A 57671-nucleotide genomic window follows, 5' to 3' on the forward strand; every position below is an offset into this window, starting at 1 on the left:
ACCGGCCGGCTAGCCCCTACCGGCCAAACGGCAGAGGTGCCTTCGCCCATGTTTCTGCAAGTAGTAAGCGACTTTACCAAATAGCCGCCTGTTGCGCAACACGTTGCAGGAAATAGCGCCAGCCAGCGCAGCGGCCAAGTTGTATAACAGCAGGTACGGCCGCTGGCTTGATGGGGGACTGCGGCCTAGGTTGTCGAAATAGCTGCCCTCGCCTGCACTGGGCCATCCTGTTCCGCAAACAGGCCCTGCACCACGGCCACAGCTTCTTCGGCGTTGCTGGCCCAGGCATCAGCGCCGGTGCTCTCCCACAGGCTGGCATCATGCCCAAAGGGGCGCCCTCCTACCAATACCCGCACGTGCCGAGTGCTGGCATCGCGCCGCAACGCGGCCACCAATTCGCTCAGCAGGGGCACGTGATGCGGCATAGAGGCCGCTGTGAGCAGCAGTTCCACCCCTTGTTCGGCTACCATGCGGCAGATGCTATCAAGGGGCGTGCTGGCACCCAGGTAGCACACCTCCCACCCTTCGTATTCCAAAAAATCGGCCACCATTTGCAGGCCGAGGGTGTGCAGGTCGCCGGCCACGCAGGCAGCCAGCAAGCGGCGGCCGTTGCGCGGTGTGCGTTGAAAGTATGGCTGTAGCTGGGCCATCAGGCTGGCGGTGGCAGCCGTGCAATAATGCTCCTGGGCGACGCTGATGGTGTTGCTGTGCCAGAGGCTTCCCACTTCACGCTGGGCAGGCTGCAGCACGTGCAGATAAAGGTCGCGCACGTCACTGCCGCTTTCCGCTTCGTCAAGCACTAGGCGCTGAGCCCCAGGGCGGTCGCCGGCCAGAAGCAAACTCAAATAATTTTCGGCCATATGGCTGAAGCGGCTGGTAGCTGCTGAGGACTCAGCTGGCTCGCTCGTTACGGGCTGCTCAGGTTCCGTAGCTGAGGCAAGTGCATTGATGGCCGCGCTCAACACGCTGGCCACCAGGACGTACTCTCCCACGCTCAAGCGCAGGAGCACCGCCTTGCGCACAGCAGCTATTTGCTCAATGGTTGCTTTGGGGCCCTGACGCTGGCTTAGTTGGAGCACGTGCGCGTCGAAAAGAGCCGGACTGGCCATCAGCACGGAGTTGGCGAGCGAGAGAATGTGCTGCCTATAGGCTTCCTTGTCAACTGGCTGGGCGCTATCGAGAGGCCCAGCTGCATTCATTTTGTTGGGAATGGGCTGCTGATTAGCGGCATAATCAGCCAAGGCATCCAATTCTGTGTACAGTCGTTGGGCTACCTGCTCGCGTAGCACGTCTTTAGTGGGCAATGGTTCAAATCGATTAACGGTATAGGATAGTTGGCTATAAAAGCACCACTTCCTTACGTATTATAAGCGAACGGGATACATACCCACACTCATTCAAGGCAGAAAATTCTGCTTAAAAGCATAATTTCATCCGCCCTGGCTGATACTTTTTTTTGAGGGTTTAGACCTTTTTCTAACAACAGGCTTACTTAAGCAGAAATCTTTATTAGGTAATTCTCAGTAGCCCCAATCGTTGAGAAACGCTAGAAAAAAAGTTAGCAGGTGCAGCAGCTAGCACCGATTGGATGAAAAGCCCGTGAAGAGGATTAGCTCCTTGTATGATTGAACTGCCTTACATTAGAAGGTAGCCAGAAAAGAAAACGGGGACACGCAACGCTCCTAACGGCGGCCCTTCGGGACTGACCGTGCGTTGAAGAGTCGGTGCCCCGTTTTCCGTTTTTGCCCGAAGACTGCACAGTATGGAGGGAGCCGGGCCTGCGTCCGGCATCCCGCATTTGTACAAGGAAAGTTGCGGTAAAAACCTGCCTAGCTGCTTATTCACCTTTTCCCCTTCGCTTATGCCCACCGCTCGTTCCGCCAGCGTCCCCCTGGAATACGTGGTGGGGATTGACATCGCCAAAGACACCTTTGTGGCCTGTGTTGGCCGCATCGATACCCGCCAGCACCTGTGGTTCGGCAAAGAAACCACGTTTGCCAATACGGCGGCCGGCTTCGCGGCGCTGCTGGCCTGGACGGCCAAGCAGCAACTCGCCGCAGCTCCTTGCTGGTTTGTGGTCGAGGCCACGGGCGTCTACTACGAAGAGCTGGCCTACTTTTTGGTCGACAACGCACAAACCTTGAGCGTCTTGCTTCCGAACAAAGTCAAGCACTTTGCCCAGAGCACCGAGCAAAAGAGTAAAACCGACCAACTCGATGCCCGCCTGCTTTGCCGCTTGGGCTTGGAGCGCGCCTTGCCGGCCTGGCAACCGCCCACGCCCGCCCTGCGCCAGCTGCGCGCGCTTTCCCGCGAACGGCAGAGCCTCACCCAGCAGGCCGCCCGGCTCAAAACGCAGCGCCACGCCTACCAGCACCGTTACCAGCCGGATGCGCGCACCCTGGACCGATTAACGGCCCGCCTGCACCTGCTGGACCAGCACCTCCACGCGGTGGACCAGGACTTGGCCGCGCTGCTGGCGGCCGAGCCGGAACTGGCCCGCAAACTGGCCCATCTCACCAGCGTGCCGGGCATTGGCCTGACGACGGCGATTGTCGTGGTCACCGAAACCACCGGCTTCGCGTTGATTGAAAACGAGCGGCAATTGGCCTCTTACGCCGGGCTGGACGTGGTGCAGCGGCAAAGTGGCCTTTCCGCCGGGGCCACGCGCATCTCGCGTCGCGGCAACGTGCGCTTGCGGACGGCCCTCTATTTGCCCGCCGTCAGTAGTTTACGCTTCAACCCGCAGCAAATCGCCTTTTATGCCCGGCTACGGGCCCGCCAGCCCAGCGGCAAGCCCGGTGTTATTGCCGTCATGCGCAAGCTGCTGCTGCTTTGCTACTCGCTGTGGAAGAACGACTGCGCCTACGACCCCCAGTACCACCCGGCCCGTTGCCTGGAAAAAGAAGTAGCCCCGACCAGTTGACGGGCCGAGGCTACGCAGGATGGACCCACAGGCCCTCCTTAAAGGGGCCTAAAGGTAAAAAACTTGCCCCATCTCTTGCTTTTTATCACAGCATCTTCAACAATGGCACAATGGCGGGTGCGGACCAAGCTCATGGCCCGGGGTAGGCAATTGTCTATAATCCATTACTGCGCAGCGCCAGTGAGGGGCACGCGCCCTTCGTGCTCCGACAGGATTTTGCGGGCGCTCGAATTCAGCTGCACCAGTACCTGTCCGTAAAATATTTTTATCAGCTCCAGGCCACGTGCACAAACCCACCTGGGTGATAACACAGCTTGCCAGCCACGCTTTGAAAACAATGAGTTTCCTTAGCAGCGGGCAGCGAATTCATAGGATAGGTGGGCAGCTGCGAACGGGCAAGCATGCCTCGCGGCTGGCAACTTTACACGCCCCTGCGCCAAGCACGGCCATTATTTCACTTGGTGTTAGGTATTACTCTGCAGCAAAAGCGCAGCCCCAGCTGGGTCAATTCTACGTTCCGAATGGCTGGCTAAGTCAGAACGAGCTCGGCCATGAGCGCGGTGCTGCCGCCGGCATCGTCGTCGGTCACGAGCAGGAGCTCCCAGCGGCGAGGACCCAGGGTGCGGCGCACGGCCAGGCCCTCGACCTTGCCCAGGTACGGGCGCCCCCCTGGCCAAGTGAGGCGCGCAAACGTGGCCGTGTTGTCGTTGCCATCGACCAGGCCCAGAAAGGAGCCCAACACGGCTCCGTCGAGCACGGCATCATCGGTATCCTCCACCGAGGCAGTCACGAAAAGCCGGCCCTGCACAAACGTGGCGCCGGAGAAACCGGCCGGCCTGTTGCCAATGTAAGGAACCGGAAAACGCAGCGGCGCTGATACCTTCGGCGCAGGACCGCTGCCCATCAGAAATTGCAGGGTAGCCGACAGCGGCAGCCGAAACTGCAGGGCGGCATCTACTTTGCCCACGGTGCGCTGAAAAAGGAGCAGCTCGGAAGCGGTAGTAGCCGCGGCTTCCAGATTAAGGACCGCGCCGGTGCCCAGCTGAGCCCGCAATAGCTCATAGAGCGGCCCCAACGCCACCTGCTGCGGCTTGCTGCCCGACACAGGCACAAACCAGCCCTTTTCGCGCGCCGGGGTGCTGCCCGAGCCCAGCGCCAGCACCCCGGCCTGCCCATCGGGCCAGGTGAGCGCCGTAAGGGCTTCGAGGTCGGGCTTGGTGCCTTTGGGAATGCGCCCCGTGCCAAACTCCGTGCTTTCGAAAAGCCGTACCTGGGCCAGCACGGCCAGCGTTGCCGAATCGAGCAGGTAGATAAACGGCGCATCGTCGCTGATAACGTAGGCCACCGGGCCAATCAGCTCGATGCCAGAGGCCGAGGGCAGGCCAGGAATGGGTTTCTCGGAGAGGATGGTCGCAGTCATGCGCGTAACCTCAAACGGGGCTGGTCGTTCGATAAAAGACATGCGGGTATGGCTATTCCAAGCCAAGCTTGGTTTCTTGGTACTGTCCCTACGCTGGCTGGCGGCTGCGCGATGTAATCCTACTTGACAATGACTAGCTCCACGCGCCGGTTGAGGCGGCGGGTTTCCTCCCGCTCGTTCGAGAACTTGGGCTTGGAGCCACCGAAGCCTACCGTGGTAATGCGCTTTTCGTCGACACCGCGGCCCACGAGGTAGCGCTTGACCTCGGCCACCCGGTCTTCGGAGAGCTGCTGGTTTTTGTCGGCCGGGCCCACGTTATCGGTGTGGCCTTCGAGGCGTACTTCGGTTCCGGGGCTGGCTTGCAGGGCGATGGCGAGACGGTTCAGCTCGGTGTAGGACGAGCCCAGCAGACCGGCTTTGCCCTGGGCGAAGATGATGCTGGGCAAGTCGACCTTAGCGCCCACAACCGCGGGCAGCAGCAGCAAGTCGCGGCGGGGCGAGCCGCTGGCAATAAGGGTGTCGCCTACTGTGAGGAAGCCACCGCCCGTGGCGGAGAGGTAGTACTTGCCGGGCAGCAGCGACATTTGGTAACCGCCGGTGTTGTCGGCCCGGCTGGTGGCATTGAACTGGACCCCGGCCGCGTTGGCTTGCAAATTGGCTTTCACGATGGCGCCCGGCACGGGCTGCTTGGTGCGGGCGTCCAGCACCCGGCCGCTCAAAAAGGCGCGGGGCGACGCTTCAGTAACAGCGGCAACGGGCGCAGCCGGCAGCGAATCGGCTGGCACGGCGCGCCCGGTACGCCAGATGTCCTTGGTGGCATTGGCAGTGGCCGACAACGAGAAATAGGCCGTTTTGCCGTCGGGCGTCAGGGTGAAATAAGCGTTGAAACCCGGGCCGTTTACGGCGGGGCCGAGGTTGCGGGGTTCGCTCCAACGGGTCCAGCTGTCGTCGAGGCGCTGGCTCACGAAAATATCGGCCGAGCCGTAGCCCATGTGGCCATAAGAAGCAAAATAAATGGTTTTTCCATCTGGTGTCAGCCAGGGCGCAAAGTCAAAACCGGGCGAGTTGAGCACCGGCCCTAAGGAAGCCGGCTCGCCGTAGCCGCCGTTGCCATCGGGGCGGCTCAGGTAGATGTCGTTGCCACCTTCCGAGTCGCCGCGCTCCAGGGAAAGCAGCAATATTTTCTCGTCCTGGCTCAGGAAAAAGCCCGAGCCCGGCACGGCCGTGTAGTAGCTGGCAATGCGAACCCCGTCAATCCGTACATTTTTGGCGGCTCCGCTGGTGGCCACCGTGCGGGCTACTTTGCTCATGCCCTCGTCGCGGGAGGCACCGGCCTCGTAGGTGCCGCGCAGATAAAGCGTTTGCCCCTGCCCCCCCACGGCGGCTACTACTTCGTTGTTCTGCTGGGTGTTGATGGCGTCGAGGCGAGTGGGCGGACCCCAGGTTTTGCCTTGGTCAGCGCTCTGGCTCATCCAGGCATCGCCAGAATCAGTGTTGCCTTCGGTGTTGCCCGCAAACTTGGTACGAGCGAAGTACAGCGTGTTTCCATCTGGGCTCAGCACCGGGTGCAGCTCATTGCCCGTGGTGTTAATTGCTCCGGCTAACGGCTGCGGCGGACCAAAGTGCGATGGCCCTTCCAGCACGTTCATTCGGAGCAAAAACAAGCGCCATTGCTGGCTGGCCCGGCCGTTGCCCTTCTGGGCCTGCACGGGCGTACCGTTAAATTTATCGGCCGCAGCCAGGGCCGCACAGCGGTTTTCGCTTTTGTTTTCGAGTTGGTAACTGCCGGCCGGGCCCGCTTGTACCAGCCGCCACTGCTGCTCGGCGCTGCCCTGGAAGGGCCGCTGCACCAGGGCCATGCCCTCGCCAGCCTTGCTGATGGTAAGGCACTGGTTGCTGTGGCGCGCTTCGATGCGGTAATACTCGCTGCCAGCCCGCAGGGGCACAAAGCGCCATTGCTGGCTGGCCGCGTGTGTAAACTCCCACTGCACGGCTGGGGCCCCGCTCACGGTGCTGGCGCTGGCAATGTCGAGGCTTCGGCCGCTGCCGCGGTTAATTAGGCCATAGTAAGCGCGCTCATCGGGCACGAAGGACGCTTGGGCGTGGGCAAACAGGGGCAGCAGCAGGAACAGCGAAAGCAGTCGAAACATCAGTGAGGGCGCGCAGGAAAAGAGCACGCGTGGGTGAACAATGCAAAAGAACGGCGGGAATGGCGAAATCTCCCGCTACCGTTCCGCTACTGGGGTAGTTGCTACAGCCCGTATTTGCTCCGAAACTTCTTCTCCAGATACGTTTGCTTGCTTTCCAAAGAGATGCTGCGGCCGTCGATAAAGGCGCGCGAAACGGCATTGGTGCGCATGTCCAGCAGGTCGCCTTTGCTGAGCACGAGCGTGGCGCTTTTGCCCACTTCCAGGGTTCCGTAGTCTTTATCGATGCCCATAATCTGCGCCGTGCTAAGGGTGACGGCCGTCAGGGCCTGCTCCTTGGTGAGGCCAAAGCCGGCGGCCGTGCCCGCCACAAACGCCAGGTTGCGCGAGCCGGCCGTTTCCTGGTCGCCTTGGTAGTCGAGGCAGAAACGAATGCCCGCGGCCTGAAGCTGCGCGGGCAGCTTGTAGGGCTGGTCGTAGTCGTCAGCGTCGCGCCGGGGCAGCGCGTGAATCCGTGACACGACCACGCTGATGTCGTTTTGCTTCAGGAAGTCGAGCACCATCCAGGCGTCGCGGGCACCTACCACGGCGACCTTCTGCGCACCCATGCGACGGGCAAAACGCACGGCTTCGATGATTTCCTTGCCGTAGTCGGCGTGCAGGTACAGCGTTTTAGAGCCGTCGAAAATACCGGCTAAAGCAGCAAGGCGCAGGTTTTCCTTGCGGCTGGCGGGCAGCTGGCGGTAAGCGCTGGCTTCGCCGAAAAGCTGCTCCAGGTCGCGCAGCTGGCTTTCGCGGACCTTTTGGCGCCGGTCAAGCGCCGTGGCATCTTCGCTGGGGCTGAGGCGGAACACCATCTGAGGCCAAGTGAGGTGCTGGCCGTCATCGGCGCGCACCACGGCATCCTGCCAGTTCCAGGCGTCGAGCTGCACCACGCTGCTCTGGCCGGCCAGCAGCCCACCGCGGGGCGTGGTTTGGGCCAGCAGCACGCCGTTGGTGCGCACAGTAGGTAAAATGTCCGAATCGGTGTTGTAGGCAATAAGGGCACGTACGTTGGGATTCATTGTGCCCACTTCCCGCTCATCCACCGTGGCCCGGACGGATTCTACTTCGGTCAGACCCAGCGTGGTATTGGGTACTATCAGACCCGGATACAGGTCCTGGCCGGCCGCGTCGATGGTCTCGTAGCCGGCTCGGTCGGCGTTGAAGCCGCCCGCTGGCCCGGCATAGGTCAGGCGGCCTTTGTCAAAGGCAACGGCAGCATTGGGCACCACTGTGCCATTGCCTACGTGCAGCGTGGCACCAGTAATGAGCACCGGCTTGGCCTGGGGCGGCGCGGGCGTGGGCACCTGAGCAAAGGCGGCGCAGGTGGTACTAGCAAGGGCGAGGGTTAGAATAAGGCGCATGGGTTCTTCTATTGCTAGTCGGCTAGTTCTTTTTCTTGCCCGATGGTGTCGCAGTGCCACAGGCCCTGCGGTTTGCTGGAAGCCGCTTGGGTAGGCGCGCCTCCTTTCTTGGCGGCCAGCATGGCCTGCACAATGCGCTGCCGCTCCTTCTGAATATCGGCCCGCAGGGCGGCATCGGCGGTGAGGCTGAACATCTCGCGGCCGTCGACGAAGGTGTATTCTGGGCGGGCATAAACGCTCAGGGGGTGGTCGGTCCAGAGCACCACGTCGGCGTCCTTGCCTTCCTTGATGGAGCCCATCTTAGCGTCGAGATGCAGCATTTTGGCCGGGTTGATGGTAACCAGGCGCAGGGCTTCTTCCTCGGTGAGGCCACCGTATTTCACGGTTTTGGCGGCTTCCTGGTTGAGGCGACGGCTCATCTCGGCATCATCGGAATTAATGGCCACGTTCAGGCCGGCCCGGGTCATGATGGCCGCATTGTAGGGAATGGCATCGCGCACTTCGTTTTTGTAAGCCCACCAGTCCGAGAAGGTGCTGGCGTTCACACCGTGCGCCTTCATTTTGTCGGCCACCTTGTAGCCTTCCAGAATGTGCGTGAAGGTGTTAACCTTGAATCCGAGGCGGTCGGCTACGCCCAGCAGCATGTTGATTTCGCTTTGCACGTAGCTGTGGCAGGTGATGAAGCGCTGGCGGTTCAGGATTTCAACCAACGCATCAAGCTCCAAGTCGCGGCGCGGGCCCTCGGTTTTGTTCTGCTTGCCTTTCCCGAGTTTGTTATAAGCTGCGAGGTCTTTCTGATACTCTTTAGCGCGGGTGAAAGCGTCGACGAACACCTGCTCGGTGCCCATGCGCGTTTGCGGGAAGCGCAGCACGTTCAGCTCGCCCCAGTTACTTTGCTTCACATTTTCGCCCAGAGCGAATTTGATAAACCCCGGTGCGCCGGCAATTTTCATGGCTTCGGGCGTGGCGCCCCAGCGCATTTTTACCAGCGCCGACTGCCCACCAATGGGGTTGGCCGAGCCGTGCAGCAGCTGCGCGGCCACCACGCCGCCCGCCAGGTCACGGTAAATACCCACGTCCTCGTTATCGACCACATCGGCCACGCTCACCTCACTGGTAACAGCCTGGGTGCCCTCATTCACGCCACCAGCTACGGCAATGTGGGAGTGTTCGTCGATAATGCCCGGCGAGAGGTGCTTGCCTGTGCCGTCGATGGTTCGGCCGCCCTTGGGCAGCGCCAACCCCTTCCCTATTTTGGAAATTTTGCCGTTTACCAGCAGTACGTCGGTGTTTTCGAGCTTGCCGGCGGCATCGCTGGTCCACACCGTGGCATTCTTAATTAGAGTGGTTTGCTGGCTGGGCATTTCAGCTCGGCCGTAGGCGGCGAAAGGAAAAATGACGTTACCTACCACCGGCGGCGGCGTCACCTTGGCCGAGTCCCGCTTGGCAGCGCGGCTGGCCTCTTCCAGGCGGGCAGCGCGCCATTTCACGGGCGTGCCATCGGCCAGCAGGCCATCGCCCTGGAATACGCGGCCCTCTTGCGTGTAGTAGCCGCTGAGGCGCACGGAACCAGAAGCCGCGTCAGCTTTTAAGGGTGCAGGAGCTTTAGCACCCTTGCCCCTTTGCTTGTCGTTGGGGTTGAATACCACTGTGGCCAGGTCGCTGGTCACGGCCACGTTGCCGCGGATTGTGTCTCCGGCAGTGGGCACAATTTTCAGCTCCGGTGCTTCGGGCTTGCCCTGTATCAGGAAACGGCCTTCGGGCTGGTCGCCGATTTTCAGGCTGTAGACGCCGCGGTAGTCGGCAGGCACAGTGCTCTGCTGGTAGCGCTCGCCCTGCACCCAGTTATCAAGCAGCACGTTGTCGTCGGCCAGGAAGCTGGCCGAGCACACAATGAAGTTGGCTTCCATGCCCGGCTTCAGGGCACCGATGCGGTCTTGGGCGCGGAGCAGACGCGCAGGGGCGTCGGTTAGGGCCTGCAGCGCGGCGGTTTCGCTCAGGCCGTACTGGGCAGCTTTGCGCAGGTTGGGCAGAAACTTCTTTTTGTCCTTTAGGTCAGCGGCGGTAATTACGAACGGCACGCCGGCCTGGCTGAGGCGGGCGGCATTGGCGGGTGCCAACTCCCAGTGCTTCAAATCCTCTAGGGGAATGCGCAGGGCGTCGTACACATCCTCCACATTGTAGGCATCGGGAAAGTTGAGGGCCAGCACAAAGGTGGCGCCAGTGGCTTTCAGGTCGTTCAGGCGCTGGTATTCGTCGCCGCGCCCTTTGATGATGTATTGCTGGCCGGCCTCATCGCCCACCTTATCGGCCCGCAAGGCCGAGAGCTTGTCGCTCACCTGAAAAATGGCGGGCAGCGCCTTTTGCTGGGTCAGGGCCTGCAGCGAGAGGTTCTGCTCGCGGCGGGGGTTGCGCTGGTTCCACTGCGCATCGAGGTAGGTTTGACGGAGCAGGGAAATGCTGCCCATCAACGAGCCCGGGTAGTCCTGGGTGCTGGTGCCCTTGTCGAACGACAGCCCCGAGGCCGCCTTTTCCAGCAGTATCACCTCGTTTTCCTTGCGATTGGTGTTCAAACTCACCAAGGCGGCCGTTCCGCGCATGATGCCGTCGGCCTGCTGCGTGAGCACGGCCCCGAAGCCCAGGGCTCGGTAGGCGGTGGCTTGGTCGGCGTTTATCTTGAAGTGCTCGGCTGCGTTCACTTCGGGGTGAATGGCTTGGTTCCAGTTGAAAGCGCCGGTTTTTTGGCTTTCAAACTGCGGCGGCACGCGGCGGCCCTGGCGTTCCGCTGGCTTTATTTCGGGCACGCCGTAGCTGGTGTACACGTCCACAAAACCGGGGTAGATAAACTTGCCGCGCAGGTCCTGCACCACGGCGCCAGCCGGTATTTTCACCGATGCCGCAGGGCCGGCTGCCAGCACTTTGCCGTCCTGCACCACCAGCGTGGCATCGCTGATGCGGGTTTTGTAGTCGTTGAACAGCGTAGCGTGCGTGAAGGCAAAGGTGCCCGGCCGCTGGTCAAACACGCCATTGCGCGGGTAAGTACCAGGCTGGGCCTGCGCCCCCTGAACCAGTAAGCCCAGCACCGCAAGAAACGGCACTTGCTGAACAAAAATCTTCATGCAAAAAGAAGTTACAATTCCTTAAAAACTTGCTTAAAAAGAGGGTCGCCCTTAGCTCGGCCATCAAATGTAGTTCCTCAAGCCATGGCGCGGCAACGGTTCTGTACAAATGCCAGTAATAATGTGGCAAGAGCCCGAAAACACCTTGGCATTTTCACCCCTATCCCTACCCCACCATGCGCAAAGGCACCAAAGTCACCTGGAAATACGGTACCGGTACCGCCACCGGCAAAATTGAATCGGTGCACAAAGAGCCCATTGCCCGCACCATCAAGGGCTCAGAGATTCATCGCAACGGCTCGCCCGAGGACCCGGCCCTGGTTATTGTGCAAGACAATGGCGACCGGGTGCTCAAGCTGAAGAGCGAAGTAAAGGCAGCATAGCTGCGGCCGCTAGCGCCCCAACCAAGTCACGCGCTCATTATTTTTATTACCATCGGCTACAATGGCGGCACCATTCAATACAAAGCGTCGCCGCACATTCTCGCCGCAGCTGCAGCAGCTTTTAGTATTGCCCGGCCCAGTTACTATCTCCACGTTGCTGATGTCGTAGGTGCGGTTGATAGCCGGCAGCACAAAGCGGTAGTTGTGCTCATTCAGGTTATAGGGCGTGGTATTTAGCAAGCGGGGCCAGGGCAGCATACCTAAGCTGAAGCCAGAGCGATAAAAGTCGACCGAGTTGCGCGATTGGCGCAACGTGTCAATTGGCATATTGAAACCGGGTGCAGTGTAACGCACAGCGTAGCCGCCATTGATTTCGGCCTTGCGAAATCCCCCTTGCAAACTGTCGCGGTCGAAAGCCAACGCAATATCCCCAATGAAAGGATTGCAGGGCGCACAATCTACGTTTTCACACCTGTCGCAGGCCGTTAAAACGCTGGCCAAGCCGAACGATACGAGGAGGCCGATGCACTGTAGGGTAGAGAAGGATTTCACAGGGGAAGCGGGTTTGGCTAAAGGTATTGCTTATCAGTTAAGATAAAAGCCCCGCTGGCACAAACCAGCGGGGCTTTTATGCAGCAGCAGTTAAGCTACTACAAGGCTTTTACAAGTTGTCTTTGTCAGGCTCGATGAAAGCTTGCTCGTCCATCTCCTTGGGCACTACCACAATGCCTTTCTGCAGCAGCGAGTTGCGCTTGCCGTAGAGGAAGTACACGATGAAGCCGAGCAGCATCCAGCCCATGGCCACCTTCAGGGTGAAGGCGTCGAGGGCCACAATCAGCAGCAGGCAGACAAGGGCACCCATCACCGGCACAAATGGGAAGCTAGGCGACGAAAACGGCGAACGGAACGGGCGGGGCTGGTCGGGGTCGGAGCGGCGCATAATCCACACGCCCAAGCTCACCAGCACAAAGGCCAGCAGGGTGCCGAACGAGGTCAGGTCGCCGGCCAGGGAGCCGGGCACGAAGGCCGCGAACAAGCCCACGAACACCATCAAAATCAGGTTGGATTTGTAGGGGGTGTTGAAACGGGGGTGCAGCTCCGAGAATGCCTTCGGCATCAGGCCGTCTTTGGCCATGGAGAAGAACACGCGGCTCTGGCCCATGAGCATCACCAACATTACCGACGAGAAACCAAGCAGGATGGCAACCGTTACGGCCGTGCCCATCCACTCGTAGCCGGGCATGTGCGCCTTAATGGCGTAAGTTACCGAGGCTTCGCCGCCCAGGGCGGGGTCAGCAAATTCGCGCCAGTTGGCAACGCCCGTCAGCACGTGGCCGAACAGAATGTAGAGGACGGTGCAAATGGCCAGCGAACCGAGAATGCCAATGGGCATGTCGCGCTTGGGGTTTTTGGCCTCTTGTGCGGCCGTGCTCACAGCATCGAAACCGATGAAGGCAAAGAATACGATGGCTGCGCCACCCAAAACACCTCCAAAACCGTGCTTATTCCACTCGGTGTACTCCCGAACCACGTCACCGGCGGCGTTCTTTACAGGCTCAGCATTTTCCGGAATCAGGTAGGGCGTGTGGTTGGCGGGGTCGATAAACTGCCAGCCCACTGCGATGAACACCAGCACGATAACAACCTTCAGCACCACTACTACGGCGTTGAACAAGGCCGATTCCTGCGTGCCTTTCACCAGCAGCAGGCTCAGGGCCACGATAACCAGCAGCGCGGGCAGGTTGATGATGCCGTGCTCGGTTACGCCGTTCACCACGGCGCTTTCAAATGGCGAGTGGCTGAGACTATACGGTATACTTGTGCCAAAAACCTCCAAGAGCTTGTTGAGATACTCGCTCCAGGCAATGCTGACAGTAGCCGCGCCCAGAGCGTATTCCATAATCAGGGCCCAGCCAATAACCCAGGCTACAAACTCGCCCATGGTCGTGTAGGCGTAGGTATAGGCCGAGCCAGCAATGGGAATCATAGCCGCGAACTCGGCGTAGCACAAGCCCGCGAATACGCAGCCAATAGCGGCCACAATGAAAGCCAACGTAACACCCGGGCCCGATGCCTGCGCGGCGGCGGCGGCGGTGCGCACGAATAGGCCGGCTCCAATGATGGCGCCGACACCCAAAGCCACGAGGTTACCCGCGCCCAATGTTCGTTTCAGGGTACCGTGCCCGGTGGCGTTGGCCTCACCGAGAAGCACACCTAAGGGTTTTTTGGCGAAAATACTTGCCATTTGTTAGGGATGAGGAAAGAAGAAGTTTGAAATAAAAATGACTTTAAAACGGAGCCGCCGAGTACCGCTTCCACGAAAAATCAATGGCAGCGGCAGCGGCGGGCCCGAAATATAGGCAGCAAATTCGCTCCGGTCCTGCTTTTTGGCCCAACCGTAGCGAGCGAATGAAGGCGCTGCTTCGATTAAACCCGGGCTACCCGGCAGCATCCAAGCCAGCAAATCATTGATTTAATCCCTGCCCCGACCATGACGAAAACTTTTGTTCTGCTGGCTACTCTGGCTGCTACTGCCACCCGCTCCTTTGCGCAATCGCCCGCCAGCGCTGGCCCCGCGCCCCCGGCCCAAGCCGGCGCCCGTCTTCAGCCCTCGCCTGAGCAACAGGCCGAACGCCGCAGCCAATATCTCGGCAAAGAGCTTGGCTTGAATGCCGACCAGAAAGCCAAACTGCAACCCATCTTGCTAGCCCAGCGCCAGGAAATGCTGAGCTTCCGTGACAAGACCCGCGCCGGTGGCAGCCGCCAGGGCATGGGCCAGCAGTTCAAAGCCTCCCAGGCCAAATACGCAGAGCAAATCCGCGCCGTGCTCACTCCTGAGCAGTTCTCCAAATTCGACCAACTGAGAGACGAGCGCCGCGACCACATGCCCGAGCAGCAGCCGGGTGGCCGCGGCAAGAGAGCGAATCAATAGTCCCCAGCCGAACGATGTAGAGACGCCACACTTGGCGTCTCGGCGGCCGCGCCGTTTGAATTGATTTAACGTCATCGTTCAACGCCGAGACGCCAAGTGTGGCGTCTCTACAAACTCGAAAATATTGGCTCGACCATTGCAATTAGCCTATACACCCGGCCCCGTTTCGGACGGTTCCCACCGCACATCTCCCCCTTTGCTATACCATCCCTATGAAAAAGACCCTGATTCTGCTCGCCGCCCTAGCCTTCACCACCGCCGGCACCAGCTTTGCCCAAACCGCTCCTACTAAGACTCACGCCAAGGCAAAAACCAAAAAATCGCCGGAGCAGAAAGCCGACCACAAAGCCAGCAAAATGGCCAAGGAGCTCGGCCTCACCGCCGACCAGGAAGCCCGCGTGGAGCAGCTGATGCTGGCCCGTCATCAGGAAACCGCCGCTTTCAAGGCCAAGTACGGCAATGATAAACAAGCCGGCCGCGCCGACATGAAAGCCGCCCACGACCGCTACCAGGCCCAGCTTAAAACCATCCTGACTGCCGACCAATACGCCAAGCTCAGCCAACTCAAGCAAGAGCACCGCGGCCATAGCAAGACAAAGGACAGCAGCAAAATGAAGGCGAAAGCCAAAGCTTAACCGCTTTCCACCCCTTGTCCTTTCCAAAGCCCCAGCTCCTACAGCTGGGGCTTTGTTGTACGGGCGGCTAAGCTCAACCAAACCCTCCGTTCCGCGACTTGCTTATATTTGGCGAAGCCACCCGGCTCCAGATTTCGCCATTTACCTCCCCTTCCTCATGCCTCCCCTCCCCAGTAGCACGGCCTCGGCCGTGCAAATCCAACAGTTTTACGACAAGGGCCTGGCCCAAGCCAGCTACGCCGTGCGCTGCGGCCGTCAGGTCGCCATCATCGACCCCGCCCGCGACCCGCAGCCCTACTACGATTTTGCCGACGAGCACGAGGCCGACATCATTGCGGTGATTGAGACCCACCCGCACGCCGATTTCGTGTCGTCGCACCTGGAAATTGCCGAAGAAACCGAGGCCGACATCTACTGCAGCAAGCTACTAGGCGCCAAGTACTCCCATAAAACGTTCGACGACGGCGACCGCATCAAGATTGGAAATTTTGAGCTGCACGCCATCAACACCCCCGGCCACTCCCCCGACAGCATCAGCGTTCTGCTCATGGACGACCTCGCCCAAAGCCGTGCCGTGTTCACCGGCGACACGCTTTTTGTGGGCGATGTAGGCCGCCCTGACCTGCGCGAAGACGAAGCCATCGGGGGCCACAAGCGCGAAGAGCTGGCCGCCGAGCTCTACCGCAGCACCCGCAACAAGCTCATGACCCTGCCTGGCACCACGCGGGTGTATCCCGCCCACGGCCCCGGCTCGCTCTGCGGCAAAACCACCAGCACCGACCTCGACAGCACCATTGCCAAGGAGCTAAAAACCAACTACGCCCTACAGCCCATGTCGGAGGAGGAGTTCATCAAAGTCCTTTTGAAAGACCAGCCCTTCGTGCCCAAGTACTTTGGCCACAACGTGAAGCTGAACAAGCAGGGCGCCCCCAGCTTCGAAGACAGTATCCGGGCCGTGCCGCACCTGCGCCCTGGCACGGCGCTCGAGCCCGGCGTGCTCGTCATCGACACCCGCCCCGCCGCCAAGTTCCGCGCCGGCCACCTGCCCGGCGCCATTAACCTGCAGGACGGTGGCAAATTCGAAACTTGGCTGGGCTCGCTAGTAGGCCCTACTGAAAAGTATTACCTGCTGGCCGATTCGCAGATTGCGCTGGATACCGTGGTGCGCAAAACCGCCAAAATTGGTTACGAGGGCAACATAAAAGGCGCTATGTTGGCTCCCCTGCAACTGCCCGCCACCAGTTCCGACGTCGATGTGGAAGCAGTGCGCCAGCACCCCGAGACCTTCACCATCGTGGACATTCGCAACCACGCCGAGGCCAAAGTGCCTGTGTTCGAGAATGCCTTAACTATTCCGCTCCCCGAGCTCCGCGAACGGGCCCGCGAGATTCCGACCGACAAGCCTATACTGGTGCATTGCGCCGGTGGCTACCGCTCGGCAGCGGGCGCCAGCATTGTGCAAAGTGCGCTGCCCGGCGCAGAGGTTCTGGACTTAGGCGAGGCCGTTACGGAGTTTCAGAAGCAAGCGGTGCATTAGTGGCGGTGAATAGCTGAGGTGCAGTAGCGACAGGCAAGCTGGTTAGGTTTGCCTTCCGATATTTATTTATATAATTACTTTTACATTTATGCTAATAACAAGTTCCAATAATTACGGAATTAAAGATGTATTGCGCAATGCTTTACTAGCACCTCAATGATTATTGAAAAACTCCTAGCGACACAGGGAATTCCGGCAATTTTAATTTGCTTAACAACCTTAATTTTTATAGTCTTTTAGTTTTTTCCTCTTTTTTGTTTTTGGTACAACTGCAGAAGCAGCGGCTTGGACCTCATTTTTTGGCGCTACGGGAGAATATTTTTATCATTCGAATATCAGAACTCCAAAATGGTTAGGCTATTTTTTGCAAAGACCGGAACATCATTCTATCCACCATCAACTTGATGTTCACAAGTACAACTATGGAGATATTACATGGTGGGATAGAATATTCGGCACATTTAAGGAAGCAGATGACTTTGCACCTAATTGCGGCTTTCCAAATAATAATGAACGAAGAATCTGGGAGATGCTCAGATTCAAAGACGTGTATAATAAGCAGTAAAACAGGTTGATAGGGCCCACTAAAAGTCAGTCAGGCAAGCAACAGTTATGAATCCATAGCTTAATGGCACCTATTTCCTATATTGTTAAATTATATTTTGCTTTCCGCCACAACGCGGAGAAACACCCATGGACTTTCAAGCAATTATATCTTGCATTTATTAATTGACACAATGTCCTGACAATATTTAGCAAATACATTTTCTTTCAATTACAATAGCGTTTCTCTATTAAATTCACTCTACTTGTACTCTGCCAGATTAGCCCCTGCATCTACTGCCGGGGCTTTTCCATTCCTCCCCGTTTGGGTATCTTCGTAATTATCTCTACCCTATGCGCGTCCTCCACACCGCCGACTGGCACCTCGGCCAACATTTCCTCACGGGCCAGGAACGCACCACTGAGCAGCAAGCCTTCCTCGAGTGGCTGCTGCTAACAGTGCAGGTCCAAGGCATTGAAGTACTAGTAATTGCCGGCGACATTTTCGATACCCAAACGCCGTCCTACACCGCGCAGGAGCTGTATTACACCTTCCTGGTGAAGATGCAGGCCACCGGCTGCCGCGACATTGTGGTGGTGGGCGGCAACCACGACTCCCCCACCATGCTCAACGCCTCGCGGCAGTTGCTGCGGCAGCTGCGCATCCACGTGGTGGGCGGCGTGCCCACCGACCCCACCGAGCAAGTGCTGCACCTCAACGCCGCCAATGGCCGGCCGGGGCTGGTGGTGTGCGCGGTGCCATTTCTGCGCGACCGCGACATTCGGCTGGCCGTGGCCGGCGAAACCCTCGACGACCGCCAAATCCGGATTCGCCAAAGCATTGCCGGGCACTACGCTGCCCTGGCCGAATGCGCAGCCGTTATGCGCCAGCGCGAACAAGACGTGCCCGTGCTTGCCACTGGCCACCTCTACGCCGCCGGCGGCGAAGCCCGCGAAGGCGCCGAGCGCGACGTGCACATCGGCGGCCTGGGCCTGGTGGGCGCCGAGCAATTCCCGGCTGCGTTCGACTACGTGGCACTGGGCCACCTGCACCGCCCGCAGGTTGTGGGCGGGCGGGCGCACATCCGCTACTCGGGCTCGCCGGTGCCGCTGTCATTCACCGAGGCCGACGACAAGCAACAGGTGCTGCTGCTGGAGTTCAAGGGCGCGGGCGCGCCCACCATCACGGCCCTGCCCGTGCCGGTGACGCGGCGCCTGCAGCGCTTCCACGGCACGCTGGAGGAGGTAGAAGCCGATATTCTGGCTTTCGATAACTCAGCCTTTCAGCTCGTGGCCTGGGCCGATGTGCTGGTACGCTCCGACGAAACGCCCACCGAGGTGCAGCGCCGCATACAAGCCGTGCTGCAACTGCAAAAAGCCCACGTGCTGGCCCCCCGCGGCGTGCGTCACCAGCGCGCCACCGAAGCCCCCGACCTGGCCGACAGCGCCATCCCGCTGGCTCTGCTGCACGAGCTGACTGTGGACGAAGTGTTTGGCCGCCGCGTAGCTGGCCTGCCGCCCGAGCGCGCGACGGCCCTGAAGGCTACGTTTGGCGAGCTGCGCCAACTGCTGGCAGAAGCCGACCCACAGGCCTGGCAGTAGCCCCACCCCTAATCCCTGAACTTAACGGCTCTACTTCATGGCCACCTCCCCTCTTGTATAGGTAGGGGGTCAGGGGATGGGGTCACGCCAGCAAGCCGTATCTTCGGGAAGTATTGATGGGAAATATCTTCGCATGAAAATTATCAGCGTCCGCTTCGCTAACCTTAACTCGCTCCCCGGTCCGTTTCTGATTCGCTTCGACGCCACGCCCTTAGCGGATACGGGGCTATTTGCCATCACCGGCCCCACCGGCGCGGGCAAAAGCACGCTGCTCGATGCGATTTCCGTGGGCCTCTACGGCCGAGTGCCGCGCCACGACCGCCAAGTGGGCGAAATGGTGAGCCGCCATGCCAAGGACGCTTTTTCAGAAGTAGAGTTTGAAGTGCACGAAACCAACCCCGACACCGGCGTGGTGGACCGCGTGCGCTACCGCTCGCGCTGGGAAGTGAAGCGCAAAGTGCGCGGCGAAGACAAAGGCAGCCTGAACGCCGATGCCATGAGCCTGGTAATGAGCCCCTCTAATGTCGCCGTGATTAGCGGTAAGGAGGCGGTACCAAAACGGGTAGGTGAGTTGTCGGGGCTCGATTTTGGACAGTTTGAACAGTCGGTGCTGCTGAGCCAGGGCAAGTTTGCGCGCTTCCTGCATGCGCCCGAAAAAGAGCGCAGCGCCCTACTCGAGAAGATGACCAACGTGGGCATTTACTCGCGGCTGTCAGTGGCAGCCTTTGAGAAAGCCAAAGAAGAAGAATTAAAAACCAAGCTCCTACGCGCCAAGCTGGATGCCACCCGCCTGCTGACAGAGGAAGAGCGAGCCGAGTTGGAAGCCCAGCTCGATGTGCTGCACCAGCAAGCCGAGCAGCACTACGAAGAGCAGCAGGACCTAACCATCTGCCTGACCTGGCGCACCATCCTGGACCAACTCGAAAAGCAGCTGCGCGACACTGCTCGCGAGTTGGAAAAGCTCAGCCGGGAAGATGAAACCTTGCAGCCCGATTTTGCGCGCCTCGATGGCCATACCCGCGCGGCTGCCCTAGCCAAGCCCCTGGCTTTGGTGGCCGCCGCGCAGCAGGAACTGGACCGCGACACCACCCAGTTGCGCGACTTGGAGCAGTCGCTGCCTCTGCTGGCCGAAGCCACCACGGCAGCCGAGGCAGCCCACGGGGTAGCCACTGCCGCGCACGCCACGGCTCTGGTTGAGGAAAACCGCCTGCGGCCCGTGCTCAGCAGGGCTCAGCAGCAGGACGCCGAGATAGCCGCGGCCGAGCGTCAGCTTACCCAAAAACGGGAAGCTCACGCCCAAATCCAGCACACCAACAAAGAAGCGGAAGTAGCCCTAAGCCAGCAAGCCGCAGAAATTGAGACGCTGCAGAACCATGACGCCATTCTCAAGCGCTGGCTGATTGACCATAGCGCGGAAATTGACTTGAAAGACCAGGTTCTGGAACTGAACCGCGAAATTATCGACCTGCAGGGCGCCCAAAAGGAAATTGCCACGCGCGAAGCCCGGCGCGCCGAATTGCGCAAAAGCCAAAGCGAAGCGACGGCTGACCTAGCCCGTCAGCGCGACCTCGAAAAGGATGCCCTGACCCGCCAGCAGGCCATCAAGGACGAAGGCCAGCCCTGCCGCACCGAGCGCGACGCCTTGCTGAACGGCACCACAGCTGCCGCCCTGGCTCAGCGCGCCGACGAGCTTACTACCTACCAGCAAGGCCTGCAGCTGCTGCTGCCCAAAGCTGAAGCTGTGCAGGAACAGCAAGCCCGCGTCGAAACGTTGAGCGCGCAAATTGACCAGGAAGCCCCTACCCTAGCAGCGGCGGAAACGGCCGTTACTCATCTCGAAACCCGCCGCACCGACGGCCAGCAGCTGCTCGAAAGCTACCGCCGCGAGCTGCGGGCCCAGCAAGCGCTGGCCGACCTGAACGCCCACCGCCAACACCTGCAGCCCGGCCAGCCCTGCCCTCTTTGCGGAGCGTTGGAACACGCCTTCACCGCCGATTTTGCCGCCGAAGCCGACGAGCAGGAGCAGCGCGTGGCCCGCCAGCAGCAGGTGCTCATGGCTCTGGACGATGAGCTGCGCCGCGCCACCTCCGCCTGCACGCGCCACCAAACCGAGCAGCGCCAACGCCAGATGCTGCGGGATGAAGCGGCAGCCGCAGCCGAGGCGGCCCAGCAGCAAATTGCGGCGCTGGCGGCTGCTCTGGTGCCAGCGCCGGCCCAGCCCACCGACCCGGCCGCAGTTCGGACCCTGTTGGCCGAAGCCACGACACAACAGGCCTCGGCCGCCGCCGACCGCCGCCGCCTAGCCGTGCTCGACGAAAAACTGACGGAATTGCGTGATAAATACACGCGAGCCGGAGAAGCGGCCGCCGCCGCCCAAAACGAGATTCCGCGCCTGCAGGAGCGGCAAAGCAGCATAGCGCTTCAACTAACTCAACTGGAAGAAGAACTAGTTGAGTGGAACGAGCAAGCCGCTATTTTCCAGCAAACCGTGCAGGACTTCCTGCGGCCCCACAAGCTCGCGTTGCCCGCCCGGCCGCCGTATGATGGAATTCTGGCCACCCTGCGCGAACGGGCCGATATTTATGAAGCTCAGGTAAAAACCTTAGACCAGCTTGGCAAAGCCTTGCTGGAAAAGAAAAGTGCGCACAACGCCCGCACCGAAGAGCTAAGCAGAAACAAGGGGCAGCTCGCCGCAGCCGCAGCCGCGCTCGAAGCCGAGCAGCAGGCGCTGGAGCAGCAGCAGGCCGCCCGGCAGGCTTGCTATGCCGGCGCCAACCCCAGCGCCGAAGCCGAACAGCTGCGCTTGGCCACCCAACAGCTGGCCGATGATGCGACCCGGGCCCAAAACCAGCTCGCCCGCCAGCAACAGGAGCTCGCCATCAAGCAGAATGCCCACACCTCGCTGCAAGCTCAGTTAACCCAGCACGCCACGGCCCACGCCGACCGTCAGGCCGAGCTGCTTGCAGCCCTTGCCGAAGCCGGCATTGCCACCGCGGCCGAGGCCCAGGCCCTGCTATTGCCCTCCGCCGAGGCCGAGCGCCTGCACCAGCGGCGCCAGGAGCACCTCACCGCCCAGGCCGCGGCCACCCGTCGCCTCACTGACCTCACCGCCGAGCTGAACCACCACGCCGAAGCCGGCCTCACTCCGCACACGGCCGCCGAACTCACCACCCAACTCAATACTCTCTCGGCCGCCGACGACATTCTGCAGCAGAAGCTGGGCGCAGTGGGCAACCAACTGAAGCAGGACGACGATGCCCGGCAGCAGCAGGCTAACGGCCTGCGCGAGTTGCAGCAGCGCCAGCTGGAAGAGCAGCGCTGGCAGGACTTGAGCGAGCAAATCGGCTCGGCGCGGGGCGATAAGTTCAGCCAGTTTGCCCAGGGCCTGACTCTGACGCACCTGGCCCGCCTGGCTAACCTGCGCCTGCGCCAACTCACGGGCCGCTACACCATCCTCAAGACGCCCCACCGCAACCTGGAGCTGCAAATCATCGACCACGACCAGGCCGACACCGTGCGGCCTATGGCCTCGCTCTCGGGCGGCGAGAGCTTCCTGGTGAGCCTAGCGCTGGCGCTGGGTCTCAGCGAATTGGCCGGCCACAAGGCCCGCATCGAGTCGTTGTTTATCGATGAAGGCTTCGGCACGCTCGACCCCGACGCCCTGAACACAGCCCTGGATGCGCTGGAGCGCCTGCAGCACTCGGGCAAGATGATTGGCATTATCTCCCACGTTTCCGACCTGAAAGACCGCATCAGCACCCAGATTCGGGTACGGCCCGGGGCGGGCGGCAACAGCACCGTGCACCTAGTGGGCGTGATGGGCAACGAAATCAGCTGCGCGGTGCAGTAGCGCCGCGGCTACTTCTTACCACGCCGGTTCACGATGCGCTCCACGCGCTGCCGCCGAATCCAGCGTAGGTACGTTTGTAGCTCTTCGGCACCGCGCAGCGCTTCTACGGAAGGGTAGCGCCGGGCCAGGTCGCGGTTGCTCAAAAAGCGGTGCACACTGCTGTGGCAGGGTTGGCACAGCTCCACGGTGGGGCCGTGGCGGCCGCCCTCTTCGCGAGGCACCAAGTGGTGTCGGGAGGTGGACTGAACCTCCCGTTCGCACAACCCGCACTGCGGGCCCGCAGGCGCGGGAGAAGGAAGTGGCAGTCCTGAAAGAGACCGGGTGTACCGCCGTGCCATGAGCTGAAATGAGCAGACCTGAAAAAGGACTTAATTAAAATATTAACAACTCAAGCTTAAGGCAAGTTGCGAGTTCATTCCCCACGCATTAACTTGGCCTGCATTGAGCTTAATTACACTGCTTTAATACCTGTTTATAGCACATCACCTTTTTCATCTTTCACCCCATGATGACATCAGTACCCTCTTTTTATGCACCCAAGCAGCGGTCGCTGGTTGGTCGAGTAACCGGCGCCCTTGCAGCGCTGTTGCTACTGGGCGCGGCGCCAAAAGCTCACGCTCAAACGTGGATGGTCAGTACTAATGCTCAAATAAAATTGGGCATACTGGATAAATACGGGCAGCTTGGCCCTTATTCTGCCACCTTCATTGTGCACAACGAGCGTACCGGCAAAGACTATCTGTTGGTTAAGGACTTGTCCACCGGCCAGACTGGGGTCGACGTGTTGTTTCCCACCGACCCCTCCGACCCAAATTATTTCAAAACCGAATCCGGCGAAGCGGCTGTTGCCTCCCCCGGACGCTACACCTGGGAGTGCCGGGTGAAGGGCGTAAAAGCTGTAGGCGGACGCTTTGTGTTTCCTGAAGTTGCAAACGACGTGACGGTCATCACCCGCTAACGAGGCGCTAACTAAAGTTTTCCATACCAAACACCCTAAAAGCCTGGCCAAGCGCCAGGCTTTTTTCGTTAAATGAGTTGCCGCTCCACCTATAAAAAGGCGGCTAGTCAGCTCTAATTGTTCATTTTCCTCTGTTTATACCGTGCCTCGCAAGTCTTTTCCCGAACTCATCAACAGTCCTGGCATGCCCGTGCTGGTCGACTTCTATGCTACCTGGTGCGGCCCCTGCAAAACCATGGCCCCCATTCTGGAGCAGGTAGCGGCCCAGCACGGCGGCAAGCTGCGCGTCATTAAGATTGATGTAGACCGCAACGCGGCCGTGGCCCAGCAATACCGGGTGCAGAGCATTCCCACCCTCATTCTTTTCCACCAAGGGAAGCCCGTTTGGCGGCAGGCCGGGGTGGTGCCGGCGGCGCAAATTGCGCAGGCGCTTCAACCTTATGTGGGCAAAGCATAGCATCGGCACAGACTGCGGCTAACGAGCAGGGGCTCAAACTATCGGGCCGGTCAAGGCGTTAGGTTAAGCGTTACCTTTGCGCTCTCACTGCTTGCTACCGTATGCTTCTCAGTTTTGCCGCGCGTTACTATCTATTATTATTTTTATTTATTGGACTTAGCGGGCCGCAGTTGGCTTGGTCGCAGCAGGCTTCTCGGTATACCATCAGCGGCACTGTGCGGGGGGCCCGCGGCGAAACCCTGCCGGGGGCCAGTGTAGCGGTGCCGGAATTGAACACGGGCACGGCCGCCGACTCGCTCGGGCGGTTTTCGCTGGTATTACCCGCAGGCCGGCATCAACTAGCAGTCGCCTTTATTGGTTACCAGCAGCTTACCCGCGACATCAACCTGACCCGGAACCAACGCTTCAGCTTTGTGCTGGAAGAAAGCGGCAACGAGCTCGGCGAAGTGGTGGTAAGAGGCTCGGCAACGCTGCAGGAGAAGCTCAAAACCACCCAGATGGGCGTAGAGCGCCTGACCATTCGCGAAGCTAAGCTGCTGCCTGCGCTGTTTGGGGAAGTAGACATTCTGAAAACCTTGCAGCTGAAGCCCGGCATTCAGAGTGGTGGCGAAGGCACCAGCGGGCTGTTTGTGCGCGGGGGCTCCTCCGACCAAAACCTGGTGCTGCTCGACAACACCCAGGTATATAACCCCACCCATTTATTTGGCTTGTTTTCGGTGTTCAACTCCGACGCCGTGCAGAGTGTCGACCTCTACAAATCGGGGTTTCCGGCTGAGTTTGGCGGCCGGCTGTCGTCGGTGGTCGACGTGAAATTGCGCGAAGGCGACCGGCAGAACTACGTGGCCACCGGTGGGGTAGGCCTGATATCGTCGCGCCTTACCTACGAGGGGCCCATCAACAAGGGAAAAGGCTCCTTCATCGTGTCGGGGCGCCGCACGTATTTCGACATTTTCACGCGGGCCCTCAACGAGGCCAACAAGGACAAGGAAGACTACAGTCCCATTCCCGACTATTACTTCTACGATTTCAACGCCAAGGCCAACTACTCGCTCAGCGACAAAGACCACCTTTTTTTAACAGGCTATCTGGGGCGCGACACGTTTGGGTTCAACAGCTCGGGCGGGTTCAATTTTGACTTTAGCTGGGGCAACACCATAGGCTCGCTGCGCTGGAACCACATTTTCTCGCCTAAGCTGTTCTCCAATACCTCGGTCTCGGTTTCCGATTATAAGTACAACCTCACCAACCGGCTCGACCAGTTCAGCTTTGGCCTGGGCTCGCGCATCACCGATTACAGCGCCCGCACCGATTTCGAGTACACGCCCAACGACCAGCACGTGCTTAAAGCGGGAGCCCAGCTCACCCAGCACAAGTTTGGCGTGGGCCGTCTCGACGCCAACTCCAGCGACGGCCGCATCAACTTCGGGTCCGACGTCAACTACTTCGGCCTGGATGGCGCTCTTTACGCATCCGACAACTTCAAAGCCTCCGACAAACTACAGTTGGAAGGCGGCCTGCGCCTCTCCGGTTTCCGCAGCGGCAGCAACCAGTACGGCGGCATCGAGCCCCGCGCCTCGGGCCGCTACTCTATCAACGACCACACATCGCTGAAGGCCAGCTACGCCCAGATGTACCAGTACGTGCACTTGGTCACAAATTCGGGCGCTTCGCTGCCGACGGACATTTGGTATCCGTCGCGGCTGTCGGTGAAGCCCCAGCGCTCGCAGCAATTGAGCACGGGCGCGAGTTTTTTATTGGGCAAAGGCGACTACCTGCTCACCAACGAGGTGTATTACAAGTGGGGCCAGAACCAGGTCGACTTTCGCGACGGCGCCCAGCTGTTTGTGAACCCCGAGCTCGATGCTGAATTTATTTTCGGCAAGAGCTGGAGCTATGGCAACGAGCTGTACCTGGAAAAGAAAACCGGCAAAACCACCGGGTGGATAGGCTATACCCTGGCCTGGAGCTGGCGCAATTTTCAGCCCCAGCGCGGAACTAACGGCGTGAACAACGGCCGCGACTTTCACCCGAACTACGACCGCCGTCATAATTTGACGGTGGTGGTACTGCATCAGCTCAACGCCCGCATCAACCTGACGGCAAGCTTTATCTACACTTCCGGCAACCTCACCACGCTGCCGCTGGGTCGCTTCGGCGTGCAGGACATTCCCGGCTCCAGCGTTGGTCTCGACCCGCGCCCGGTTCCTATTTACCCCGACCGCAACTCCTACCGCCTCATTCCCTATCACCGCCTCGACCTCGGCGCCGTGTACAAAATCGGAACGCAGCGCAACCAGGACCTGACCTTTAGCATTTACAACGCCTATAACCGGCGCAATGCCTACTTCGTGTATTTTGATACCGTGCGCGACCGGGCCTCCGGCCGCACCACCGGCTTCCAGGCGCGGCAGGCGTCGCTGTTTCCCATCATTCCCTCGCTCACTTACAACTTCCGTTTTTAGGCCCTGGTCCTCTAGGTGCCACGAGGTGCACGCACGCCGTCGGCGGTCCTGGCCGCGATTTTAAACACACTGCTTCTTCTTCTATGTCGGTATTAAGTAAATGGATTGGCGTGTTAGGGTTTGCGGGCCTGGGGCTCGGCCTGACGGGCTGCGACAACCTGGAAAACGACATTAACGTGGAATTGCCCAGCTACTCGGCTGAGTTGGCGGTGGAGTGCTACCTGGAGGCCGGCAAGCGCCCGAGCCTGACTGTGACCACCACGGTTCCCTACCTGGGCGCGGTAGTGCCGCAGCTGCCCGGCAACGTCGCCGTCCGCCTCACCCTGCCCAACGGCACCGTGGTGCCCCTCGCCTTTCAGCCCAATTACCAGGCCCTAACCGACACGGTTTCGGGCATAAAATTCTATACCCACATTGGGCGCGACACCCTGGTGGCCCGTCCCGGCGATGTGTTTAAGCTGGAGGTGAGCGACACCCAGGGCCGGCGCGTCACGGGCACCACCACCATGCTGGCACCCGTTCCCATCGATTCGGTCGAATACAAGTTCAACGACAAGACCGGTTCGGAGCGAAGGGCCTACTTCCTTACTAACTTCGTCGACCCGCCTACCCCAAACGACTGCTACCGCCTGCAGCTGCACCGGGGAGACCCAGCCAAAGGGGCGTTGCTAAAGCGGCCCGAAACCGATAATTCCTTCGAAGACCGGCTGCTCAACGGCAAGCCCTTTGTGGTGGGCACCAGCTACCGCTTTTTCAGCGGTGACACCGTAACGGCCACCCTGTACCACACCGATGCTGCTTTCTACCGCTTTCGGCAGTCGGTGCGCGATGCCCGCAACGCCAACGGCAACCCCTTTGCCCAACCCTCGGCCATCTCCAGCAACGTACAGGGCGGGGTAGGCATCTTCACGGTACTGAGCCAAACCCGGGTCACCAAGATTTTGCGCTAGCGCTCAATTTATTTTTCCTTGCAACCTATTGCTGCGTCGTCGACTCCGGCTGGTAGCCATTCCATTCATTATTTTCCGCTTATGTACTCTTATCAATTACGTTTTTTCTTGTTTCTGTTCCTTGCCACGGGCTTGGCACTTAGCAGTTGTAATAAGAATCACGACGCCCATCCTCAAACCCAAACCTTAGAAACCAAGCACCTCACCCACGGCAGCTGGCGCCTGGACGAAATTCAGCAAAATGGCCAGACCACCAGCACCGGCGCAGGCATTAAAGACCGGTATTCATTAAAGTTTCGGGACGATGGCACCTACCTGCAAATCATGCTGGGCACCACCACCACCTACAACGGCACTTGGATGCTCATGAACAATAACAGCGCACTGCACATGGTCGACCACAAAGGCGATGCCATGCACTACAAGCTGGTTTCCCTCACGGCGTCCTCCCTGCGCTACAGCTTTACCAACAAAGCCAATCAAGCTGAAGAGCTGGTGTTTTCAGCTCAGCCCTAAAATCACCCGCTTTTCAACTACGAAAGGCCCGTCGCACGAGGCACTTGTATTGGCACAAGTTGGCGCGTCTGTGACGCGCTATTGCCTGGTTTCGCGTCTCAGACGCTGGTATCGAACGACTTGCTACTGGCGCACCCAGCCTTCAGACATCTCCTGCAATGTGCAGGGCGGCGTTGGCACTTTTTCGGTACTGAGCTTGTCGCGGGCCACGAAAAATTTTACGATAGCTGCCATATTTGCTCGTCCTTGCAGCCTATTCCCCAGTCTATGACTGAGAGTGGTATCCATCTCATGTGTTTCCCAGATTATGCCCGCTTATCGTTTACGATTCCTGCTCCTCCTGCTTTCGGCCGGCCTAGCTTTCAGCAGCTGCAAAAAGCACGAAGAATTGCCCCCACTGGGGCACACCGTGGATGCGCAACATCTCACCAACGGCAGCTGGCGACTCGACCAAATCAGTAAAGACGGCATTGTGACTAGTAGCGGCAGCAACATTAGTGACCGATACATTTTCAAATTCAATACCGATGGCACATTTTCTTATCGTTACACAGCAAATAGCATTTACTTCATTGCAGGTTACTGGACGTTGAAAAACAACGACACTATTATTAATCTCACGGACCGTAAGTTCACTGATATCGATTACAAACTGTTTAATCTTACATCTGCTGAATTGCGGTACAGCTTCGCCGACCCAAACAACAATGGAAAGGTGGAAGAGCAAACATTCTCAGCTCAGCCTTAATTGGCGAACACGGTGGTTGAATTGCACTTTAGAAACTAGATTTTTGCCACTATTTCCCGTATCAAGGCCGTGAGCCGGGGCTCTGCCATGGCGGCGGCGGCGAAGATATCGGCCAGCACTACTGGCTTAAGGTTGCCAGGCGCGCACAAGTCGGTGATGACCGACACGGCCAGCACGGGCAAGCCCAGGTGCCGGGCAGCAATTACCTCGGGCACGGTGCTCATGCCCACGGCATCGGCCCCGATGATGCGTAGGTAGCGGTATTCAGCCGGGGTTTCAAGCATAGGGCCGGGCACGCTCACGTACACGCCACGCCGGGTGCTCGCTGCCTGCCCCAGCGCTTGGGCTGCGGCTTCGGCCCGGGTCAGCAGGTCGGCGTCATACGGGGCAAACATGTCGGGGAAGCGCGGGCCCAGCTCGTCGAGGTTGGTCCCAATGAGCGGGTTGGTGGGCTGCAGGTTGATGTGGTCATCAATCAGCATCAAATCAGCCAGGTTAAAATCGAGGTTGAGGCCACCAGCGGCGTTGCTCACCAGCAGCTGCTTGATACCCAGCAGCTTGAGCACGCGCACCGGCATCACTACCTGCTGCATGGTATAGCCCTCGTAGTAGTGAAACCGGCCTTGCAGCACCGCTACTTTTTTGCCGCCCAACTGGCCCAGCAGTAGCCGTCCGGCGTGGCTTTCCACGGTGGAAAGCGGAAAGTGCGGAATGTCGGCGTAGTTGATTTCGTACTCCACCTCCACCTCCTTGGCCAGCGCACCCAGCCCCGTGCCGAGAATGATGCCAACTTGAGGCAGGAAATTATTGGAATGGGCCTGAATATAGGCGGTAGCTTCGTGGAGGTGGTCCAGCATTTGGGTTTGGTTGAAAACTTGTCATCCTGAGCGGAGCGAAGGACCTTGCCACGCTAAACGACTGGTTTAAACGTGGCAAGGTCCTTCGCTCCGCTCAGGATGACATGTGACGGTTGAAGTTATTTGATTTCAAGCTCGTAGGGCAGCTTGGCCTGCACGCCACGCATGGTCATCAGCTGCTGGTACTGCTGATAAACCGGGTAAAGCGGCCCCAGTTCGACTTTCATGGCCTTGGCCTTCACCTCCGCATTATCGTCGTCGCCGCCGAACATGGAGAGGAGGTTTTCGAGGCCCGACTTGCGGCGGGGTAGGCGCTGCACCCGGTAGTCGTCGGCTTTGAGCTTGGCGCGGGACGCTGCAATTCGGAGAGCATCGTTGTAATCGCCGAGCACGTCAACCAAGCCGTTGTTCTTGGCTTCAAGGCCGCTCCAGACACGGCCCGAGGCCAGACGGCGCAAGCGTTCAACGGGCATCTTGCGGCCCTTGGCGGCCTTGGTCGTGAAGTCGGTATAGATGTTGTCGACCTCGCGCTGCAGGGTGCGCTTCTCAAATTCCGTAAGGCTCCGCGTGATGGTGGGCAGATCAGAGAATTTGCCGGTCGTGACGCGGTCTACCGTGATGCCGAGCTTGTCGGCCAGCAGGGGCTGGATGTTGGGCAGCACCCCAAATACACCAATAGAACCCGTGATGCTGTTGGGGTGGGCCACAATGGTGTCGCAGGCCATGGCAATGTAGTAGCCGCCCGAGGCCGCCACGTCCGACATCGACGCGATGATGGGCTTCACTTTTTTGGTCAGCAGCACTTCGCGATAGATGATGTCCGACGCCAACGACGAACCGCCGGGCGAGTTGATGCGCAGCACCACGGCCTTCACCTTGTCGTCGAGGCGCGCCTTGCGGATGGCCTCGGCAAACTTGGTGCTACCGATGTTGTCGTCCGAGCCGTTGCCGGTCACGATGTCGCCCTCGGCATAAATCACGGCAATGCGGTTGCCGCTGGTTTTGCCTTCGTTCTCAATGTCCTTGTTGTCGCTGTAGTCGTTCAGGCTTACCACGCTGGGCTTCTTGTCTTTGGCCACGCCCAGCTTGCGCCGCATGTAATCCTGCACTTGGTCGAAATAGCCCAGTTTGGTGACCATGTTCAGGCGCAAGGCATCGGGCGCGTTGCGCACCAGCATCGAGTCGGAGATGACCTTGAGGCGGGCGGCCGGAATACCGCGGGCAGCCGCGACTTGCTTAATCATGTGCCCGTTGATGGAGTTCAGGAACGACACGGTCTGGTAGCGGGCCGAGTCGGAAAAGCTTTCCCGGAAAAACGGCTCCACGGCGCTCTTGAAAGAGCCCACCCGAAAGATGTAGGGCTCGATGCCGGCCTTCTCGAACAGCCGCTTGTAGAACATCACCTCCGTGCTCAGGCCGTTGAACTCTAGCGTACCCTGCGGGTGCAGGTAGATTTCATCGGCCACCGACGAGAGGTAGAAGCTTTTTTCGGAGCAGATTTCGTGGTACGCCACCACGAATTTGCCTGACTTCTTGAAGTTGAGCAGTTCGTCGCGCACTTCTTCGAGCGACGCCATACCACCCTGCACAATGTCGAGGTTGAGCAGAATGCCTTTAATGTCGTCATCGCCCTTGGCCCGGCGAATGGCCTCTTTCAGGCCCACCAGCCCCGTAGACGTGTTGCTGCTCAAACTGAAGCGCCCATCGCGCCCGCGCTCGGTTAGAGGTTCGTTGAGCTTAAGCTCTAGCACCGAGTTGGCGGCGGTTTCCTTGCGCTCGCCTGCGCTCTTGGCGGCTCCGATGATGGCCGCCAGCAAGATGAAGCCCAGGAAGCTGAACGCCACCAAGCCCACGATGGTGGCGAGCACATACTTAAAAAATTGCCTCATAAGACCACAGATTGAACAGATTTTTTCGGATTAAGACGATTTTTTGTGGCTCGGCGCACACTTGGCTCTGCCAGTAGCCTGCCAAATCAGCCGGCAAGTTACAAGCGGTTATATCGTTTGGTTTCACGATTCATTACATCCATGCGAAACACCGTACTTAACCGTTGAAATCCGTCTTTGTCCGTTAAAATTCGTTCAATCTGTGGTTAATAGCCGTATTTCTGGCCCCACCAGCCGCGCAGCCGTTCCTGAATCTTCTGCTCGCTGGCGTTGTGGCCGGGTTCGTAGAAACGGGTGCCGCTCAACGCATCGGGCAGAAACTCCTGCTCCTCAAAATTACCCTCGCCGTTGTGCGAGTAGGCGTATTCCTTGCCGTAGCCCAGCTGCTTCATCAGGCGCGTAGGGGCGTTGCGCAGGGGCACGGGCACCGGGTACACGCCGTTGGCCTTCACCTCGGCCTGCGCCGCCCTGATGGCCATATACGAAGCGTTGCTTTTCACCGAAGTGGCCAGGTACACCACCGTTTGGGCCAGAATCAGGTCTGACTCGGGCAATCCGATGACCGTGCAGGCCTGGAAGCAGCTGGTGGCCAGCATTAAGGCATTGGGGTTGGCGTTGCCAATGTCCTCGCTGGCCATAATTAGCATGCGCCGGGCAATGAACTTCACATCCTCGCCGCCTTCCAGCATCACCGCCAGGTAGTAGAGTGCGGCGTTGGGATCGGAGCCGCGCATGCTTTTGATGAAGGCCGAAATGACGTCGTAGTGCATCTCGCCGCCCTTGTCGTATTTGGCCAGGGGGCGCTGCGCTACCTCCTGCACCACGGCATCGGTAATGATAACCACGCCTTTTTTATCAGCAGGCGTGCTTTGCACCACTATTTCCAGCAGGTTGAGCAGCTTGCGGGCATCGCCGCCGCTTAGCGCCAGCAGGGCGTGGTCTTCGGCCAGCTTCACTTTTTTCTGTTGCAGGGCCACGTCTTCCTTCAGGGCTTTGGCCACCAGCTCGCGCAGCGTTTCGGCACTTAATGCCTCCAGCACATACACCTGGCAGCGCGAGAGCAAGGCGGGAATGACTTCAAACGAAGGATTTTCGGTGGTGGCGCCAATCAGCGTGACGGTGCCTTGCTCCACTGCCCCCAGCAGCGCATCCTGCTGGGCTTTGCTAAAGCGATGAATCTCATCAATAAACAGCACAGTACCCCGCTGTCGTTTGGCTTTCTCGATAACGTCGCGCACGTCTTTCACGCCCGCATTGATAGCCGAGAGGGCCGAAAAAGGCTGTTTCAGCTCCGAAGCCAACAGGTGCGCCAGCGTGGTTTTGCCCACGCCGGGCGGGCCCCACAAAATGAGGCTGGGCAGCCGGCCCGAGTTGAGGTAGCGACGCAGCACGCCGGTCTCTCCTACCAAATGTTGCTGGCCGGCATAGTCGGCCAGGCGGCGGGGGCGCTGGCGCTCGGCCAACGGGGCATCCGGCCCGGGGGCAGGAGGTGAGGTAAAAGCGGTGGGTTCTTCGGGGAAGAGCGATGACATGGCAAAGGAGCGCGACCTTTGTGGCGCGTGCTTCCAGAACGATTATCCGCAAAGCGGGTTCTGACGGCGCGCCGACGCGGGCCACAAAGGTCGCCGGACTGTTCTTTCCAACCTATGCGTAATTATTTCCGCGTCCACGCGGCTCTGTTTTTCGTCTCGCTCATCTACGCGGCCAATTATAGCTTGTCGAAGGATGTGATGCCGCACTACATGGGGCCCTTTGGTATTGTCACGCTCCGCATCGTGGGGGCGGTGCTATTTTTCAGCATTGCCAAGCAAATAGTAGCGCCTCAGGACAAACTCATTGGCCGGGCCGACAACCTGCGGGCCATTGCCTGCGGCATCTGCGGCATCGGCGTCAATCAGCTGCTGTTTTTCTCGGGCCTGAACCTGACTTCGCCCATTAGTGCCTCGCTGCTGCAAACCATCGCGCCCATCATCGTGGTCATTGCTTCGGCTTTTCTGCTGAGCGAAAAAATCACGTTGCCGCGGGTGCTGGGCATTGCTGTGGGCGCTTTTGGAGCCGCGTTGCTCATCATGAGCCGCAACGCCCAAGCCGCCATTTACCCGCACGCCACGCTGGGCAATATTTTTATTCTGATGAATGCCACCGTTTTCGGCCTCTACCTGGTGCTGGTGCAGCCCCTGATGCGCAAGTACCACGCTTTCACGGTGCTGTCGCGCATCTTTCTGGTGGGTGCCATCATCGCCGTGCCCTTCGGCTGGCGCGAAGCCTTGACGGCCGACTACGCGCATTTCCCGCTCTACATCTGGCTCGAAATCGGCTACATGATAGTCTTTCTCACCATACTGGCTTACCTACTGAATAACTGGGCGCTGAAGTACGCCTCCCCTGCCCTGCTGGGCGTCTACATCTACCTGCAGCCGGTGCTAGCCGTGCTCATTGCCGTGAGCCTGGGCAAAGACCACCTCACCTGGGGCAAGGCCGGACAGGCGGTGCTTATTTTTCTGGGCGTGTGGCTAGTGAGCCGCAAGCCGAAGGCTGTGGCTGCGGAGGCTGAGGTACCGCTGGTGGCAGTGCAGGATTAGTTTACACTTTTGCTATTGAACTGTTATGAAATCAACTTTTTTTGCTTGTGTTCTATTCCTTCTGACCGAATTCTGTGTATTTGGTCAAGGCCAAAAGCCAAATAAGATTTATGTCTTTGTTGGCGAGAAGATTGAAGTGAAAAGATTTCATAAAGAAGCAACGCCCGGAAGTATCATTATGGACAATGGCTTCAAAGCCAAATATAAAGTCCTTAAAAACCTGTATGGTGACTACTCCAAAGACACAATTGAGTTTGAAGCTTTCGACCATTATGGTTTTCCTGGCTTTGCTAATTACAACCAAGTCCTATTGTACGTTTCGGAATACAGCGGACATCTATACCATGAGAAATACCAGTTTTCTCCCGTTTATAAAACTGACAATAACCGCTGGGCCGGTCCTTATGCAAGACTGGATTATGAACATCCATTTGCTAAATCCACGACCGTAAAGCCCGAAAAAATTTCATTTCCTGCGGAGGCGACAGTTGATGTAACGAAATATTCGCCGGAGAGAATCCAAGAGGTGTTTCCTAAACCATATTATACTATTGGCAATGGTCAGGCGACTCCCTTAATGGGTAATTATATCGAAGAATTATTCCAGTTGAAAAAGCAGGGAAATTTAAAAGCCCGCGGGCTTTTTTAACATGCGCACAAAAAACAAAAAGCCCCTGTTGTAGCAGGGGCTTTTTGTTTTGCTTTGAAGTGCTCTTACAAGTGAATCACCTCGCCATAAGCTGCTGCCGCCGCTTCCATAACAGCTTCCGACATTGTCGGGTGTGGGTGCACCGACTTAATGATTTCCATGCCCGTGGTTTCGAGCTTGCGGGCTACCACCACTTCGGCAATCAGTTCGGTCACGTTTGCGCCAATCATGTGGGCACCAAGCCACTCGCCGTACTTCTTGTCGAAGATGACTTTCACGAAGCCGTCTTTCACACCGCCTGCGCTGGCTTTGCCTGAAGCTGAGAATGGGAATTTGCCCACCAGCACGTCGTAGCCTTTTTCCTTGGCTTCTGCTTCGGTGTAGCCCACGCTGGCAATCTCGGGCGAAGCGTAGGTGCAGCCGGGGATGTTCTGGTAGTTGAGCGGCTCGGGGTGATGGCCGGCAATCTTCTCAACGCAGATAATGCCTTCGGCCGAGGCCACGTGGGCCAGGGCGGGGCCGGGCACAATGTCGCCGATGGCGTAGATGCCGGGCACGTTGGTCTGGTAGTAGTCGTCAACGATGACGCGGCCGCGCTCTACTTTGATGCCCAACTCTTCGAGGCCGAGGTTTTCGAGGTTAGTAGTCACACCCACGGCGCTCAGCACCACGTCGCACTCAATTACCTGCTCGCCTTTGGCGGTTTTCACGGTCACTTTGCAGCCTTCGCCGCTGGTGTCCACTTTGGTTACTTCGGCGCTGGTGAGCACGTTCACGCCAATTTTGCGGAACGACTTCTCCATCTGGCGCGAAATCTCTTCGTCCTCTACGGGCACAATGCGGGGCAGGAACTCCACCACCGTTACCTCCGACCCCATGGTGCGGTAGAAGTAGGCAAACTCGACGCCGATGGCGCCGGAGCCCACCACTACCAGGCGCTTGGGCAGCTGCTCCATCACCATGGCCTTGCGGTAGCCGATAATTTTCTTGTTATCGACGGGCATGGTGGGCAGCTCGCGCGAGCGGGCGCCGGTGGCCAGGATAATGCTTTTGGCTTCGACCGTTTCCTTGCTGCCGTCGGCCTTGGTTACTTCCACTTTGCCGGGGGCCAGCACTTTGCCGGTGCCCATCACGGTCTCAATCTTATTCTTTTTGAACAGGAAGTTGATGCCCTTGCTCATGCCGTCGGCCACGCCGCGGCTGCGGTTGATGACGGCGGTGAAGTCAAATCCTACCCCTTCGGCCTTCAGGCCATAGTCGCTGGCGTGGTTGAGGTATTCAAAAACCTGGGCCGACTTGAGCAGCGCTTTCGTTGGGATGCAGCCCCAGTTCAGGCAGATGCCACCCAATGATTCGCGCTCGATAACGCCCACTTTCAGACCCAATTGCGACGCCCGGATGGCGGCCACGTACCCGCCGGGGCCACTGCCGACCACGACCAAATCAAATTGCAATGCCATAAACTGCTCTGGAGGAAAAAAGTACACCGGGCCCGGCTGGGGGACCCACCCATTGTGTTGCAAAGATAGCCGCGCCCCCGTACCGCACCGCTATTCTTCGCAATGCGGCCTAACTTGCTTCGATATATAGTGCAACCTAGCGGCTAGCAGCCAATCTTGTTTCGTCTCCGTATAAGTCCCTGGCTTGGGCATAGCCTGTCTGCGCCTCCATCCCTTTGAATCTATGAACTCATATTTCCGCATGCCCCTGGCAGCTCTCGGGTTGTTGGCTTTTCTTAGCAACTGCGCCAGCACGGCCTCTGAAAAGGAAAAGCCTGCAACCATGAGCCAGCCCATGGAAGCCCCGGTTGCGGCTGAGGTTACGCGCCCTGATACGGCAGGTGCCGCCGCAACATCCCCCGATGCCAGCCTGAGCAATGGCGTAGCCCCTCCTCCTACTGTGACCGGCGCCCCTGTCGACGCGCCCATAACCGAGGCGGCCCGCCTCACGACAACTCCTGCTGCTACGGCCGAGGTGGCTGCTCCCAACGCTGCCGCGGCATCAGCCGAGCGCGCCAAAGAGAAAAAGATGTCGGTGGCGGAATACCGCACCATGCTGGAAAATGCTGAGGCGGCCGTCAAAGCCAACCCCAAAGACGGAATGGCCCTGCTCCAGCGCGCCAAGGCCAAGAGCTACCTCAAGCAATACAAAGAAGCCCTGCCCGACTACACGAATGCTTTGCGCTACCAGCGCACCAACCCCGACATCTATTACAATCGGGGCGTCAACCGCCTGATGCTAAAGCAGTACAAAGCAGCTACCTCCGATTTTGCTGGCGCCATCAAGTATCGGCCCGATGATAAGGACGCTTTCTTCGGGCGCGGCGTGGCCAAAATGCAGATGTACCAATACAAGTCGGCCGTGGGCGATTTCACGAAAGCCATTCAGCTCGATTCAACCTACGCCGATGCCTGGGAATATCGCGGCATCAGTTATTCGTCGTTCGAAAAGCTGGCCGAAGCGCGCCGCGATTTGGAAATGGCCGCCAAGCTCAACCCCGATGCAGCCAAAAGCCTGCGCAAATACGTTGGCAACGAGCCCAAGGAGCCTGCTAAAAAGCCTGCTTCCCGGACTGCTCCACGGCCGGCGGCCACCAAGCGCTAGCCGCAATTGTGCTAATGTGTTAAACAAGAAACACATAGCCCGTCAAGCAGAGCGAGCGAGATGCTGCGCTCTGCTTGACGATTGGCACAACTACTTTCCGCCAAACAGCAGCCGGAAATAAAAGCTGGGCTGGCGCAGCCGCTCCCGCAGGTCCAAATCCATAAACATGGCGGACAGGGTTTCGGCCAGCGTGGGGTTGTTCACGGCGCGGTTGGCCACAATGTTGAACAAGCTGGGGAAGTTGAGCAAGCGTTGCATCACGCGGCTCAGGCGCAGTTCCTGCCCCAGTCGGTTGTACACGGCTTTGTCATAATTTTTTAAAAACTCAGGACTGAAATCTTCTTTGGCCACGGCCTGCGCGGCCCAAATGGCCGCGTGCCGGCCGCTGACCATGGCGTGCGAAATACCCTCGCCGCTAAACGGGTCGATGAGTGAACCTGCATCGCCGAGCAGCATATAGTTTGCCCCGGACAGTGGCCGCCGCTTGGAGCCCAAAGGCAAGCCAAACCCCCGCACCGGGCCCAGCCGCTCAGCCTGCGCAAAGCGCGGCGCCAAGGTGGGATGGGTAGCTAGAATCTCGTCGAGCCGCTGGCGCAGATTGATTTTTTTGTCAGCCACGGTCTTCGACAGCATGCCCACGCCTACGTTGGCCTGGCCATTGGGCAGGGGAAATACCCAGAGGTAACCCGGCAGAAAGTCTTTGATAAAGTGCAGCTCGATGAAGTTATCGGGGCTGAGGCCAGTGACCTTGTCGTAGTAAGTGCGCAGGCCGGCGCAGTGGTGGTCGGGCTCGAGGGCATGACCGGCCACTTTGCGGGCAAACTCTGACTGGGCACCGTTGGCAACCAGCAGCATGCGGCAGGTGGCTATTTCCCGGCCGGCTTTGTCGAGCAGCTGCCAGCCGGTGGCCGTGCGTTCGGTGCGGGCCACGTCCACGTTTTCGCGGAAGTCGATTTCCGGGCGCTGGCGTACTTCTTCCACCAGAAAATTGTCGAAATCGATACGCTTGGCTACGTGGCCGGCGGCGCGGTCGGTGGCTTTGTCAAATTTGGGCTTGAAGGGAATGCCAAGTTGGCGCCCGTTGGGAGCAAAAAAGTCGATGCCCCAGCTGGGAACCTGCATGGGAGCAGCGGCCAGCTGCCCGGTCAGCTTTTCATCTATGCGCTTCAACTCGCTCAATACCTTGCCGCTGAGGGCATCGCCGCAAATTTTATCGCGCGGAAAAGCGGCGCGGTCAAGAAGTAAGCAAGGTTGGCCGGCGTTGGCCAGGTGCAGGGCCGCCGTGGCTCCGCCGGGCCCGGCGCCGAGGATGCAGATGTCGTGATGAAGCATAAGGAAGGCGAAGTTAGCCCGATGTAGCGCGGACTTTTAGTCCGTGGGTAAGAACGAAGCGGGCGCGGACTGAAACTCCGCGCTACTTACCTTCGCCCCATGACTCAAACGCTGACCGGAAAAGTGGCCCTCGTAACGGGCGCTTCCAAAGGAATTGGCCGCGCCATCGCGGCACATTTTGCCCAATTGGGCGCTCAGGTGGCCTTCACCTACCTCTCCTCCGTCGAAAAGGGCCAGGCCCTGGAAACCGAGCTCTCGGCCCACGGCACCAAAGCCAAGGGCTACCGCTCCGACGCCTCCGACTACGCCCAGGCTGAAAAGCTGATTGAGGACGTGCTAGCCGATTTCGGCAAGCTCGACATCCTCGTCAACAACGCCGGCATCACGCAGGACGGCCTCCTCATGCGCATGAGCGAGCAGCAGTGGGACAACGTGATGAACGTGAACCTGAAGTCGGTGTTCAACCTCACCAAAGCCGCCACTAAGCCCATGATGCGCGCCAAAGCCGGCTCCATCATCAACATGACCAGCGTGGTGGGCATCAAAGGCAACGCCGGACAGGCCAACTACGCCGCCAGCAAGGCCGGCATCATCGGCTTCACCAAATCGGTGGCCCTGGAGCTGGGCTCGCGCAACATCCGCTGCAACGCCATTGCCCCCGGCTTCATCGAAACCGAAATGACCGATGCGCTGGACCCCAAGCAGGTAGACGAGTGGCGCAAGGCCATTCCGCTCAAGCGCGGTGGCACCCCAGAGGATGTAGCGAAGGCCACGGCGTTTCTGGCCTCGGATGATTCGAGCTACATCAGCGGCCAGGTGCTGCAGGTGGATGGCGGCATGCTTACCTAAAGAAAATACCAAGTTGTTAAAGCATGACGTCCCACTATACCATAAAATGTGTAGTGGGACGTTTCTCTTTTTAGTGATGACGCCACATGAATGCTCTTGCTCAAAAAGCCTCTACATTCGCGATAACTACAGCTCACATCATTGTTTGGAGTGCGTTTGGGTTATCTGCACTCTATCTCGTATTCCTTGCCTACGTCAACATTTACGTTCCTTCTATTAAGGGGAAAGTTGTAATACAGCGCGCTGAGAAGTTTTACCGAGAGTCCTCCAAGAGCAATTCATTTTTGAACCAACTCCACGACGGCGACCTAATCTTCCAAACCTCACTATCGGCGCAAAGCCAGGCCATTCAGTTGGCCACTCATTCACCCTACAGCCACTGTGGAATTTTGTATCAGAATAACGGCGCGTGGCAGGTATTTGAAGCCGTGCAACCTGTAAAATTGACGCCGCTGTCCAGTTGGATAGCCCGTGGCAAGGGTGGCCATTTTGTGACTAAGCGGCTGCGCGATGCCCAGACTGCGCTGACACCCAGTGCCCTGAAACAACTGAAAACAGCTGGTCAACCCCTGTTCGGCCACAACTACGACCTGTACTTTGGCTGGTCCGATGACCGAATCTACTGCTCCGAATTGATTTGGAAAGTGTACGAGCGAGGCATGAATCGCAGAATAGGTAAGCTGCAACAGCTGCGCGAATTTGATTTGAGCCACCCCGCCGTGCAAGCCAAAATGAAGGAACGCTACGGCAATCGTCTGCCACTGGCAGAAACCGTAATTTCACCGGTCAGCATCTTTAACAGCCCCGAACTGGTTACTGTGCTGAACCGTTGAACCCGGGCGGCCTGCAACCTCGCGGCCGGTGACGACCTTTGGCGCTGATTCTATCCGATTTTCATTTGCTGACCACTCAATATTCTTCCTGGCTAATCCTGCTGTGCCTGGCGGTAGGCGCGGGCTATTCCGCCCTGCAATACTCGGCCAAGGCGCCCTGGAGCAAGAACCTGAACTACGCGCTGGGCACTTTGCGCTTTGTGGTAATAAGCTTTCTGTGCTACCTGCTGCTGGCGCCGTTTATCAAAACCACCACCACGCGCACCGAGCAGCCTACCGTGGTGCTGGCCGTCGACAACTCGCAATCCGTCGAGCTTTTCACGCCTAAAAACCTGCTGACCCAAGCCACCACCGGCTTGGCTGGCCTGGCCGAAACCCTGCGGGGCAAGGGCTTTACTGTCGAAACCCGCACCCTGACGCCCACCCCGGGCCGCCCGGCCCGGCTCGACTCGCTGCGCTTCGGTGCTGCCACCACCGACATCGACCAATTGCTGACCGGCACCCGCGAGGCTTATAACGACCGCAACCTGGCCGGCGTAGTGCTCCTCAGCGACGGCCTGGTAAACCAGGGCCGCAGCCCCTCCTATTCCGACTACAACTTTCCCATTTACAGCGTGGCCGTGGGCGACACCGTGCCCAAGCGCGACCTCCGCCTCACTGGCCTCACCTACAACCGCGTGGCTTTTAGCGGAAACAAGTTCCCTCTGGAAGCTGAGGTAGGATTTGAAGGCTACACGGGCGGCACAGCCACCGTGGAGCTCCGCGAAGGAACCCGCGTGCTCGACACCCGCCGCGTGGCCCTGCCTGCTGGCCGGCGCCGGGTGAAAACCAGCTTCCAAATCACAGCGCCGGCGCCGGGCAAACGGCGCTACGAAGTGCGCGTGGTGCCCCAGCCTGGTGAATTTACCGAGCTCAACAACGCCCGCACGGCTTTTATTGAAATAGTAAAAGGCAAGCTGCGCGTGCTGCTGGCTGGCGCCGCTCCCCACCCCGATTTGAAGGCCCTGCGCGCCGCCATCGTGGCCAACGACAACTTTGACCTCACGCTAGCCCTGCCTGGCGTAGCGCCACTGCGCCCCGATGCCGATTTCGACGTGGCCATCCTGCACCAGCTCCCGGCGCAGGGCGGGCTGGGCAATGAGATTCTGGCCCAGGTGAAAGCCAAGCGCACACCGGCCCTGTATGTAATTGGCGCACAGTCGGACCTGGCGGCTTACAACCAACTCGGCACTGGCCTCACCATTCAGGCGCGCGGCTCCCAAACCGACGAGGTAACGCCGCTCCCCAACCCCGCTTTTGCCCGCTTTGCCACCGATGAGGAATCGGCGCGCCGCTACGCCTCCTACCCTCCCGGCACGGTGCCCTTCGGTGACTTCCGCCTTGGCCCGGGGGCTGAAGCTGCTTTGTGGCAGCAAGTAGGCCGGGTAGCCACGCAAAAGCCCCTGCTGGTTTTTGGGTGCCCAGCCGAGCGCCGCCAGGGCACCCTGCTCACCGATGGCAGCTGGCAGTGGCGCCTAAGCGAAGCCGTGGAGCACGACGAAAAGCCCGAAGCATACGACCGGCTCGTTATCCGAACGCTGCAGCTGCTCACCCAGAATGCCAATAAAAAGCGCCTCGACGTGTACCCCACGCAGGAAATTTTCGGCACCCAGGATGACGTAACGCTGGGCGCCGAAACCTACAACGCCGTGTTTGAGCGCATCTACAACCAAAAAATTGACCTCACCCTCACCGATGAAAAAAAGCAGGTTCGCCGCTTCTCGTTTGCCAACCTCGAGGATGGCTCACCCCTACGCTTAGGTCCGCTGCCTACCGGCCTCTACCGCTACCAGGCCCGCGCTACGCTGGGCGGCCAACCTCAGCAAGATGCCGGGGAACTGTTGGTGCAGTCGCAGCCACTCGAAGCCCTGGAATCGCGCGCCGACCACAATCTACTGGCCCAGTTATCGCGCCGCAGCGGCGCTCAGCTCTACTACCCGGCGCAGTTCGACAAGCTGGCCGAGGATATTTTGAAGGCGAACTACAAGCCGGTTATCACGGCCGAGGAAGAGTTGAAGGATTTGATAAATCTGAAGTGGATTTTCTTTGTGATTTTGGCCTTTTTGACGGTGGAGTGGGCTGTGCGAAAGTATTCGGGCAGCATTTAAAGAGCTGTGCGGTTAGCCGGCTAAATAATCGACGAACTCGACTCTAAACAAAGTAGAATCGCCGCAAGAGCGTTACTACTGGGGCACGGACTATTTTCCTCGTGCCAACCCATGAAAATCAAAGCCATAATTACCGGTGCTACAGGCATGGTGGGCGAAGGCGTATTACTCGCATGCCTGCGCAACCCCGATGTGGAAGCCGTACTACTGCTCAACCGCAAGGCCAGTGGCTACACGCATCCCAAGCTGAAGGAAGTGCTACACGCCGATTTCGAGCACTTGAAAACCATCGAAGCCCAGCTCAGGGGCTACAATGCTTGTTTTTATTGCGCCGGCATCTCTTCACTGGGCGTGAGCAAGGAGGAATACGAGCGCATCACTTACGATACCACCCTGGCCGTGGCCCACACCCTGCTGCGCCTCAATCCCGAGCTGACGTTCTGCTACGTGACCGGCGCGGGCACCGACAGCACTGAGCAAGGCCGCAGCCACTGGGCCCGCACCAAAGGCCGCACCGAAAACGAGTTGTTGCGCCTGCCATTTCCGGCTGCCTACATGTTCCGGCCTGGTTTCATGCGGGCCACGCCCGGGCAGCGCAACGTGCTCAGCATGTATAAATACATAGGCTGGCTATACCCGATGGCACGGCAGGTGGCGTCCAACTACGTTTCTACGATGCAGGAAGTAGGTTTGGCCATGATTAAGGCTGTACAAAATGGGTATCCCACACCGGTGCTGGAAGTGCGCGACATTGTGGCGCTGGCCCACGGCAAAGTGGCCGCGTAATTAATGAGCAACCCCCTGAAAATATTTCTTATGGCATCTGGCAGCATCATTGGCGTTTTGCTAATCGCAGCAGTAGCTTTCACCGGCTTCAGTCCGCAGTTTGGTGGCAAACCCAGCAAAGCCGAGGAGGCATTATACGCAAAATCAGGCCATTACCGAGACGGTGAGTTTGTGAACTTGGTGCCAACGTCGGTGTCCACGGGCGGCAACTTTTTCTCGATGATGTGGAAGTTCCTCTTCCGCAAAGCCCCTGACGCCAAGCCCGCTGGTCCGCTGCCCATGCTGCCGCTCGACTCGCTCAGCATCACGCGCAAAACGCCGGAAATGGTGCGCGTCACCTGGTTTGGGCACTCGGCCAGCCTAGTGGAGCTGGCCGGCAAAAACATCCTGCTCGACCCCATGCTCAGCATCGAAATGGGTCCGGTGAAGTGGGCCACGCCCAACCGTTACAACCCCAGCCTGCCCATCGGGCCCGACCAGCTGCCGCCTATTGACGCGGTGCTGATTTCGCACGACCACTACGACCACCTGGACTATGCCACCATCCGGCGCATCAAGGACAAAGTGGCCCGGTTCTACGTGCCCCTCGGCATTGGCCCCCACCTGCGGGCCTGGGGCGTGGCCCCGGAGCGCATCACCGAAATGAATTGGGGCGACGAAGCCACCGTAGATGGCCTCACGCTGATATGCACGCCCAGCCGCCACTTTTCGGGTCGCGGCCTCACCAACCGCAACTCCACGCTTTGGAGCTCTTGGGTGATGAAGTCGGCCACCAAACGCCTCTTCTACAGTGGCGACGGTGGCTACGGCCCCCACTTCCGCACCATTGGCGCTACCTACGGTCCTTTCGACCTGGCCTTAATGGAATGCGGGCAGTACGACCAGCAATGGTCGCAAATTCACATGGTGCCTGAGCAAAGCGTGCAGGCCGCCCGCGACCTCCGCAGCCAATTGATGTTGCCCGTGCACTGGGCCGCCTACACCGAGGCCAACCATGCCTGGAACGACCCCATCAACCGCGCCACCGCCGAAGCATCGCGCTTGCAGCAGCCCATCACCACGCCCCGCCTCGGCGAACCGGTTACCTTGGGAGCCGAGCTGCCCACCACCCGCTGGTGGGAGTAACGCACGTAGCGCGAACTTTGCAGTTCGCGTCACCGCCGGAAATCCGAACAGCTAGCTGAACAATTTATAACGGCACGGGGACGTGAACTGCAAACTTCGCGCTACTACGCTGCCTTTTTCCCCTCATATGCGCTACATCCTCCTCAACAAGCCCTACGAAGTCCTCACCCAGTTCACCGACGAGCACGGCCGCGCCACACTCAAGGATTTAGTGCCCGTGCCGGGCATCTATCCCGTGGGCCGGCTCGACTTTGATAGCGAAGGCCTGCTGCTGCTCACCGACGACAAAGCCCTGCAGCACCGCCTCAGCGACCCCAAATTCAAAGTACCCAAAACGTATTGGGCCCAGGTAGAAGGCACCGTCTCGGAAGAAGCCCTGGACAAGCTGCGGCGCGGGGTAAAGATTAAAGAAGGCCTCACCGCCCCCGCCCAGGCCGTGCTACTACCCGAGCCCGCCGAGCTCTGGGAGCGCAGCACGCCCATCCGCTACCGCGCCAGCATTCCCACCAGCTGGCTGGCCATCACCATCTCGCAGGGCATGAACCGCCAGGTGCGCAAGATGTGCGCAGCCGTGGGCCTCCCTTGCCTGCGCCTCATCCGCGTAACCATCGATGAAATGGACCTCGGCGAGTTGGCCCCCGGCCAGTGGCGCGAGCTGACGCCGGAAGAGTCGCGCAAGCTGAAGGCAAAGTTTTCGGCGACGAAGAATCCCGCGAACCGGAAAGTAGCGGTGAAAGGCGACAAGGCGCCACAAACTGCCCCGCGCGGGCCGGCAAAGCAGTAGTTGCTTTGAGGCACTGGGGTCCCGCGCTAAAACTGATAGTGCCTTTATCCACTTACCAGAATCGAAAGCGTGGCATGATTTCCTCAGCTAAAGCCTTCTTTAAAGCACTATTTGGGGGTTTAAAAGCAGCAGGCACGAGCTTTTGATAATCATGGCTCTGACTTTAATAGGCAGACCTATTTGTAGGCTGACTCCAGCACATTTAACCCCGCTTGAGCAATGCCATTCTCCGGAGATAAATCAAGCACTCGCCTGTAGTAAATCGCGGCTTTCTTGCCTTCTCCCATTTGAGTATAGCAAAATTCAATATTGCATAAAGCCATTTCACGGTAAGACATACTACTGGCATTCAAGAGTGTTACGTACCGGTACTTATCTAGCCATAGGTTATCTGAAAAGAATTTGTAGCTGGCTTCAAAAGCAGTTATAGCGCCTGCGTAGTCTTGTTTTTTAACATGCTCCATTCCTTTTTTATGGTCTTTAGCAACAGTATTTCTTAGGATATAGCCAAGCAAGAAGTAAGTCGCTGCCGCAGGAAACACTGGATTTGTTGCTCCGCACAAATAGCAAATCCATCCTATTAAAAATAAGACTATGGTTTGTGGGATTACCGCTATCCAAGCCACTTGTTTTACTACAGGTACATTCGATGCCATATATTTTGACGTGTTGAGGATTGTAATAGCAAAGTTTGTTTGCTTAAGCAAGTAGCATTAAAACCACAGAATCTTTCTGCAGGCCTGTCAGGCAGCCCCCCGCATTGACTTTAAATTAAGTCAGCAAGTCGGTCAACTAGCTAGGGCGCGCCCGTTCGGTGACAATCTGTCACCAAAATCACGCTGGTACGTTGCTTGTAATCCCTGGGTAGCGGCTTCAACAGCTGCTTAGACCTGACATTCCTTACCTACACTATAAAAAACATCCCAACATGGGCAAAATAATCGGCATTGACCTCGGCACTACCAACTCGTGCGTGTCCGTAATGGAAGGCAACGAACCCGTTGTTATTCCCAACAGCGAAGGCCGCCGCACCACCCCCAGCATCGTCGCGTTTCTCGACGGGGGCAAGGGCGAGCGCAAGGTGGGCGACCCTGCCAAGCGCCAGGCCGTGACCAATCCTAAGAATACCATTGCCAGCATCAAGCGCTTTATGGGCCGCAACTTCTCAGAAGTTTCGACCGAAAGCAAGTACGTGGCCTACGAACTCACGCCCGGTTCGAACAACACCGTGGCGGTGAAAATCGGTGACCGCAACTACACGCCGCAGGAAATCTCGGCGATGGTGCTGCAAAAAATGAAGCAAACCGCTGAAGACTACCTCGGCACCACCGTGACCGAAGCAGTTATCACGGTACCGGCTTACTTCAACGACGCCCAGCGTCAGGCTACCAAAGAAGCCGGTGCTATTGCGGGCCTCGATGTGAAGCGCATCATCAACGAGCCCACCGCGGCTGCGCTGGCCTATGGCCTCGACAAGAAGCACAAAGACCAGAAGATTGCCGTGTACGACCTCGGTGGTGGTACGTTTGACATTTCCATCCTCGAGTTGGGCGATGGCGTGTTTGAGGTACTGAGCACCAACGGTGACACCCACCTCGGCGGCGACGACTTCGACCAGGTTATCATCAACTTCTTGGCCGACCAGTTCAAGTCGGAAAATGAGGGTCTCGACCTGCGCAACGACCCTATGGCCCTGCAGCGCTTGAAAGAAGCCGCTGAAAAAGCCAAAGTGGAGCTGTCCAGCTCGACCGAAACAGAAATAAACCTCCCCTACATCACCGCTACGGCCTCGGGCCCTAAGCACTTGGTGGTAAAGCTGAGCCGCGCCAAGTTTGAGCAGCTTGCCGACGACTTGGTACGCCGCTCGATGGAGCCTGTGAAGAAGGCCCTGCAAGACGCTGGCTTGTCGACTTCGGACATCAACGAGGTTATCCTCGTGGGTGGCTCGACCCGCATTCCCCGCATTCAGGAGGAAGTGGAGAAGTTCTTCGGCAAGAAGCCCTCGAAAGGCGTGAACCCCGACGAAGTAGTGGCCATCGGCGCTGCCATCCAGGGCGGTGTACTGACCGGCGAGGTAAAGGACGTGCTGTTGCTCGACGTGACCCCGCTGTCGCTGGGCATCGAGACCATGGGCGGCGTGATGACCAAGCTCATCGAGTCGAACACGACCATTCCGACCAAGAAATCGGAAACCTTCTCGACGGCATCGGACAACCAGCCTTCGGTTGAAATTCACGTGCTGCAAGGCGAGCGTCCGCTGGCCAACCAGAACCGCACCATCGGCAAGTTCCACCTCGACAGCATTCCGCCCGCACCCCGCGGCGTGCCACAAATTGAGGTAATCTTCGACATCGACGCCAACGGCATCCTGAACGTAACCGCCAAGGACAAAGGCACCGGCAAGGAGCAGAAAATCCGCATCGAGGCCAGCTCTGGCCTGAGCGAAGCTGACATCAAGCGCATGCGCGACGAAGCCGCCGCCAATGCCGAATCGGACAAAGCCGAAACCGAGCGCATCAGCAAAGTGAACGCCGCTGACTCAATGATTTTCCAGACGGAGAAGCAGTTGAAAGAGTACGGCGACAAGCTGAGCGGTGGCAACAAAACCGCCATCGAAGGCGCACTGGCCGACCTCAAATCGGCACACGAAAGCAAGGACCTTGCTCGCATTGACTCGGCCATGGAGGCCATCAACGCGGCTTGGCAGGCAGCCTCGCAAGAGATGTATGCCGCTGGTGGTGCCGATGGCCAGGGTGGCCAGCCCGGCGGGGGCTTCCCCGGCGGCGACGGCCAGAGCAGCAATGGCAATGGCAACGGCCAGCCCCAGGGCGACCACGTGACCGACGTTGACTACGAAGAAGTAGAAGGCAAGTAATTCGGTTGCTGCTTAAAAACAAAAAGGCTGGAAGCGCACCGCTTCCAGCCTTTTTGTTGTGCTTTGCAGATTGAGAATCAGCTTGTCTATTGCCCGCGCCTACTTCCGATTTTGGCAAAGGCTCCGTAGTAGCGATGCAAAGAGTTAATTTTAACCCAGCATTAACACATTCTCGCAAGAAGGCCCATCGAGGCCCTCTGGCTTTTTTCTACCCGACTGCTTGCTTATAGCTTTTACTTATGAAATCCTTCCCCTACTTATCCCCCATCCGTATTCTGACTTTGGGCGCGTTGCTTGTTGGCACCACACAGTGCAGCTTGAGCGAGCAAGTTAAAGAATCGCCCAACTCGAAGAAAAGCAACCTGTCGGTAGAAGCGCAGGAAGATATGGCGTACGACCAGGTTCAGTTCCGACTGAATTTCATGGATGAGGCCAAGCTGGGCGGCCAGGACATCCTGTTTGTGCGTCAAGCCTCCGACCTCAGTTCCGACCAACAAACGAAGTTGCAGGCCGCTCTCAAGGCCAATGCCCTGCCCCTGCGCCTGCGGATGCGTCTCTATGCTCGCAACCCCAGCCAGATAAATCTGCAGCTCAAGCAGCTCGATTACGTGCTGCTGCTCGATGGCAAGGAAATGACCAAAGGCGTGACCGGCACCAGCGCCCTCCTCGAGTCCAGCTCCATCGTGACGCTGCCCGTAGAAGTAGACCTGAACGTGCCCCAAGCCCTGATGGCTGGCAGCACGCCCGCCGCCTTTGCCGCCGGTCTGGCCGATTTTACTGGCAGCGGCCGCCGCCTCACCATGCAGATTCGGCCCACTTATGTAAACGCGACGGGTCGGGTGTCGCAGCCCGGCGATTTCACGCCCGTTGAACTGGTAACCGCCAAGCGGGCTGCCAAGTCGGCCAGCCGCTAAACCACATCAGCCGCAACAAAAAAGGTCATGCTCTATAGAGCTGACCTTTTTTGTTAGCCCTTTCCAAGGGGCGTTTAGTCGGCATTCGGGTCAGCCGCTTCGGTTACGCCCTGCACTATTTTTTCTTCGGCTTCTTCGTGGTCACCGGCGTCGGCGGCTTCGAGCTGCTTTTCCTGGTCTTGCCAGCCACTGGGCTCGTAGCTCAGGCGGATGTAGATGGGAAAATGGTCGGAGCCAATATGGGTAAGCCTTTCCAGGCGCTGAAGCCGGAAATGCGCCGAGTGAAACACGTGGTCGAGGGGCCAGCGCAGCAGGCGGTGGTCGGCGTGGAAGGTGGGCAGCAAGCCGCGGCCCACGCGCGGGTCGAGCAGGCGCGAGAGGCGCCGAAACAGCTCGGAGGTGTGCGACCACGCCACATCGTTGAGGTCGCCGGCCACAATGGTGGGACGGCCGTTGTGTCCCTGTATCACCTTGCCCACCACCAGCAGCTCGGCGTCGCGGCGGGCACTAGTTTTTGATTCCTGCGGCGCGGGCGGCTTCGGGTGCAGGAAATGCAGGTTTACCGACACGCCGCTGGGCAGCATCACGCAACCGTGGAAGGAAGGAATTTCCTTGTCAAGGATGTAGCGAATCTGGGGTTCGCGCAGCGGCAGGCGCGAAAACACCAGCATGCCGTAGGTATTGGGCAGCGGGGCGTGGCAGGTGAAGGGAAAGTCCCTTTCGATGCGTTCGAGCTGGCTCAACCACCAATCGTCGGTTTCAACGGCCAGCACAATGTCGGGCTCCAGGTTTTTGATGTGTCCCAGGAGTCGGGAGGCGTCGCGATTGTACATCAGTACGTTGGCCACCATCAGGCTGATGTGATTGTCGTGGTCATCGTCGGGGCGGCTGGCATCGTGCACTTGCCGGCGGTGCAGCGGGGTATAGGGCCATATGCGGCTGGCTTGGTACAGCAGGGCCGCAGCCAGGCTCACCACAAAAATGTCGCTGGCCAGGCTGGGTTCCTCGGGCAATAGCAATTCTGCTATCAGGCTCAAGCCCAGGCCAGCTACAATCTGCAGACGCGGAAAATCACAGGCCCGAATCCACCATGCGGTTTGGCGTAGTATGGGCAGCAGGGTAGCCAGAATCGTTAGGCCGCCCACTATCCACACCACCCAATGGCCGATGGCAAATAGCAAAGCAGAAAAGTCAGACATGAATGCAGAGCAAATAATTATACATCATCCTGAAAGCCTCCTTTACGCAGTTCTTCAATGGTGCGCATCACCCGGTCTTTGAGCGTGATGCGATACTTCTCCAGAGCATCGGCCAGACGGGCGTTGTTCAGCGCCAGCATTTGGGTGGCCAGCACAGCGGCATTGGCGGCGCTGTCGATGCCCACCGTGGCCACGGGCACGCCGTTGGGCATCTGAATCATGCTCAAAATAGAATCGAGGCCCTGAATGGAAATGGTGCTGTTGATGGGCACCCCAATGACGGGAAGGGTGGTAAAGGCCGCCACCATACCTGGCAGGTGGGCCGCCCCGCCCCCGCCAGCGATGAGCACCCGCAGGCCGCGCTTGCGGGCATTTTCGGCGTACTCCACCATGCGATGGGGCGTGCGGTGCGGCGACACCAGGGTGATTTCGTAAGTAATGCCGAACTGGCGGAGCATGTCGGCGGCCATCGACATAATTCTTAAATCCGATTTCGAGCCCATGATGATGCCTACCAACGGCGTTTCAAGGATGGGCCGGTCGTCATCGGAACTGGATGAGGGGCCCCCGGCGGGAGAATCTGGAATCATGTAAAAGTGCGGGAAATGGACAGGATTAATACGGAGAAGCCCTAAACTCCGCCGTTGAAGCGGCAAAATAAGTCTTTTCCGTCCACCCCGGGCCTTCCCCTACCTTTGCGCGCTATGGAAGTTCTGCTCGCCACCTTCACCACCCTGTTTTCCATCGTTAATCCCTTCGGGGCGATGCCGGTTTTTTTGACCCTTACGGCCGATGACCGCGCGTCGGACCGGGCCAAAACAGCCCTGCGCGCCTGCATTTACATGGTGGCTATTCTCAGCGTGGCTTTCTTCGGCGGGCAGTACATCCTGAACTTTTTTGGCATCAATATTCAGCATTTGCGCATTGCAGGTGGTATTCTGCTCATGCGCTCGGCCTTTGAGCTGCTTACCCCCGGCGCCAACCGCGACCGGGTGGGCCCGGCCGCCCTCGAAGAAAGCAAGCACAAGGACGACATCAGTTTCACGCCGCTGGCCATGCCCATGCTCTCGGGCCCGGGCTCCATGGCCATCTGCATCGGTCTTATTCGGCCTACTTATGTCGACAAGGCCATGACCATTGCCGGGTTCACGCTGGTAGCGTTGGCCGCCTTCATTATCCTACTGTTCTCGCTGCGGCTCACTCGCGTGCTGGGCAAGCCGGGCATGGCCGCCATGGCGCGCATTATTGGGTTTATTACGTTGGCTATCGGTGTGAACTTCTTCGCAACAGCTATAGCCGCCCTTTTTCCTGGCCTGACGCGGTAAATGATGTTGAGACGCCACGTGTGGCATCTCAACATCCTTCTTCCATCTGTAATTACTTAATCAGCTTGTATTTGCGTTTGGTGAAAGCTTCTTCGTGGCTGCCGAAGTGCAGTTTCTGCTTGGGCATCATCACATCGCTCACTACTATGTTGGAGTACTGCTGCCTCAACAGTTGCAGGCCTGCCTCACCATTGGCCGCGCACTCAACCGTGAGGCCGCGGCTTTCCAGACTGTCTTTGACCATAAGCCGGCGCGAGGGCTTCACTTCAATAAGTAGAATATTAGGCATCATACCTAGCTTTTTCAAAATACTAAAAGCGCACAAGCACTCTTTATGATATGTCATAAAGAGTGCTATGCCTTTGCCAAGCCATGCTCAACTCCATTCTCTTCTACTCCCTCGATAAGGCCATCCGCAGCTACCGTCGGCTGGCCCAGGCCAACATTGACCGGGCGGGGCTGGACATCACCATCGACCAGTGGCTGGTGTTGCGCGTGCTGCTGGAATACGATGACCTCACCCAGCAGGAAATCGCCGAGCGGGTCTTCAAGGACCAAGCTTCGGTGGCCCGCATGTTGGCACTGCTCACCAAGCGCGGCCTGCTGTCTGCGGTGCCCCTGCCCCACGACGGCCGCCGCACCCGGCTTCGCGTCACGGAAACCGGGCAGCAAATGCTTGACGCTGTGCACCCCATCATTCTCGAAAACAGGGCCACGGCACTCTCCGGCATCAACGAGGATGAACTGACCATGCTCCGTTTACTGCTCGAACGAATTGCGCTTAACTGCGCCCCGGTCGTTAGCTAAATTTTAAAGAATAAATCAACTTATTTTTTAGAAAAAGAGCCAGCCCGAAGCAGCTTTTATGATACATCATAGTCTTTTGTATGACACATCATACTCTTTGCTATTGCCGGCATCACTTCCAGGCTCTCTTCCTGTCACGCTTTCGCCTCCTTTCAAAAATCTCACTTCCATTCTGCAACCTACTTTCCTATGAATCAGCACTTAATTCCAACTTGCACCCCCTGCTTGCTGCTGGTGGCAAATTTACTTACCGGGACCCAGGCAGCCCAGGCACAAACGCCGGCAGACGTGCGCGGCACAGTGCAGAGCGCAACCAGCAGTCCCATTGAGTTTGCTACCGTCACGCTGCACCGCGCGGCCGACTCAACGGTGGTTAAAACCGAATTCAGCGACGTCAAAGGCGCGTTTCAGTTTGAGCGGGCGGCCACGGGGCACTACCTCGTTTCGGCCGCGCAGGTGGGCTTTGTGCGGCAATGGTCGAAGCCGTTTGAAGTGGCCGGGCAACCCGTGGAGCTGCCCACCCTGGCATTGGCGACCAGCGCCGCCACGGCTCTGAAAGAAGTGACGGTGGTGGGCCAAAAACCGCTGTATGAGCGCGAAGCCGACCGAATTATCGTGAACGTGGAAGGCTCGACCATAGCGGCGGGCAATACCTCGCTCGACGTGCTACGCCGTTCGCCGGGCGTGACCGTAGATGGCAGCGACAACTTGGCCCTGCGCGGCCGGCAGGGCGTTTTGGTGCTCATCGACGGCAAGCGCCAGCAAATGACCGGCACGGAGCTGGCCGAGTACCTGCGCGCCCTGCCCGCCGAGCAGCTCAAAAGCATTGAGCTGATTACCAACCCGCCCGCCAAGTACGACGCGCAGGGCGGCGCGGGCATCATCGCCATTAACCTCAAAAAAGACCAGCGGCTCGGCACCAACGGCACCGCGAACCTGAGCTACGGCCGCAGCCAGTACAATTTCAATAAGTACACGGGCGGCCTGAGCCTGAACCACCGCCGAAAAGACCTCAACCTATTTGGCACTTATAACCACGCCAACCGGGAGGGCATTTCCCTGCTGACCATTCACCGTGATTTTTACGAGCTGGACACCGGCAACAACCGGCTGCTGACCGAGACGACCGACCAAGACAACCGCCTGCCCAACCAGCAGCGCTCGCACAGCTGGCGCGCTGGGGCCGACTACAACCTAACGGAACGCACCACAATTGGGGCTGTTCTGAGCGGTGTCGACAACCGCAACTCGGCCAATGGCACCAACCAATCTATTTTGCGCGACGTAGCGAGCGGCGGGGTGCAAACCTACAATTCCATCAACGTACGGGACGCCTACTCGACCAACGCAGCCGGCAACCTGAACTTCCGGCACACTTACACCAATCCGTTTGGTACCCACGAGCTGACGGCCGACGCCGATTATGCCCGTTACCGCACCGACCGCAACCAGCTGCTGCAGACTTTTAGCCTAGGCGAACGGCCCGAGTCCGACACTAACGACCAACTGGGCCGGCTCACTATTCAGTCGGCCAAAATTGACTATGTGCAAGCCCTCAGCAAGCTGCTGCGCCTGGAGCTGGGCGCCAAAACCAGCTTGGTGACGGCCGACAACGACCTCAAATTTTACACCGCCGAGCAGCTGGACCTAAACCGTTCCAACCGGTTTCGCTACGATGAAAACATCAACGCAGGCTACGCAAACCTGAACTACAGCCAGCCCAAGCTGACGCTGCAGTTTGGCCTGCGAGGCGAGCAAACCCGGGCCGTGGGCAAACAGGACCGCGAAGTAGCCTTCCGTGACTTTACCCGCAACTACTTCCAGCTGTTTCCGAGCGCGGCCATCAAGCGCATCCTCAGCGACAAGCACGAGCTTTCCATGTCGCTGAGCCGGCGCATCGACCGGCCCTCGTACGGGCAATTAAATCCGTTCATTCAAATCATCGACAGAACCACGTTTGGCGGTGGCAACCCCGAACTGCTGCCCCAAACCAGCTACAACCTGGAGCTAACCCACACCTTCCGACAGAAGTACAGTGCGGCCCTCACCTACAGCATCACCAGCGACCCGCTCATTAGAGTGGTGCAGCCCATGGCCGGCAACACCGTGCTCTCGACCATCCGCAACCTCGACCAGCAGCACTACTACGCCCTCAACCTGACGGCGCCCGCCGATATAACCAAGTGGTGGAAGATTTTCAACAACGCGGTGCTGTACTACAACCGCTTCACGGGCGAGCTGGCCGGCACCAATCTCAACCGGGGCGGCGTCACGTTGAACTTGAGCTCCAACCACACCTTCGCCTTCGGCAAGGGCTGGGGCGCGGAGTTGAACGGCAACTACGAGTCGCGCCAAGTGTACGGCTTTCTGGTGCAGCGCCCCAATGGGGAAGTAAGCGCTGGCTTTCAGAAAAGCCTATGGGAGCGCAAGGGAAACCTCAAGCTTAATGTGTCCGACATTTTCTTTACCCAAACGGCACGCGCTATTTCCAGTTACGACAACTACGTGGAGCGCTTCTACCAGCGACGTGATTCGCGCGCGGTTACCCTAGCCTTTAGCTACCGCTTTGGCAACGACAAGCTGGCGCCCACGCGCCGCCGCAGCAGCGGGGCCGAGGAAGAAAAGCGTCGGGCCAACTAAGCCGGGCCCCGCCTGCCCTCACAGCTTTTCGCAACGGCCGACTTTTGAATGGGATTCAAAGCACAGGGCCGGGCAGCGTACCTTTGCCCCGTCTATGCTGAAAAACGACCTTTTCCTCCGCGCCGCTCGTGGCGAAGCCACCGAGCGCACGCCCGTGTGGCTGATGCGCCAAGCCGGCCGCATCCTTCCCGAATACCGTGCCCTGCGTGGCCGCCTCTCCGGCTTCAAAGAGCTGGTAGAAACGCCCGAGCTCGCCGCCGAAGTCACCATCCAGCCCATCGATGCCCTGGATGTGGACGCGGCCATCATCTTCTCCGACATTCTGGTGGTGCCCGATGCCATGGGCCTGCCCTACGAGATGGTGGAAGCCCGCGGCCCGCTGTTCCCAAACGTCATTAAGTCGGCCACCGACGTGGAGAAGCTCCGCATTCCCGACCCCGAGGAAGGCCTCGGCTACGTGCTCGAAGCCCTGCGCATCACCAAGCGTGCTCTGAATGGCCGCGTGCCGCTCATCGGTTTTGCCGGCGCTCCCTGGACGCTGCTGGCTTATATGGTGGAAGGCCACGGCTCCAAAACTTTCAGCAAGGCCCGCGGCATGCTCTACCGTGAGCCCGCCCTGGCCCACCAGCTATTAGCTAAGATAACGGCCACCACCATTGCCTACCTACAGGCACAGGTGGCTGCGGGCGCCCAAGTAGTGCAGGTGTTCGACTCCTGGGCCGGAACCCTTCCGCCCGACCACTACCGCGAGTTTTCGAGCCGCTACATTGCCGAAATCTGCGAAGCGCTGGCGCCGCTGGTACCCGTGACCGTATTTGCCAAAGGCGCCTGGTGGGCCGTGGAAGAATTCGCCGCCATGCCCTGCCGCACGATAGGATTGGACTGGAACCAGGACCCCGCCCAGGTGCGCCTGCAAGCCGGCGACAAAACCCTGCAAGGCAACCTCGACCCCTGCGCTCTCTATGGCACCCGCGAGCAGGTGAAGACCGCTACCGAAGCCATGCTCCGGCGCTTTGGCACCGGCCGCCACATCGCCAACCTCGGCCACGGCGTGTACCCGGACACCAATCCGGACAACGTGCGCGTGTTTGTGGACACGGTGAAGGCCTGGCGCGGGTAATAGCCGCGCCAACATATTGAGGATAAATTTTCCTTTGTTGGCCTGCTAAGGCTGACGGCAAGTCGTTTAAACGTTTAAGCAGAGCGTGGCAAAGCATGTGGCTTGCTTTAACCTTCGGTTCGCCGCGCTCAGCCGGCCGTTTGAACGCTTGCCCTATACCATCTAAGGCTTACAGGTTAACTGACAACCTCTATTTGTGCCTGAAAAACATTAACCATGGCTTCTTCATTCGGCTTCACTTTCTACGCCACCTTAGTCCTACTGCTTGGCCTTCTCTTTTTCATGTGGCGCTGGTTCCTAAAGAAACCAGAGCGCACGGGCATGGAAACCTTTATGGTGGTCCTGATTTCCCTTGGCAGCCTGTCGCCGGTGCTTTTCCTGGCGTATCTATTGCTTTTTCGCCGCTAGCCCCGGGCCCCTATCCAACTACTTCATCTTCCCTTTCTACCCATGGATGTTAAAGACAGCAACGGAACCCTTCTCGCTGAGGGCGACTCGGTCACCCTCACCAAAGACCTCAAAGTGAAAGGCTCTTCCCTGACCTTGAAGCGTGGTACGATGGTTAAAAACATCCGCCTGACCAACAGCGCAAGCGAGATTGAAGGCCGGGCTGGCGGCAGCACGATGGTGCTCAAAACCGAATTCCTGAAGAAGGCTTAAACGCCTAATTAGAACGTAAAACGCAAGAGGGCGCCGGATGTACATCCGGCGCCCTCTTGCGTTTTAACAAGTTTTACCCATTACATTTCTGCCTCAATTGCCTCCTGAAGCAACAACTCCTTCTCCACCGGCACCACTCCCACTTGCTCGCATACCAGCCCGCCGCCAAGGTTGGCCAGCGCGGCTGTGAAGGCTGCCGGGCAGCCCAGCGCCACGCACAGTGCCGCAATGCTAATGACGGTATCACCCGCGCCTGAAACATCAGAAATCTTGCGCAAATGAGCCGGCAGGTAGGTCTTTTGCCCGTCACGCTGAGCGAAAACTCCGTATTCCGAGAGTGTGACCAGCACCGTTTCGGGCTCCAGCACATCGCGCAGGCGCGCCACAGCTGCCTCGAAGCCAGGGCGGTCCGAGTCGGGGTCACCAAATTCTAGTTTAAGCCCTTCGCGCAACTCCTTCAGGTTGGGTTTGAAGAGGGTACAATGGCGGTACGCCAGGAAGTTCTTCTTCTTTGGGTCCACTACCGTGGGGATGCCGCGCTGGCGGGCCCGGGCAATGCATTCGGTGATGATGGCCTCGTTGAGCACTCCCTTGTCGTAGTCCTCGAATACCACCACGTCGGCGCGGGTCAGCAAGTCGTCGTAAGCGGCCAATAGCTCCGTGCCTTCGGCGGCGGTGATGTCGGTTTCTACCTCGGCGTCGATGCGTAACAGTTGCTGGCCGTGGGCAATAATGCGCTGCTTGACGGTGGTGGGCCGGTTCGCGCTGCGGATAATGCCATCTGAAGACAGGTGCCGCTCGTGCAGCAATTGCAGCAGCTGGTCGCCCCCCGTGTCGGTGCCGATTACGGCGCAGAGCAGCGGCGTAGCGCCCAGGGCCTGCACGTTCAGGGCCACGTTGGCGGCACCGCCCAGGCGCTGCTCGGTGCGGGCCACGTGCACGATGGGCACCGGCGCTTCCGGCGAAAGCCGCGTGGACCGGCCCCACACATAAGCATCGACCATCACATCGCCAATGATGAGGACGCGCAGCTTGTTAAAATTATCGAAAAGGGTATGCAGGGAATCAACAGACATTTTGCAAATGTAGGAACGCGCCTTGGCGTG

At 58.8% G+C, this 57671-nt stretch carries 49 protein-coding genes and 1 pseudogene (1 of these 50 running past the window's edge); 32 read left to right on the forward strand and 18 right to left on the reverse strand.

Annotated elements, in window-relative coordinates:
- On the forward strand, nucleotides 1–84 hold the final stretch of the coding sequence (locus ACP7AJ_RS17590; protein WP_426061506.1) for a lactonase family protein. It extends 1110 nt beyond the left edge of the window; only the last 84 of its 1194 coding nucleotides appear in the window; its start codon lies beyond the left edge, outside the window; it ends in the stop codon at nucleotides 82–84.
- Nucleotides 85–185: 101 nt separating this feature from the next.
- On the opposite strand, the gene ACP7AJ_RS17595 is transcribed toward ACP7AJ_RS17590, so the two are convergent.
- Nucleotides 186–1304: a cobalamin B12-binding domain-containing protein gene (locus ACP7AJ_RS17595; RefSeq protein ID WP_426061507.1), complete on the reverse strand. Its 1119-nt coding sequence runs from the start codon at nucleotides 1302–1304 to the stop codon at nucleotides 186–188.
- 557 nt (nucleotides 1305–1861) lie between these two features.
- Here ACP7AJ_RS17595 and ACP7AJ_RS17600 point away from each other — a divergent pair.
- Nucleotides 1862–2923, forward strand: a complete 1062-nt coding sequence (locus ACP7AJ_RS17600) for an IS110 family transposase (protein WP_426061508.1) — start codon at nucleotides 1862–1864, stop codon at nucleotides 2921–2923.
- Between the two features lie 529 nt (nucleotides 2924–3452).
- Here ACP7AJ_RS17600 and ACP7AJ_RS17605 read toward each other — a convergent pair.
- The 4 genes from ACP7AJ_RS17605 to ACP7AJ_RS17620 all read right to left on the reverse strand — a co-directional run bounded on the left by ACP7AJ_RS17605 (nucleotide 3453) and on the right by ACP7AJ_RS17620 (nucleotide 11015).
- Nucleotides 3453–4385 (reverse strand): DUF6929 family protein, encoded by a 933-nt coding sequence (locus ACP7AJ_RS17605; protein ID WP_426061509.1) that lies wholly within the window; start codon nucleotides 4383–4385, stop codon nucleotides 3453–3455.
- A gap of 77 nt (nucleotides 4386–4462) precedes the next feature.
- Nucleotides 4463–6493 (reverse strand): RICIN domain-containing protein, encoded by a 2031-nt coding sequence (locus tag ACP7AJ_RS17610; RefSeq protein WP_426061510.1) that lies wholly within the window; start codon nucleotides 6491–6493, stop codon nucleotides 4463–4465.
- Nucleotides 6494–6594: 101 nt separating this feature from the next.
- The gene (locus ACP7AJ_RS17615) at nucleotides 6595–7896 is read right to left on the reverse strand and encodes an amidohydrolase family protein (RefSeq protein ID WP_426061511.1); all 1302 of its coding nucleotides are present in this window, start codon (nucleotides 7894–7896) and stop codon (nucleotides 6595–6597) included.
- Between the two features lie 14 nt (nucleotides 7897–7910).
- Nucleotides 7911–11015, reverse strand: coding sequence for an amidohydrolase family protein (locus tag ACP7AJ_RS17620; protein ID WP_426061512.1), 3105 nt, complete (start codon nucleotides 11013–11015; stop codon nucleotides 7911–7913).
- Nucleotides 11016–11191: 176 nt separating this feature from the next.
- Here ACP7AJ_RS17620 and ACP7AJ_RS17625 point away from each other — a divergent pair, with 176 nt between their 5' ends.
- The gene (locus ACP7AJ_RS17625; RefSeq protein ID WP_426061513.1) at nucleotides 11192–11398 is read left to right on the forward strand and encodes a DUF2945 domain-containing protein; all 207 of its coding nucleotides are present in this window, start codon (nucleotides 11192–11194) and stop codon (nucleotides 11396–11398) included.
- A 9-nt stretch (nucleotides 11399–11407) separates the two neighbouring features.
- On the opposite strand, the gene ACP7AJ_RS17630 is transcribed toward ACP7AJ_RS17625, so the two are convergent.
- Both ACP7AJ_RS17630 and ACP7AJ_RS17635 read right to left on the reverse strand, forming a co-directional pair.
- Nucleotides 11408–11950 carry a hypothetical protein gene (locus ACP7AJ_RS17630; RefSeq protein ID WP_426061514.1) on the reverse strand — a complete coding sequence of 181 codons (543 nt, stop codon included), beginning with the start codon at nucleotides 11948–11950 and terminating at the stop codon, nucleotides 11408–11410.
- A 109-nt stretch (nucleotides 11951–12059) separates the two neighbouring features.
- Nucleotides 12060–13643, reverse strand: a complete 1584-nt coding sequence (locus ACP7AJ_RS17635) for an amino acid permease (RefSeq protein WP_426061515.1) — start codon at nucleotides 13641–13643, stop codon at nucleotides 12060–12062.
- 246 nt (nucleotides 13644–13889) lie between these two features.
- Between ACP7AJ_RS17635 and ACP7AJ_RS17640 the strand changes: the two genes are divergently transcribed.
- From ACP7AJ_RS17640 to ACP7AJ_RS17665, 6 genes and pseudogenes are all read left to right on the forward strand, one after another.
- The gene (locus ACP7AJ_RS17640; protein ID WP_426061516.1) at nucleotides 13890–14330 is read left to right on the forward strand and encodes a hypothetical protein; all 441 of its coding nucleotides are present in this window, start codon (nucleotides 13890–13892) and stop codon (nucleotides 14328–14330) included.
- A gap of 212 nt (nucleotides 14331–14542) precedes the next feature.
- Nucleotides 14543–14965, forward strand: a complete 423-nt coding sequence (locus ACP7AJ_RS17645; protein ID WP_426061517.1) for a hypothetical protein — start codon at nucleotides 14543–14545, stop codon at nucleotides 14963–14965.
- Between the two features lie 157 nt (nucleotides 14966–15122).
- Entirely contained in the window at nucleotides 15123–16502 is a 1380-nt protein-coding gene (locus ACP7AJ_RS17650) for an MBL fold metallo-hydrolase (RefSeq protein WP_426061518.1), read from the forward strand.
- 253 nt (nucleotides 16503–16755) lie between these two features.
- Nucleotides 16756–17067: pseudogene (locus ACP7AJ_RS17655) on the forward strand (sterol desaturase family protein); the annotation flags it as partial.
- 332 nt (nucleotides 17068–17399) lie between these two features.
- On the forward strand, nucleotides 17400–18647 hold the full coding sequence (gene sbcD, locus ACP7AJ_RS17660; RefSeq protein WP_426061519.1) for an exonuclease subunit SbcD: 1248 nt from the start codon (nucleotides 17400–17402) through the stop codon (nucleotides 18645–18647).
- A gap of 133 nt (nucleotides 18648–18780) precedes the next feature.
- Nucleotides 18781–22497, forward strand: coding sequence for an SbcC/MukB-like Walker B domain-containing protein (locus ACP7AJ_RS17665; protein WP_426061520.1), 3717 nt, complete (start codon nucleotides 18781–18783; stop codon nucleotides 22495–22497).
- 8 nt (nucleotides 22498–22505) lie between these two features.
- Here the strand turns inward: ACP7AJ_RS17665 and ACP7AJ_RS17670 are convergent, their stop codons facing one another.
- On the reverse strand, nucleotides 22506–22721 hold the full coding sequence (locus tag ACP7AJ_RS17670) for an HNH endonuclease (RefSeq protein ID WP_426061521.1): 216 nt from the start codon (nucleotides 22719–22721) through the stop codon (nucleotides 22506–22508).
- Between the two features lie 281 nt (nucleotides 22722–23002).
- Between ACP7AJ_RS17670 and ACP7AJ_RS17675 the strand changes: the two genes are divergently transcribed.
- From ACP7AJ_RS17675 to ACP7AJ_RS17700, 6 genes are all read left to right on the forward strand, one after another.
- A complete protein-coding gene (locus ACP7AJ_RS17675) occupies nucleotides 23003–23455 on the forward strand; it encodes a hypothetical protein (protein WP_426061522.1) in 453 nt (150 codons plus the stop codon).
- Nucleotides 23456–23597: 142 nt separating this feature from the next.
- On the forward strand, nucleotides 23598–23912 hold the full coding sequence (gene trxA / locus ACP7AJ_RS17680) for a thioredoxin (RefSeq protein ID WP_426061523.1): 315 nt from the start codon (nucleotides 23598–23600) through the stop codon (nucleotides 23910–23912).
- Between the two features lie 101 nt (nucleotides 23913–24013).
- On the forward strand, nucleotides 24014–26374 hold the full coding sequence (locus tag ACP7AJ_RS17685; RefSeq protein WP_426061524.1) for a TonB-dependent receptor: 2361 nt from the start codon (nucleotides 24014–24016) through the stop codon (nucleotides 26372–26374).
- Nucleotides 26375–26457: 83 nt separating this feature from the next.
- On the forward strand, nucleotides 26458–27324 hold the full coding sequence (locus tag ACP7AJ_RS17690) for a DUF4249 domain-containing protein (protein ID WP_426061525.1): 867 nt from the start codon (nucleotides 26458–26460) through the stop codon (nucleotides 27322–27324).
- Between the two features lie 108 nt (nucleotides 27325–27432).
- Nucleotides 27433–27840, forward strand: coding sequence for a lipocalin family protein (locus ACP7AJ_RS17695; protein WP_426061526.1), 408 nt, complete (start codon nucleotides 27433–27435; stop codon nucleotides 27838–27840).
- Nucleotides 27841–28147: 307 nt separating this feature from the next.
- A complete protein-coding gene (locus ACP7AJ_RS17700) occupies nucleotides 28148–28588 on the forward strand; it encodes a lipocalin family protein (protein WP_426061527.1) in 441 nt (146 codons plus the stop codon).
- Nucleotides 28589–28623: 35 nt separating this feature from the next.
- Here the strand turns inward: ACP7AJ_RS17700 and ACP7AJ_RS17705 are convergent, their stop codons facing one another.
- The 3 genes from ACP7AJ_RS17705 to ACP7AJ_RS17715 form a co-directional block, all read right to left on the reverse strand.
- Nucleotides 28624–29445 (reverse strand): purine-nucleoside phosphorylase, encoded by an 822-nt coding sequence (locus ACP7AJ_RS17705; RefSeq protein ID WP_426061528.1) that lies wholly within the window; start codon nucleotides 29443–29445, stop codon nucleotides 28624–28626.
- 119 nt (nucleotides 29446–29564) lie between these two features.
- Entirely contained in the window at nucleotides 29565–31334 is a 1770-nt protein-coding gene (gene sppA / locus ACP7AJ_RS17710; protein WP_426061529.1) for a signal peptide peptidase SppA, read from the reverse strand.
- Nucleotides 31335–31540: 206 nt separating this feature from the next.
- On the reverse strand, nucleotides 31541–32866 hold the full coding sequence (locus ACP7AJ_RS17715; protein ID WP_426061530.1) for a replication-associated recombination protein A: 1326 nt from the start codon (nucleotides 32864–32866) through the stop codon (nucleotides 31541–31543).
- A 114-nt stretch (nucleotides 32867–32980) separates the two neighbouring features.
- Here ACP7AJ_RS17715 and ACP7AJ_RS17720 point away from each other — a divergent pair, with 114 nt between their 5' ends.
- The gene (locus ACP7AJ_RS17720; protein ID WP_426061531.1) at nucleotides 32981–33916 is read left to right on the forward strand and encodes a DMT family transporter; all 936 of its coding nucleotides are present in this window, start codon (nucleotides 32981–32983) and stop codon (nucleotides 33914–33916) included.
- Nucleotides 33917–33941: 25 nt separating this feature from the next.
- Nucleotides 33942–34565 (forward strand): hypothetical protein, encoded by a 624-nt coding sequence (locus ACP7AJ_RS17725; RefSeq protein WP_426061532.1) that lies wholly within the window; start codon nucleotides 33942–33944, stop codon nucleotides 34563–34565.
- Nucleotides 34566–34630: 65 nt separating this feature from the next.
- Here ACP7AJ_RS17725 and lpdA read toward each other — a convergent pair whose 3' ends face one another.
- Entirely contained in the window at nucleotides 34631–36025 is a 1395-nt protein-coding gene (gene lpdA, locus ACP7AJ_RS17730; RefSeq protein ID WP_426061533.1) for a dihydrolipoyl dehydrogenase, read from the reverse strand.
- A 223-nt stretch (nucleotides 36026–36248) separates the two neighbouring features.
- Here lpdA and ACP7AJ_RS17735 point away from each other — a divergent pair, with 223 nt between their 5' ends.
- On the forward strand, nucleotides 36249–37169 hold the full coding sequence (locus tag ACP7AJ_RS17735) for a hypothetical protein (RefSeq protein ID WP_426061534.1): 921 nt from the start codon (nucleotides 36249–36251) through the stop codon (nucleotides 37167–37169).
- 90 nt (nucleotides 37170–37259) lie between these two features.
- Here the strand turns inward: ACP7AJ_RS17735 and ACP7AJ_RS17740 are convergent, their stop codons facing one another.
- The gene (locus ACP7AJ_RS17740; protein ID WP_426061535.1) at nucleotides 37260–38501 is read right to left on the reverse strand and encodes a geranylgeranyl reductase family protein; all 1242 of its coding nucleotides are present in this window, start codon (nucleotides 38499–38501) and stop codon (nucleotides 37260–37262) included.
- Between the two features lie 99 nt (nucleotides 38502–38600).
- On the opposite strand from ACP7AJ_RS17740, the gene fabG reads away from it, so the two are divergent.
- The 6 genes from fabG to ACP7AJ_RS17770 all read left to right on the forward strand — a co-directional run bounded on the left by fabG (nucleotide 38601) and on the right by ACP7AJ_RS17770 (nucleotide 45025).
- On the forward strand, nucleotides 38601–39350 hold the full coding sequence (gene fabG / locus ACP7AJ_RS17745) for a 3-oxoacyl-[acyl-carrier-protein] reductase (protein WP_426061536.1): 750 nt from the start codon (nucleotides 38601–38603) through the stop codon (nucleotides 39348–39350).
- Between the two features lie 86 nt (nucleotides 39351–39436).
- Nucleotides 39437–40183: a YiiX family permuted papain-like enzyme gene (locus tag ACP7AJ_RS17750; protein ID WP_426061537.1), complete on the forward strand. Its 747-nt coding sequence runs from the start codon at nucleotides 39437–39439 to the stop codon at nucleotides 40181–40183.
- Nucleotides 40184–40248: 65 nt separating this feature from the next.
- Nucleotides 40249–42330: a VWA domain-containing protein gene (locus ACP7AJ_RS17755; RefSeq protein WP_426061538.1), complete on the forward strand. Its 2082-nt coding sequence runs from the start codon at nucleotides 40249–40251 to the stop codon at nucleotides 42328–42330.
- A gap of 111 nt (nucleotides 42331–42441) precedes the next feature.
- Entirely contained in the window at nucleotides 42442–43116 is a 675-nt protein-coding gene (locus ACP7AJ_RS17760) for an NAD-dependent epimerase/dehydratase family protein (RefSeq protein WP_426061539.1), read from the forward strand.
- A 30-nt stretch (nucleotides 43117–43146) separates the two neighbouring features.
- A complete protein-coding gene (locus ACP7AJ_RS17765; protein WP_426061540.1) occupies nucleotides 43147–44241 on the forward strand; it encodes an MBL fold metallo-hydrolase in 1095 nt (364 codons plus the stop codon).
- Between the two features lie 127 nt (nucleotides 44242–44368).
- Nucleotides 44369–45025: a pseudouridine synthase gene (locus ACP7AJ_RS17770; protein ID WP_426061541.1), complete on the forward strand. Its 657-nt coding sequence runs from the start codon at nucleotides 44369–44371 to the stop codon at nucleotides 45023–45025.
- 176 nt (nucleotides 45026–45201) lie between these two features.
- Here ACP7AJ_RS17770 and ACP7AJ_RS17775 read toward each other — a convergent pair whose 3' ends face one another.
- On the reverse strand, nucleotides 45202–45681 hold the full coding sequence (locus ACP7AJ_RS17775) for a hypothetical protein (protein ID WP_426061542.1): 480 nt from the start codon (nucleotides 45679–45681) through the stop codon (nucleotides 45202–45204).
- A gap of 272 nt (nucleotides 45682–45953) precedes the next feature.
- Here ACP7AJ_RS17775 and dnaK point away from each other — a divergent pair, with 272 nt between their 5' ends.
- Both dnaK and ACP7AJ_RS17785 read left to right on the forward strand, forming a co-directional pair.
- Nucleotides 45954–47900: a molecular chaperone DnaK gene (dnaK, locus tag ACP7AJ_RS17780; RefSeq protein ID WP_426061543.1), complete on the forward strand. Its 1947-nt coding sequence runs from the start codon at nucleotides 45954–45956 to the stop codon at nucleotides 47898–47900.
- Nucleotides 47901–48139: 239 nt separating this feature from the next.
- The gene (locus ACP7AJ_RS17785; protein WP_426061544.1) at nucleotides 48140–48814 is read left to right on the forward strand and encodes a hypothetical protein; all 675 of its coding nucleotides are present in this window, start codon (nucleotides 48140–48142) and stop codon (nucleotides 48812–48814) included.
- A gap of 74 nt (nucleotides 48815–48888) precedes the next feature.
- Here ACP7AJ_RS17785 and ACP7AJ_RS17790 read toward each other — a convergent pair whose 3' ends face one another.
- Both ACP7AJ_RS17790 and purE read right to left on the reverse strand, forming a co-directional pair.
- Entirely contained in the window at nucleotides 48889–50013 is a 1125-nt protein-coding gene (locus ACP7AJ_RS17790; protein ID WP_426061545.1) for an endonuclease/exonuclease/phosphatase family protein, read from the reverse strand.
- 17 nt (nucleotides 50014–50030) lie between these two features.
- Nucleotides 50031–50516 carry a 5-(carboxyamino)imidazole ribonucleotide mutase gene (gene purE, locus ACP7AJ_RS17795; protein ID WP_426061564.1) on the reverse strand — a complete coding sequence of 162 codons (486 nt, stop codon included), beginning with the start codon at nucleotides 50514–50516 and terminating at the stop codon, nucleotides 50031–50033.
- Nucleotides 50517–50717: 201 nt separating this feature from the next.
- On the opposite strand from purE, the gene ACP7AJ_RS17800 reads away from it, so the two are divergent.
- Nucleotides 50718–51338: a MarC family protein gene (locus tag ACP7AJ_RS17800; RefSeq protein ID WP_426061546.1), complete on the forward strand. Its 621-nt coding sequence runs from the start codon at nucleotides 50718–50720 to the stop codon at nucleotides 51336–51338.
- Between the two features lie 52 nt (nucleotides 51339–51390).
- On the opposite strand, the gene ACP7AJ_RS17805 is transcribed toward ACP7AJ_RS17800, so the two are convergent.
- Complete coding sequence (locus tag ACP7AJ_RS17805; protein ID WP_426061547.1) at nucleotides 51391–51630, reverse strand: hypothetical protein; 240 nt, start codon at nucleotides 51628–51630, stop codon at nucleotides 51391–51393.
- Between the two features lie 80 nt (nucleotides 51631–51710).
- Here ACP7AJ_RS17805 and ACP7AJ_RS17810 point away from each other — a divergent pair, with 80 nt between their 5' ends.
- The 5 genes from ACP7AJ_RS17810 (at nucleotide 51711) to ACP7AJ_RS17830 (ending at nucleotide 56565) form a co-directional block, all read left to right on the forward strand.
- Complete coding sequence (locus tag ACP7AJ_RS17810; protein ID WP_426061548.1) at nucleotides 51711–52145, forward strand: MarR family winged helix-turn-helix transcriptional regulator; 435 nt, start codon at nucleotides 51711–51713, stop codon at nucleotides 52143–52145.
- Nucleotides 52146–52379: 234 nt separating this feature from the next.
- Nucleotides 52380–54785 carry an outer membrane beta-barrel protein gene (locus ACP7AJ_RS17815; RefSeq protein WP_426061549.1) on the forward strand — a complete coding sequence of 802 codons (2406 nt, stop codon included), beginning with the start codon at nucleotides 52380–52382 and terminating at the stop codon, nucleotides 54783–54785.
- A gap of 94 nt (nucleotides 54786–54879) precedes the next feature.
- On the forward strand, nucleotides 54880–55905 hold the full coding sequence (gene hemE / locus ACP7AJ_RS17820; protein ID WP_426061550.1) for a uroporphyrinogen decarboxylase: 1026 nt from the start codon (nucleotides 54880–54882) through the stop codon (nucleotides 55903–55905).
- A gap of 216 nt (nucleotides 55906–56121) precedes the next feature.
- A complete protein-coding gene (locus ACP7AJ_RS17825) occupies nucleotides 56122–56313 on the forward strand; it encodes a hypothetical protein (RefSeq protein WP_426061551.1) in 192 nt (63 codons plus the stop codon).
- A gap of 42 nt (nucleotides 56314–56355) precedes the next feature.
- Entirely contained in the window at nucleotides 56356–56565 is a 210-nt protein-coding gene (locus ACP7AJ_RS17830) for a zinc ribbon domain-containing protein YjdM (RefSeq protein ID WP_426061552.1), read from the forward strand.
- Between the two features lie 80 nt (nucleotides 56566–56645).
- Here ACP7AJ_RS17830 and ACP7AJ_RS17835 read toward each other — a convergent pair whose 3' ends face one another.
- Complete coding sequence (locus ACP7AJ_RS17835) at nucleotides 56646–57641, reverse strand: bifunctional heptose 7-phosphate kinase/heptose 1-phosphate adenyltransferase (RefSeq protein ID WP_426061553.1); 996 nt, start codon at nucleotides 57639–57641, stop codon at nucleotides 56646–56648.
- Between the last annotated feature and the right edge of the window lie 30 nt (nucleotides 57642–57671).

It is taken from the genome of Hymenobacter sp. B1770, from assembly GCF_049896385.1.
In the GTDB taxonomy this organism is placed as follows: domain Bacteria; phylum Bacteroidota; class Bacteroidia; order Cytophagales; family Hymenobacteraceae; genus Hymenobacter.

Coding starts and splice junctions, on each gene's coding strand:
- ACP7AJ_RS17600 (WP_426061508.1), top strand. CDS start 1,862: ATGCCCACCGCTCGTTCCGCCAGCGTCCCCCTGGAATACGTGGTGGGG.
- ACP7AJ_RS17605 (WP_426061509.1), bottom strand. CDS start 4,385: ATGTCTTTTATCGAACGACCAGCCCCGTTTGAGGTTACGCGCATGACT.
- ACP7AJ_RS17610 (WP_426061510.1), bottom strand. CDS start 6,493: ATGTTTCGACTGCTTTCGCTGTTCCTGCTGCTGCCCCTGTTTGCCCAC.
- ACP7AJ_RS17615 (WP_426061511.1), bottom strand. CDS start 7,896: ATGCGCCTTATTCTAACCCTCGCCCTTGCTAGTACCACCTGCGCCGCC.
- ACP7AJ_RS17620 (WP_426061512.1), bottom strand. CDS start 11,015: ATGAAGATTTTTGTTCAGCAAGTGCCGTTTCTTGCGGTGCTGGGCTTA.
- ACP7AJ_RS17625 (WP_426061513.1), top strand. CDS start 11,192: ATGCGCAAAGGCACCAAAGTCACCTGGAAATACGGTACCGGTACCGCC.
- ACP7AJ_RS17635 (WP_426061515.1), bottom strand. CDS start 13,643: ATGGCAAGTATTTTCGCCAAAAAACCCTTAGGTGTGCTTCTCGGTGAG.
- ACP7AJ_RS17640 (WP_426061516.1), top strand. CDS start 13,890: ATGACGAAAACTTTTGTTCTGCTGGCTACTCTGGCTGCTACTGCCACC.
- ACP7AJ_RS17645 (WP_426061517.1), top strand. CDS start 14,543: ATGAAAAAGACCCTGATTCTGCTCGCCGCCCTAGCCTTCACCACCGCC.
- ACP7AJ_RS17650 (WP_426061518.1), top strand. CDS start 15,123: ATGCCTCCCCTCCCCAGTAGCACGGCCTCGGCCGTGCAAATCCAACAG.
- sbcD (WP_426061519.1), top strand. CDS start 17,400: ATGCGCGTCCTCCACACCGCCGACTGGCACCTCGGCCAACATTTCCTC.
- ACP7AJ_RS17665 (WP_426061520.1), top strand. CDS start 18,781: ATGAAAATTATCAGCGTCCGCTTCGCTAACCTTAACTCGCTCCCCGGT.
- ACP7AJ_RS17675 (WP_426061522.1), top strand. CDS start 23,003: ATGATGACATCAGTACCCTCTTTTTATGCACCCAAGCAGCGGTCGCTG.
- ACP7AJ_RS17685 (WP_426061524.1), top strand. CDS start 24,014: ATGCTTCTCAGTTTTGCCGCGCGTTACTATCTATTATTATTTTTATTT.
- ACP7AJ_RS17690 (WP_426061525.1), top strand. CDS start 26,458: ATGTCGGTATTAAGTAAATGGATTGGCGTGTTAGGGTTTGCGGGCCTG.
- ACP7AJ_RS17700 (WP_426061527.1), top strand. CDS start 28,148: ATGCCCGCTTATCGTTTACGATTCCTGCTCCTCCTGCTTTCGGCCGGC.
- ACP7AJ_RS17705 (WP_426061528.1), bottom strand. CDS start 29,445: ATGCTGGACCACCTCCACGAAGCTACCGCCTATATTCAGGCCCATTCC.
- sppA (WP_426061529.1), bottom strand. CDS start 31,334: ATGAGGCAATTTTTTAAGTATGTGCTCGCCACCATCGTGGGCTTGGTG.
- ACP7AJ_RS17715 (WP_426061530.1), bottom strand. CDS start 32,866: ATGTCATCGCTCTTCCCCGAAGAACCCACCGCTTTTACCTCACCTCCT.
- ACP7AJ_RS17720 (WP_426061531.1), top strand. CDS start 32,981: ATGCGTAATTATTTCCGCGTCCACGCGGCTCTGTTTTTCGTCTCGCTC.
- ACP7AJ_RS17725 (WP_426061532.1), top strand. CDS start 33,942: ATGAAATCAACTTTTTTTGCTTGTGTTCTATTCCTTCTGACCGAATTC.
- lpdA (WP_426061533.1), bottom strand. CDS start 36,025: ATGGCATTGCAATTTGATTTGGTCGTGGTCGGCAGTGGCCCCGGCGGG.
- ACP7AJ_RS17735 (WP_426061534.1), top strand. CDS start 36,249: ATGAACTCATATTTCCGCATGCCCCTGGCAGCTCTCGGGTTGTTGGCT.
- ACP7AJ_RS17740 (WP_426061535.1), bottom strand. CDS start 38,501: ATGCTTCATCACGACATCTGCATCCTCGGCGCCGGGCCCGGCGGAGCC.
- fabG (WP_426061536.1), top strand. CDS start 38,601: ATGACTCAAACGCTGACCGGAAAAGTGGCCCTCGTAACGGGCGCTTCC.
- ACP7AJ_RS17750 (WP_426061537.1), top strand. CDS start 39,437: ATGAATGCTCTTGCTCAAAAAGCCTCTACATTCGCGATAACTACAGCT.
- ACP7AJ_RS17760 (WP_426061539.1), top strand. CDS start 42,442: ATGAAAATCAAAGCCATAATTACCGGTGCTACAGGCATGGTGGGCGAA.
- ACP7AJ_RS17765 (WP_426061540.1), top strand. CDS start 43,147: ATGGCATCTGGCAGCATCATTGGCGTTTTGCTAATCGCAGCAGTAGCT.
- ACP7AJ_RS17770 (WP_426061541.1), top strand. CDS start 44,369: ATGCGCTACATCCTCCTCAACAAGCCCTACGAAGTCCTCACCCAGTTC.
- ACP7AJ_RS17775 (WP_426061542.1), bottom strand. CDS start 45,681: ATGGCATCGAATGTACCTGTAGTAAAACAAGTGGCTTGGATAGCGGTA.
- dnaK (WP_426061543.1), top strand. CDS start 45,954: ATGGGCAAAATAATCGGCATTGACCTCGGCACTACCAACTCGTGCGTG.
- ACP7AJ_RS17785 (WP_426061544.1), top strand. CDS start 48,140: ATGAAATCCTTCCCCTACTTATCCCCCATCCGTATTCTGACTTTGGGC.
- ACP7AJ_RS17790 (WP_426061545.1), bottom strand. CDS start 50,013: ATGTCTGACTTTTCTGCTTTGCTATTTGCCATCGGCCATTGGGTGGTG.
- purE (WP_426061564.1), bottom strand. CDS start 50,516: ATGGGCTCGAAATCGGATTTAAGAATTATGTCGATGGCCGCCGACATG.
- ACP7AJ_RS17800 (WP_426061546.1), top strand. CDS start 50,718: ATGGAAGTTCTGCTCGCCACCTTCACCACCCTGTTTTCCATCGTTAAT.
- ACP7AJ_RS17805 (WP_426061547.1), bottom strand. CDS start 51,630: ATGATGCCTAATATTCTACTTATTGAAGTGAAGCCCTCGCGCCGGCTT.
- ACP7AJ_RS17810 (WP_426061548.1), top strand. CDS start 51,711: ATGCTCAACTCCATTCTCTTCTACTCCCTCGATAAGGCCATCCGCAGC.
- hemE (WP_426061550.1), top strand. CDS start 54,880: ATGCTGAAAAACGACCTTTTCCTCCGCGCCGCTCGTGGCGAAGCCACC.
- ACP7AJ_RS17825 (WP_426061551.1), top strand. CDS start 56,122: ATGGCTTCTTCATTCGGCTTCACTTTCTACGCCACCTTAGTCCTACTG.
- ACP7AJ_RS17830 (WP_426061552.1), top strand. CDS start 56,356: ATGGATGTTAAAGACAGCAACGGAACCCTTCTCGCTGAGGGCGACTCG.
- ACP7AJ_RS17835 (WP_426061553.1), bottom strand. CDS start 57,641: ATGTCTGTTGATTCCCTGCATACCCTTTTCGATAATTTTAACAAGCTG.